Source organism: Streptomyces sp. NPDC054794 (assembly GCF_053611585.1).
Genome location: NZ_JBSHAQ010000009.1, coordinates 1 through 57,165, shown reverse-complemented (window position 1 = coordinate 57,165; position 57,165 = coordinate 1). Strand labels below are relative to the sequence as shown.

Below are 57,165 nucleotides of genomic sequence, written 5' to 3'. Positions count from 1 at the left end.
GTCGGGCCGGGTGATCCGGGCGTGCGCGTTGATCGGCACGACGTAATTGCCGTGGGCGTCGGTCTTCTCCAGATCCATCGCGGTCGTCTCGGTGCCCCCGGACAGCGGCGCCCCGTCGGACTTGCGGCGCCCGATGACGTCCTCCTGGGCCTTGACCGACAGCTTCTCCCAGTCGTCCAGGAGCATGCGGATCCGGCGTACGACCGCGTAGGAGCCGTTCGCCATCCAGGCCGGGTCCTTCGAGCCGGACGCCGGGACGAAGATGCGCCGGTCGAAGTCGGACTCGGCCGGCTTCGGATTGCGGGTGCCGTCGAGCTGGCCCATCAGATTGCGGGCCGTCATGGGGTGGGCGGTGGCGCCCGGGGTGCGGTTGAAGCCGTTCATCTGCCAGCGGACGCGGGCCGCGGCGCCGGCGTCCTTCTGGATCGCGCGCAGCGCGTGGAAGGCGACCAGGGCGTCGTCGGCACCGATCTGCACCCACAGGTCGCCGTTGCTGCGCGCCCTGTCGAGCCGGTCGGAGGAGAAGTCGGGCAGCGGGTCGAGGGAGACCGGGCGCTGCTTCTCCAGGCCGGTCCGCGCGAAGAAGCTGTGGCCGAAGCCGAAGGTGATCGTCAGCGAGGAGGGGCCGGCGTCCCGGGCCACGTCCGTGTCGTCGTGCGCGGCGGCCTCGCCCGCCATCAGCCGCTCGGCCGTCGTCGACCAGCGGCGCAGCAGCGCGGCGGCCTCCTTGCGGCCCGCGCCCGCCGCCAGGTCGAAGGCGACGAGATGGCCACGGGCCTGGAGGCCCTCGGTGATGCCGGGCTGATGTTTCCCGTGAAACATCGCCCGCCCTGCGCCGACCGAGGACAGCGGGGCGGCCTGGGCGGGCGCGGCCGCGTACCCCGCGGCCCCGCCCGCCGCACCGAGCACGAGCCCGGTCGCACCGGCGGTGCCGAGCAGTGCCCGCCGCGAAATACCCCCTGGCAAGGCGCCGCCTTCGGCAGCGGACTTCCCGGGGTCGATCACTTCGGACGGGGTGGACTGGTCAGCCATGGTGCGGTTCAGCCGATCTGCGCGTTCTTGGAGACGGTCGCCTGGTCGATGTCGGAGGTGCGCACGGTCACGGCGATCTTCCATTCGCCGGCCATGGGGATCTGCACCTCGGTCGCCGCCCAGTGCCCGGTGGCGATGTGGTCGGGGGTCACCGGAAGTGGCCCGATCTTCTTGGCTTCGAGGGTGAAGGAGACCTTCACCTCCGGGATGTCGAAGGCCCGGCCGTTGGGCCGCTGGACGTAGACGTGCATTTCGTTGCCGCCCACGCGCGCGGGGTCGAAGTCGAGACGTACGAGGCCCTTGCCGTCGGTGCCGCCCGTGTCGAACGGCATGTCCAGGGTGAGCGCCCCCGACGACGAGGACGGCGTGGACGAGGAGGAGGACGACGAGGAAGACGAGGACGTGGCGGCCTTGGCCTCCTGCTCGGTGCGCCCCGGCTCGGTCTGCGTCAGCACGGTGGCGACGGCCAGCAGGACGACCGCCACGCCGGCCTCCGCGAACACCGAGCGGCGCAGTCCGGAGCGGTTCGGGTCGGCTTCCCGCAGCTGCTTCTGCCGCGCGGTGTCGATCGCGGCCTGCTGCCGGGCGAGCTGGGCGGCCCGCTCGGATTCACCGGATCCTTCCGCACGGTCGGCGTCCCCGGCCCGGGCGGGAGCGGTCACGTGCTCCTTCTTGGGCTGCTCGACCTCGGTCGCCGTGGCGGCCGCGTTCGCGAGCCGTCCCGTCCAGCGCCGCGAGATCCACGCGATGCCGACCAGCAGCACCACCAGCCCGATCTTGATGAGCAGCAGCTGTCCGTACCAGGTGTCGGTGAAGGCCGACCAGGAGCCGAGCTGGCGCCACGCCTGGTAGGTGCCGGTGGCGACCAGGGTGAGTACGGAGGTGAAGGCGACGCGTGAGAAGCGGCGTACGGCAGTGGCCTCGATCGGTGTCTCGGCGGGCGCCCGGTACAGCGAGACGAGGAGGGCGACGAGACCGCCGAGCCAGGTGGCGACCGCCAGCAGGTGGATCACGTCGACCGGCATGGCGATGCCCGGCTGCAGACCGGTCGAGGCGTGCTCGGCCATCGCCCAGCTCGCCGCGAGCCCTGCGGCGACCACGGTCCCGCCGATCGCGAGCCCGAAGGCCAGGTCGCGCTTCTTCTCGTCCTCGCTTGAATCATGCTGTCGGCGCGAAGCGTCGTCGTTCAGGCTGGTGGTGGGAGACGGGCGGGCGTACGCCCCGAAGAGCACGGCGATGAACAGGGCGGCCGCGGCGAGCAGCAGCAGCCGGGAGACCAGCGCGGCGCCGGTCTTGGTCTGCAGCACCTGGCCGAGCAGATCCAGGTCGAGGACGTCGGCGAACTTCCCGGAGGTGGTGTAGGCACCGCGCAGGAGCAGCAGCCAGAGCGTGGCCGCGGTGAGCGCGAGCCAGCCGCCGACGACGAGCCGCTGCACCGCCCGCACCCCGGATCCGCGCTGCCAGCAGGCCAGCACGAAGGCGGCGCCGCCGGTGAGCACGATGAAGCCGGCGTAGGAGACGTAGCGTCCGAACCCGTACAGCCACCCGACGACGCCGCCGTCTGCCGTCTGGTCGGAGACCGAGACGCTGGTCAGGGAGGGGGCGCCGACGGAGAAGGTGTACGCGCCGGAGACGGGGTGGCTGTCCGCCGAGACCACCTGGTACGCGACGGTGTACGTGCCCTTGTCCAGGCCGCTCTTGAGCTGCACGGCGTAGGTCGTGCCGGTCACCTCGGACGGCTTGCCGGTGTCGACCCGCTTGCCCTTGGGGTCGAGGACGCGCAGCGAGTCGTCGTTCATCGCGACCTTCTCGGAGAAGGTCAGCGACACCTGGGTGGGCGCCTTCTTGACCACCACCCCCTGTGCGGGGTCGCTGCCGGTCAGCGCGGCGTGCGCGGAGGCCGGCCCGGCGCCGGCCAACAGCGCGCCGGCGACGGCCAGGAACAGCAGCACCAGCGTGCGCCAGCGGGGGGTGATGGTCCGCGTCAAGATGGTCCCTCCCTCAGTGTCCGGTCGACGGGTTGTACGTGGCGGACTTCACCGGCATCTCGACGGTGAGGGGCCCGGACTTGGCGAACGTGAGCTTCAGCGCGATCGTGTCGCCCTGTCGCGGCTTGCGCTTCAGCTTCTCGAACATCAGATGGTTGCCGCCGCTTTTGAAGACGAGTTGACCGTGCGCGGGGACGGGGAAGGAGGTGACCTCCGCCATGGCTCCGTTCACGGTGTCGTGCATGGTGACCTCGCCGGCCGCGTCACTGGTGACCGAGGTCAGCTCGTCCTTCGTGCCGCCCTCGTTGGTGATCGTCAGGAAGCCGGCCGCCATGTCGGCGGAGACGGGCTGCGGCATGTAGGAGGCGGCGACGGACAGGTCGGCCGCCGCGGAGTCCGAGCCGCCGCAGCCCGCGAGGGCGAGCGCGCCGGCCAGTGCCACGGCGGGGACGGCGAGACGCCTCACGGGTTGGCTCCCTTGATGATCTCGGGGAGGTCCTTGGTGTAGTCGTCCACCTTGGCGTCCTCGCCGTAGAGGAGGTAGCCCCCGTCGGTCTTCGGGGAGAAGGCGACGACCTGGGTGCCGTGGACGGAGACGATCTTGCCGTTCTTGTCCTTCTTCGTCGGCTCGATGGTGATGCCGAGGGAGCGGGCGCCGGCCTGGATGGTCGCGAAGTCGCCGGTGAGGCCGATGAACTGGGGGTCGATGCCGTTGAGCCACTTGCCGAGCTCGGCGGGCGTGTCGCGCGCCGGGTCGGTGGTGACGAACACGACCCGCAGCTTGTCCTGTTCGGCCTTGGGCAGCGCCTTCTTGGCGACCGCGATGTTGTTCATGGTCAGCGGGCAGACGTCGGGGCAGTGCGTGTAGCCGAAGTAGACCAGCGTCGGCCGGCCCTTGGTCTGCGCGCGGAGGTCGTACTTCTTGCCGTGTGTGTCGGTCAGGACCAGGTCCGGCTTCTCGAACGGCTGGTCGAGGAGGGTCGCGGACTTGTCCGAGCCGGACTCCTCGGAGACCACGGAGACGGGCGACTTGCCGTCGTCACCGCTGCCGCAGGCGGAGAGGGTCAGGGTGGCGGCGGCGAGCAGCGCGGCCGCGGCGAACGTCTTCTTGCGCATAGAGAAATGTCCCAGATGTGATTACTCCGGCGCGCACCGGGGTCGTACGCAAGCGTCGCACGACCCCGGGTGCGCGGTCCGGGCGAGGGGCTCAGGCGTTCGACCGCCGACGACCGGCGATCACGCCGTACGCGACACCCGCCGCGCCGACGACGATGCCCACCACGCCGAGCACACGCGCCGTGGTGTCGCTGCCGCCGGAGGAGTCGGAGGCGGCCGCGGTCTCGCTCTTGTCGGCCTTGTCGCTCTTGTCCGCGGCGTCCTCGGCCTTCGCGGAGCCGTGGGAGTGCTCGTCCGAGGAGGCGGCCGCCAGCTCCAGCACCGGGGCCGGGTTTTCCGGCTCCTCCTGGCCGTCCTGCTGGACCTCGATCCAGCGCACGACCTCCTTGTCGGAGTACGTCTGGACGGCCTTGAAGACGAGTTCGTCGGCGTCCTCGGGCAGCGGGCCGACGGAGAGCGGGAACTTCTGGAAGAAGCCCGGTTCGATGCCCTTGCCCTCGGCGGTCCAGGTGACCTTGGTGACGGCCTCGCCGATCTTCTCGCCGTGCATCTCCAGCGGCTTGTCCAGCTTGGACTTGGTGACCTTCACGCTCCAGCCGGCGATCGGCGTCGGCATCACCGAGGCCAGCGGGTGGTCGGCCGGGAAGTTGACCTCCAGCTGGGTGGTCGAGGCGTTGTCGCGCTCGTTGGGGACTTTGAAGTCGACGACCGCGTAGCCGCCCTTGGCGGCCGTGCCCTCGGGCTGTACGGAGACGTGCGCGAACGCGGGGCCGGAAAGGACGAGGACGGCCGAGCCGGCGACGGCAGCGGCGGCGGCGATACGAGAAGCCTTCATGGCAGAGAGCACTCCACTTCGGGTGGTTCCGGTGAGAGAAGGAGGGGCGCGGGGCACGAGGACGTGCGCACGCGCGTGCCGCACGACGGCGGCCGGCCCCTCCGTCCCGGTTCCGGGTGGAGTGATGGGTCGTCGCGTCGCGTCAGGCAGCGAGAACGAGCACGGCGGCGGGCGGGCCGCGCCGGATCACCGTGTGTTGGAGTGCGGTCGTGTGCGGGGCGGGTGCCTCGTCCTCGGCGGTACGCCGCGGACGCGGACCCGGCTGGGGTGCGGCCGGGAGCCCGGCGCACAGTGCACGCACCAGCGCCAGCGCCCCGCGCAGGGAACGTACGAGCGCCCCCTCGGCGACTCCGTGCGCCGACAGCTCGATCAGGCGCAGCAGGGCCAGATCGCCTCGGCGCAGCAGCCAGCCGACGGCGACCGCCGCGAACACGTGGCCGAGCACCATCGGCAAGGACGGCAGCAGCGACACCGAGGAGCCGGCGGCGTCCCCCGCGTGCGGCATGGAGTCCATGCCGTTCATGCCCTTCATGCCGCTCATGTCTTCGTTCGCGCCGCCGATGAGATGCGCGTCGGTGAGGAGCTTGAAGGCGTGGGCCGGGCTGATCGCCGCGGCACCGGTGCCGCACACGAGCCGTGCGGCCCGCTGGACCAGGGCCGCGTCGTGCGTGGCGTCCATGGACATCGCGCCGGAGGTCATGGCGGCCGTGCCGTGCTGGCCCAGCCCGAACAGCGTGTGCAGCGCGATCTGGCCGAGCGCGAGCAGTGCCACGATCCGGGGCAGTGAGCGCGCCCGCCCGGCGAGCGGCGCCACCAGCAGCAGGGCGCCCAGGAATCCCGCGCCGAGCGTCCACAGCGGGACGGTCGCACAGGAGGCCAGTGTGTGCCCGGCCGCGGCCAGCACGACGCAGACCGCGGCGAACACCGCGGCCCGCAGGATCCGGAGTTCGCCTCCGGAGTGCGCCGTGCGTGGGTGGGGGGCAGTCATGGCGCGTTCATCATCCCACCGGGCCGCCATGCCCCGGGCGGCAGGTCCCCAAGATCCCCATACACCGATTCCTTTCCGGACACATCGGCCGTATGGGCGGCGTCACGCCAACGGTGTGCTTACACACCGGTACGGGCGGCAATAGGTAACGGTATGTCGAGCCGCGGCCAGGAGGCTGGAGCATGAGCATCTGGTGGTCACTCCATCTGCGGCGTGAGGCCGCGAGCGTTCCGCTCGCCCGGCGGTTGTTACTCGGCACGATGGAGACCGCGGGCGTCGACCCCGACATCTCGTACGACCTTTCCGTGGCGCTGACCGAGGCCTGTGCGAACGCCGTGGAGCACGGCGGGGACGCGACGCGCGGCGGTTCGTCGGAGGCGTACCGGGTGACCGCGTACCTGGACGGCGAGAAGTGCCGGATCGAAGTGATCGACTCGGGCCCGGGGTTCGCCTGCGCCCAGGGCCTCAGGCCCGCCCGCGCGGACGCCGAGCACGGCCGAGGCCTGTGGCTGATCCGGGAACTCGCCGATCATGTGCACATCGGCGACAAGCCGGGCAGGGGTGGAACGGTGGTCAGCTTCGACAAGATGCTCAAGTGGAAGAAAGATCCTTCCCTGCTTACGGCATGACGGTGTCCTGGGCATAACAGCCGGGGCTAGGGTGCGCGCATGTATATCGAACCCCAGGAAATACACGAGATATCCGACGGTGTGATTCTGCGTCCGCTCGCCCAGGGTGATGCGCCGGCGCTTTGTGCCGCATATGTGGAGAACCGGAAACACCTCGAACCGTGGGAGCCGGAAAGACCCGAATCCTTCTTCACCGTCGAGGGCCAGACGGAACGCGTCGAGGGGCTGCTGCGCGATTTCGCCGAGGGGAGTGTGGTGCCCTGGGTCCTCCAGGCGAACGACGGGCGGATCGTGGGCGCCGTGACCCTGTCCGGAATCTCCCTCGGACCTTTCTGCAGCGCCTTTGTCGGCTACTGGGTCGCCGCCGACCGTCAGAACCGCGGGCTGGCCAGCGCCGCCGTGGAGCGGGTCTGCCGCGGCGCGCGGGACCTGGTGGGGTTGCACCGGATCGAGGCGTCCACGCTCATCGACAACGTGGGCTCGCAACGCGTGCTGGAGAAAAGCGGATTCGCCTCGATAGGCATGGCGCCGAGCTATTTGCACATCAATGGGGAATGGCGGGACTGTCGGCTGTACCAACGGGTCCTGCACGACCGTGTTCCGGCCATGTGATCCGGTCGATTCCGGTCGACTTCGACTTCCGGCGCGTTCACAGCTCTTTCCCGACTCCCACCCATGCCGTTGACAAGCGGGGTTCCTGGCTTCCTCGGCCATGACGGGAATCCACCGCCTAGCGAGGTACGGCGAGGTACGGCGATGAGCAGCCGTGAGGACGACGCGCCGGCGCCCGGGTTCGCGGCGATGGCCACCTCCTCCCGCCGTACCGGCGCACCCACGCGGGCGCTGCGGGCGGAGCTCGGCGCCTCGGCCGGTGCGCCGAGCACCCGGTGACCCTGGCGGACGGCGGTCACCGGGGCGCGCTGTGGGCCCTCTGTCTGCTGGTTGCGGGGGCCGCCCTCCCCCCGGCCCAGGCCCGGGCGCTCGCCGCGACCGCCCGGCGGATCGCCGCGTTCACCGACCGGGGCGCGCCCCGCAGGCCCTCGCGCGGGTCCCCCGTCTCCGCCAAGTACGGCGCCCGGGGCGAGGCCAGGGCCGGACGGAGGCCGGAGCGGCCGCGCTCGCCGACTCCACAGGCCCAATATCAAGGTGTTCCAGTGGCCCGATTCAGGCGCCGACCAGCACCTTCGCCAGCACCTCCAGCGCCTCCGGGTACAGCCGCTCCCGAGGCGTGCCGTACCCCACGACCAGGCCCTGCTGCCGCTCCTCGCCGGACGGGCCGGCCGTGCCGGGCGCGTGCCAGTGGTCGCCCAGCCGGCCGACGGCGAGCCCCTCCGCCGCCGCGCGCGCCAGCACCTCCGCCTCGTCGGTGACCTCCACCAGCGCGTGCAGCCCGGCCGCGATCCCGCGCACCCGCCGCCGGGAGCCCAGCCGGTCCAGGAGCTGGTCCCTGCGGCGCCGGTACCGCAGGCGGCACGCGCGCACGTGCCGGTCGTAGGCATGGCTCTCGATCAGCTCGGCGAGCGCCAACTGACCGATGGACTCCGTGTGGTGATCGCTGTGCAGCTTGGCGTCCGCGACCGGGTCGACCAGCTGCGGCGGCAGAACCATCCAGCCCAGCCGCAGCGCCGGGCCGAGGGTCTTGGAGGCGGTGCCCAGATACACCACCTGGCCCGGCGCCATGCCCTGGAGCGCGCCGACGGGCTGGCGGTCGTAACGGAACTCCCCGTCGTAGTCGTCCTCGACGATCAGCCCGCCACGCGCGCGTGACCAGTCGCTGAGCGCCCGCCGCCGCTCGGGGTGCAGGGTCACTCCGGTCGGGTACTGGTGGGCCGGGGTGACGACCACGGCCGCCGCGTCCCCCAGTTCCTTCGCGCGGACCCCGCGTTCGTCGATCGGTACGGGCACCACGCTCCCGCCGTTGCGCCGCACCACCTCCCGGTGGAAGGGCAGCCCCGGGTCCTCCATGGCGACGGCGGCGCCGTCCAGCACACGCGTGAGCAGCGCGAGACCCTGCACGTACCCGGAGGTGATCACGATCCGCTCCGGCGGCGCGATCACCCCGCGCGCCCGGCCCAGATAACCGGAGAGCGCGGTGCGCAGCTCGATCCGGCCGCGCGGATCGCCGTAGTCGTACGCCAGTGAAGGCGCCGTCGCGATGGCCCGGCGCAGTGCCCGCAGCCAGGCCGCCGCCGGGAACGCGCCGACGTCGGGGCTGCCGGGCCGCAGGTCGAGACGGGGCGCACGCGCGTGTGCGGCGGCCTGGGGCGCGGCGGCGTCGACGGAGGGCAGCGAGGCCACCTGGGTGCCCGAGCCCTGCCGTGCCGTCAGATACCCCTCGGCGACCAGTTGGTCGTAGGCCGCCTTGGCGGTGCCCCGCGAGATCCCGAGCTCGGAGGCGAGCCGCCGGGTCGCGGGCAGCCGCGTGCCCGGGGCCAGCCGGCCGTCCCGTACGGCGTCGCGCAGCGCCCGTTCGAGCCCGACCCGGCGTCCGTCCGCCGCGTCCGGTTCCAGATGCAGGTCGACACCCACGCCTGACCAGAAGTCGTCCACGAAAACCCTCCCCCTAGGCACGTGAATGGCCGGGTACCTCACAGGTACCCGGCCACCAGTGTCGTATCAGTTCTTGATCCGCACTATAGGGTCTCGCCTCAGCCCTTCAGGGACGCCATCCACGCCTCGACCTCGTCGGAGCGGCGCGGCAGTCCGGCCGACAGGTTCCGGTTGCCGTTCTCGGTCACCAGGATGTCGTCCTCGATGCGGACGCCGATGCCCCGGTACTCCTCGGGCACGGTCAGGTCGTCCGCCTGGAAGTACAGGCCCGGCTCGACCGTGAGCACCATGCCGGGCTCCAGGACGCCGTCCACGTACGTCTCCCTGCGCGCGGCGGCGCAGTCGTGGACGTCCATGCCGAGCATGTGGCCGGTGCCGTGCAGGGTCCAGCGGCGCTGCAGGCCCAGCTCCAGGACACGCTCCACCGGGCCCTCGACCAGGCCCCACTCGACGAGCTTCTCGGCGAGCACACGCTGGGCGGCGTCGTGGAAGTCGCGGTACTTGGCGCCCGGCTGCACGGCCTCGATGCCGGCCTCCTGGGCCTCGTACACCGCGTCGTAGATCTTCTTCTGGAGCTCGCTGTACGTGCCGTTGACCGGCAGGGTGCGCGTGACGTCGGCGGTGTAGAGGGTGTGCGTCTCCACGCCCGCGTCCAGCAGCAGCAGGTCACCGGCGCGGACCGGGCCGTCGTTGCGCACCCAGTGCAGGGTGCAGGCGTGCGGGCCGGCGGCGGCGATGGTGCCGTAGCCGACGTCGTTGCCCTCCACCCGCGCGCGGAGGAAGAAGGTGCCCTCGATGTAGCGCTCGGAGGTCGCCTGCGCCTTGTCGAGGACCTTCACGACGTCCTCGAAGCCGCGCACGGTCGAGTCGACGGCCTTCTGCAGCTCGCCGACCTCGAACTCGTCCTTGACCAGGCGGGCCTCGGAGAGGAAGACGCGCAGTTCCTCGTCGCGCTCCGCGGTGACCTTGTCGTGCAGTGCCGCCTCGATGCCGGCGTCGTAGCCGCGCACCACGCGGACCGGGCCGGTGGCCTCCTTCAGCCGCTCCGGCAGCTCGCGCACGTCGTCGGCGGGGATGCCGTAAAGCGCCGCGGACTCGGTGAACGAGTGGCGGCGGCCGACCCACAGCTCGCCCTGGCCGGAGAGCCAGAACTCGCCGTTCTCCCGGTCGGAGCGCGGCAGGAGGTAGATCGTCTCCTGGTGGCCGTCGGCCGTCGGCTCCAGGACGAGGACGCCGTCCTCCGTCTGGTCACCGGTCAGGTAGGCGTACTCGACCGACGACCGGAAGGGGTAGTCGGTGTCGTTCGAGCGGGCCTTCAGGTTGCCCGCCGGGATCACCAGGCGCTCGCCCGGGAAGCGGGCGGACAGCGCGGCACGGCGGCGCGCGGTGTGCTCCGCCTGCGCGATCGGCTCCAGGCCGTGCAGCTCCGTGTCGGCCCAGCCGGACTGCATGTTCTCGGCCAGCTCGTCGGAAACGCCCGGGTACAGGCCGTTCTTCCGCTGCTTGATGGGCTCCTCGGACTCGGGCTCCGCTGCATCAGCAGCGAGATCAGATACGTCCGGGGTGAGCTCGTCGGCCACGGTCATCCTCCTCGATACGGCTCGGACCTCCCCCGAGCGCTCGGCTTTCTCGGCTCGGTCGAGCAGGGGGACCCCCATCATCGTACGGTCGCATCGAAGTGAGCCGGTGCCGGATGACCTGTTATGCCCGCCCATGCGAAACGGGTCACAGGCCGGGCGGAGCGGGTCATGGGCCCCGCGGAACGGGCCTGGGGCCGTGGTCGCGGCTCGTCCGGAGCGCCCGAGTCGTGTCGGTCACCCGTCCGAACCGTTTCGGCCGCCCGGTGTCCTCCGTGTCGGCCGCTCGTCCGATCGGTTTCGGCCGTCCGTCCGCCGCGTGCCGACGGTGGGACGGTCCGCGGTGCCGGTCGGTCGAGGACGCCGCCGTCAGTCGAAACGTGCCGCCAGGAGTACGACGTCCTCCTCGCTGTCCGAGGCGTCCCGCCCCTCCGGCAGCACGGTGCGCAGTACGTGGTCGGCGATGGCGCCGGGGTCGTGGCGCAGCGGGCGCGGCACGCTCGCGGCCGCCGCGTGCAGCCGGGCGAAGGCGCGGTCGGTGGGATCACCGGTGCGGTGCAGCAGCCCGTCGGTGTAGAGCAGAACCGTCTCTCCGGCTTCGGCCTGGATCTCCACGCTGGGCGCCTCCCAGCAGGCGAGCATCCCCAGGGGCGCGGACACCGAGGTCTCCGCGAACTCCGTGCGCCGCTCGCCGATCAGCAGCGGTGGGCTGTGTCCGGCACCGGCCAGGGTGACCTTGCGCAGCACGGGCTCGCAGTAGGCGAACAGGGCGGTGGCGGAGCGGGCGGGCTCGGTCAGGCGCAGCAGCAGTTCCAGGTCGGACAGGACGGCGACCGGGTCCTCGCCCTCCATCACGGCGTACGCCCGCAGGGAGGCTCTGAGCCGGCCCATGGCGGCGACGGCGCTGGGGCCGGAGCCGGTCACCGAGCCGACCGCCAGGCCGAGCGCGGCGTCGGGCAGCGGCAGCGCGTCGTACCAGTCGCCGCCGCCGCGCGGTCCGGTGCGGTGCCGGGCGGCGAGCTGGACGCCGGCCACCCGGGGCAGCCGGGAGGGGAGCAGTTCCTCGGAGATGGTGGCCATGCACGCGCGCGTACGCTCCACTTCCACTAGTCGGGCCAGGTGTTCGGTGGCGTAGCGGACGTAGAGGCCGACCAGGTGGCGCTGGCGCTCGTGCGGCTCGGCGGGCTCGTCGTACAGCCATACGGCCGCGCCCAGCCGGCCGGCGGCCTCGGTGGACAGGGGCAGGGCGTAACTGGCGGCGTAGCCCAGGCGGGCGGCCACCTCGCGGTGGCGGGGGTCGAGGCCGTCCTCGGCGAACAGGTCGGGGTGCACGATCTCGTTCTCGCCGCCCGGGAGTCCGGCGGCCGTGTCGAGGAGCCCGCCGTACGGCAGCGAGCCGCGCGGCACGGTCTCGATGTGCCCCAGGTCCGCCCGGCCGAGTCCCAGTCCGATGGTCGTGCCGGGGCCGAGGCCGTCGTCGGGTTCCAGTACGACGAGACCGCGCCGGGCGCCCACGAGGGCGGCTCCGGCGCGCAGCAGTTCCTGGAGTGCCCCGTCGAGCGAGTCCGTGCGGGCCAGGCGTTCGGTGAGTTCGTGGAGGGTCGTCAGGTCCGAGACCCATCCGGCGAGTCGGTCCTGCAGGACGGCGCCGGGCGCCGGGGTGTTCGGGGCGGGGACGGGAGGGGCTGTGGGGGCGGGCGCGACAGTGTGTGCGGGTGTGGGAACCGTTGAATCGATTCCGGCCACTTTCGCGGGATGCGGGGAGTTCATGGCGTCCGGCCTTCAGACCGGTGCGTATTGCTCAAAAGCATCGCAAACCCCCATGTCTTTCTGCGCCGCTGGCGGTGTCTCCACATGTACACGCACTCGTGAGGGGATGTCCAGCATTGTCCTGCCGGGATTCCTGGTGTCCGTGGGCCTCTTGTGGGTTTGGCCCTGACCTCTTGCGCTACAGCAAAGTTGGCTTAAAACTGCCTCGGGTAACGGTTCATTGCGGTCGACTGGGTTTGCTCCACAGAGCGTCACAACGGTCGAGATGGGTACGTACTCGGAGAAGGCCAGGGGTGGTTGGGGGCCACCCGGAACCTGGCGGCGGACCCGGGCGTCTTAGCCACCGACGACCGGCCCCATCCTCCCGTGGCGGAGGCGAAGAGAAATACGCGGGATGGCAAAACGCCAGACTTCGCCACCCCCACGCCGCGGCCGTGCTTTTGATAGACGCAGTATGGACGCGGGCGCGGCCAACGATCGACCCCTTGGGGTTCCCCCTGCTCTGGGCGGGGGTGTGATGCGCCAAAAGGTACGCACAGTGAAGTGATCGACACATGGTGTGATGTGGTCCTCGGTGTTGCCAGCGGTGCAACGGAAAGGAACGAGCGCTCATGCGCGAGATCCTCAAAAGGCGACGCAGGCTCCTGTCCAAGCGGAACAACGGGAGGCCTGAGTTGATCAGCGCGGCCCTGACCTTCGCGACGGAATGGCAGTGGCCCGTACTCCCGGGTGTGGCCCCGGACCCGCAGGGACGGGCCCGATGCGGCTGCCCGGACCCGGAGTGCACGGTGCCCGGTGCGCACCCCTTCGACCCCGGCCTCCTCGCGGCCACCACCGACGAGCGCATGGTGCGCTGGTGGTGGGGCAACCGGCCGGGTGCCCCCATCGTCCTCGCCACCGGCGGCAAGGCCCCCTGCGCGGTCAGCCTGCCGGCCCTCGCGGCCGCCCGCGCCCTCGAAGCGCTGGACCACAGGGGCATGCGCCTCGGCCCGGTGATCGCCTCGCCCACACGCTGGGCGCTGCTCGTCAAGCCCTACTCCATGGAACAGCTGGGCGAACTGCTGTACGCCAAGGACTTCGTGCCCGGCTCCCTGCGCTTCCACGGCGAGGGCGGTTACCTCGCCCTGCCCCCGTCCGAGACCGGCGAGGGCTCCGTGCGCTGGGAGCGTGCCCCGCTGCCCGGCTCGGCCTCCCCCTGGGTGCCCGATGTGGAGGCCGTGGTGGACGCGGCCGTGGACGCCCTCACTCGTACGGGTGTGAGCGCGCCCGAGTTGTAAGGGTGTCGGGCGCGCGCGAACCGACCGCCCGCCCCCGATCGTTATCGTCCGTTGCATGAACATCCGTCTGCTCGCTCTGGCGGGCGTCGTGGCCTGCGCCATCGCGCTGCCGCTGACCCTGGCGTCCGCGCGGTCGTCCGGCGACGCCGGACGGGCAGGCGTCCGTACGGTCCCGCTCGCCGACGCCAAGGAACCCACCGTCGCGCCCAGCCCGAGCCCCAGTCGCTCCCCGCTGCTGCTCGGTCTGGGCCTGGCCACCGCCGTCCGCTGCGGCCCCGAACTCTCCTCCCCCGACGGCGTCGAGGCGCAGACCTGCGTCCTGGCGCAGGGTGAGGAGACCTGGGCGCGCACCTACTACCGCAACTCCACCGGCCGGGCGCTGGACGCCGTGCTCAGCCTGATGGAGCCCGGCGGCCGCACCCTGCAGATGCGCTGTGCCGTGGACGCCGACGACGAACCCGCCACCTGTGAGACACCCCGGGAACACACCCGGGGCGGGCTCGACGCGTACACGGCCGTCACCGAGTTCGCCGTGCACGGCACGCGCGGGGGGCGGAGCGGAGGGCACGGCGAGGGACAGGGCGAGGGACAGGGCGAGGGAGACGGTCCCCTGCTGCTTCGCTCGGGGAGCAACTCCGATACGCCCGGCGCGAGTTGACGGACGACTCTGTTCCGTCCATCGGTCTCGGGCATGAAAAGACCCGGTTGCTGGCGACGGGGGATGCACCAGCAACCGGGCTACTGGAACGGTAACAAGAGATCGGCGGTTCGCAAATTCGATCTCGGCTATTCGGACACCGATTTGCCTGTCCTGACGGGGAGTTGTGACAGGAGTCACCTGTTCCGACGACCTGACAGCGGCTGACCGGTCGGTCAGCCGCAGTCCGCGCGGACGCCGAACGTCAGCTGAGCGTCACCTGCCGGTTGGTCAGGCCGCCGCGCGCCCGGCGCTCCTCCGCCGTCAGCGGCGCCTCCGAGGCCAGGGCGGTGGCGAGGCGCTCGGCGAACTCGGCGGCCGGCTTCTCGATGTCGTCGGCCGTCATGGCGCTCGGCAGGTCCCAGACCGGCACGGTGAGCCCGTGGGCGCGGAAGGATCCGACCAGCCGGGTGCCTTCGCCGAGGTTGGAGCGGCCCGCCGCGTGCAGCCGGGCAAGAGCGTCCAGAAGCCGCTCCTCCGGGTGCGGCATGACCCAGCGAAGGTGGTTCTTCTCCGGCGTCCGGCACCAGTAGGCGGCGTCCACGCCGGCCAGCTTCGCGGTCGGGATGGCCGCGGCGTTCGCCCGCTCCAGGGAGGCGGCGACCTCCGGCGTGGCGTTCTCCGCGTCCGGGACCCAGAACTCGAAGCCGCTGTGGACAACTGGCTCGAACGCGCCTTCGGGGTCGAGCAGGTCCTGCAGCCGCGGACCGTCGGGCGGGGTCCGGCGGCCCTCGACGGGCGTGCCGGGCTCGGCGGTGAGGGCGCGCTGGAGGGTGTCGGCGAGGTCGCGGCTGATGTCGCCGGACGACGTGTCGTTCTGCAGGCCCAGCAGGACCGAGCCGTCGTCGCGGCGCAGGGCGGGCCAGGCCATCGGCAGCACCGTGGCGAGCGTGATCGAGGGGACGCCCTCGGGCAGGCCGTCCTTCAGGGTCAGCTCGACCGTGGCGGCGGGCACCAGCTCGCGCAGCGCCACCCAGTCGCACTCACCCGCCAGACCCTCGAACGGACGGTGCACCAGCTCGGTCGCGGCGTGCGCGGCGGCCCGGCCGTGGCACGCCTTGTAGCGGCGGCCGCTGCCGCAGGGGCAGGGCTCCCGGGCGCCGACGACCGGGACCTCTCCGTCCGTGATCTGCGGGCGGGTGCCCTTCGTCTGAGGTCGCTTCTTGGCCATCGTGGGTGCTCCCGGTTACGGCTCGTCTCGTACGGGCGGGAGCCTAGCCGTTCGCGCCATGGGGGACGTGGACCTGTGGACAACGGGGACACGGGTCGCCGCGCGCCCGTGGACGAGGGGCGGGTGGAACCCGCGAAGCGCGCCGGGGGCGCCGCCCCGCCTCGTCCCGTTCAGTCCAGGTCGTCGAACGCGTCCGCGAAGTCCAGGCCGGGCAGGGCGGACACCACCGGCGCTGTGACGCGCGTAGCGAAATCGCCGTGGCGGTGCCGGGCCTCCCGATCACGCACGTCCTCGTGGACCACGACCCACACCGTGACCTCGCCGCGGATGTCGTCCCGTACGCCCCAGTCGTCGGCCAGTGCCGTGATGATGTTCAGCCCGCGGCCGCCGTGTGCGGTGACCGACGGGGTCGCCGGAGCCGGGCGGGTCGGGCCGCCGCCGTCCGTGACCTCGACTATCAGCCGGCCTCGCGCGTCCACCCGCCATGCGGCCCGGACGTCGCCGTCCCCGGCCGGTACGTCCCCCAGTGGACGGCCGTGTTTGCACGCATTGCTCAATAGTTCGGAAAGGATCAGTACGGCATCGTCGATGACCGATTCCGGTACGCCACCGATGCGCAGCTGATCGCGCATGCGATGTCTTGCCTCCCCCACGCCCGCAGGGCCATGGGGTACGGCCATGCTCGACGACGTGGGCACCTCCTGTGCCACCACCAACGCCACCCCCGAGACCTCCTTTGCCCCACGCCACGGTGTGGATGCCCCATTGGCCTGTACCGGAAACCGGCCAATGCAGGTCCGGTGACGCATTCGCAACGATCGAATACGGAACGAACGCGCCGGAGCACTCCCTGTAATGGGCCTGGCTGTCGTCGTAAGCGGTCTGGCTGTCGCCGTGGTCGTCTGGCTGGATTTCGTTGGTGTGGCCGAGACGGAGAATGCTGCAGTCGAACGCCGGGGGTCAAGAGCCGTACAACCGGTCCTTACGAGGCTCTTTACATACCGGTGTGCCGTGTCAGCGGCCGAGCTGGCGCAGCACCGCGCGCGGGCGGTTGGTGATGATGGCGTCGATGCCCAGCTCGACACAGAGGTCGACGTCCTCGGGCTCGTTCACGGTCCACACGTGCACCTGGTGACCGGCCCGCTTCAGCCGCTCGATGTACGCCGGATGGTTGCGCACGATCCGGATGGAGGGGCCGGCGATCCGGACCCCCGCGGGCAGCCGCCCGTCGCGCAGCCGGGGTGAGACGAACTGCATCAGATAGACCGTCGGCAGCGTCGGCGAGGCCGCCCGCACCCGGTGCAGGGAGCGCGCCGAGAAGCTCATGACCCGTACCGGCGACTCGTCGGCGGAGGCCGGCGCGTCCAGCCCGAACCGCTTCAGGAGCAGCAGCAGCCGCTCCTCGACCTGTCCCGCCCAGCGCGTGGGGTGCTTGGTCTCGATGGCCAGCTCCACCCGGCGCCCGGCGTCTGCGATCAGCTCCATCAGCCGCTCCAGGGTGAGCACGGAGGTGTCCCCGTGGTCCTCCGGGCGCTGCAGCCAGTCGGGCTCCTCGTCCCGGCCGCGCCAGGTCTCGCGCCGCTTCCAGGCGCTGAAGTCCAGGGCGGTGAGTTCGGCGAGCTCCAGGGCCGAGACCGCCCCGCGGCCGTTGGACGTACGGTTGACCCGTCGGTCGTGGACACAGACGAGATGTCCGTCCGCGGTCAGCCGTACGTCGCACTCAAGGGCGTCGGCCCCGTCCTCGATCGCCTTGCGGTACGCGGCGAGGGTGTGTTCGGGGGCGTCCTCGGAGGCCCCCCGGTGGGCGACGACCTGAATGCCGTGCTGTCGTGCGTGGGTCACCGCGTCATGGTGCCACCACTGGGGGGTACGCGTGGCGGCACGGGCGCGTACATGCGGCGAACGGCGGCGCGGGTGGCCGTCTGCGATGGCTGTTTTGTCGGATAGGCCCTATATAAAGAGTGGCGTCAGACCCACAGCAACGGCTTATGGTGCTCTGACGGCCCGTGGGAAAAGCTGACGTCAGACAAAAGCACATGCACAGCTGAATCGCGCCGGACCGTGAGCAGCTGGATGAGCGCGACCGAGTGCGACCGAGAAGAACAGCCGTGGATCGAGGAGAAGAAGCTGTGAGCACCGAGAACGAGGGCACCACGGTTCCCCCGGCCCCGTCCGCACCCTCCGTGCCGGTGGCATCTCCCGCTGCTTCCTCGCAGGCAGCCGCGCACGACGGGGACATGCCGACCGCACCGATCCCACCGGTGCCGACGGGCGCCCCCGGCGCGCCGGAGCAGGGAACGGCGCCCGCCGGATACGCGCACGCCGGCCCCTCCGACGGGCCCGCGGGCGCGGGCCCGGCCCCGGACGCCTCCTGGCCGCCCCCGCCCCCCGCCACACCGTCCTACGCGGACGGCGGCGCCGGCGCGGGCTCCGGCTGGGGCTCGGGGTACCAGCAGCCCGCGCCGAAGCCCCGCAGCGGGCGCGGCGGGATGGTCGCCGCCATCCTGGTGGCCGCGCTGGTCGCGGGCGGTCTGGGCGGCGGACTCGGCTACACCCTGGCCAAGAACCACGACGAGACCGGCTCCACCACCGTCTCCGCCTCCGACAACGGCGTCTCCCAGATCAAGCGTTCCCCGGGCACCATCGCGGCCGTCGCCGCCAGGGCGCTGCCCAGCACGGTCACTATCGAGGCCGAGTCGACGAACGGCGAGGGCGGCACCGGCACCGGGTTCGTCTTCGACACCCAGGGCCACATCGTCACGAACAACCACGTCGTGGCCGACGCCGTGGACGGCGGCAAGCTCACCGCGACCTTCCCCAGCGGCAAGAAGTTCGACGCCGAGGTCGTCGGACACGCCCAGGGCTACGACGTTGCGGTCATCAAGCTCAAGAACGCCCCCTCCGACCTCAAGCCGCTCGCCCTCGGTGACTCCGACAAGGTGGCCGTGGGGGACGAGACGATCGCCATCGGCGCCCCGTTCGGCCTGTCCAACACGGTGACGACCGGCATCATCAGCGCCAAGAACCGCCCGGTCGCCTCCAGCGACGGCAGCGCCTCCAGCAAGGCCTCCTACATGAGCGCCCTGCAGACCGACGCGTCCATCAACCCGGGCAACTCCGGCGGCCCGCTGCTCGACGCGGGCGGCGCGGTCATCGGCATCAACTCCGCGATCCAGTCCTCCAGCAGCGGCGGTCTGGGCGGCTCCGGCCAGTCCGGCTCGATCGGCCTGGGCTTCGCCATCCCGATCAACCAGGCCAAGTACGTCGCCCAGCAGCTGATCAAGACCGGCAAGCCCGTCTACGCCAAGATCGGCGCGTCCGTCTCCCTGGAGGACACCACCGAGGGCGCGAAGATCACGGACACGGGTGCCAGCGGCTCCGCCGCGGTCGAGACGGGCGGCCCCGCGGACAAGGCGGGCCTCAAGCCCGGCGACGTCATCACCAAGCTCGACGACCATGTGATCGACTCCGGCCCGACCCTGATCGGCGAGATCTGGACGCACAAGCCGGGCGACACGGTCAAGATCACCTACGAGCGCGGCGGCCAGGATCACACGGTCGATCTGACCCTGGGTTCCCGGTCGGGCGACAGCTGACGCCCGGTCCGCAGGCCGCGCCCACCGCCTGACTCCCCACCACCGACCCCCCTTTGGCCACGCGGCTCACCGCCCCGCCACCGAATCACCGTCCCGTGCGAGCGCGCCCGCCGGGTACGCTGTACCCGCTCCGCACCACATGGGCGGACGCGGGGTGGGTTGCCCGAGCGGCCTAAGGGAACGGTCTTGAAAACCGTCGTGGCAGCGATGTCACCGTGGGTTCAAATCCCACACCCACCGCCAGAACAACGGCCCCTGACCGGTCAGTCCGGTCAGGGGCCGTTGTGTGTGGCCGAGAAGCGAGGGGGAACCGGGGCGGTGCTGGGATCGCCGGCCGGCTGCTGACTCTGTAGCCCGCCGGGCGGCCGGGTGTCAGTGCAGTGCGGCCTCGCCCGTCCGGACGGCGCGCAGGGCGCGGTCGACGGTCTCGCGGTTCTCGCCGACGGGAGCCACGTAGTCCAGGACAGCGCGCGCGGCGTTCTCTCCCAGCGTGCGGGTGATCACCCAGGTCGCGAGGTACTGGGACGCCAGGCAGCCGCCCGCCGTGGCGATGTTCCCCTCGTGGTCGCGGTAGCGGTGTGGCTCGTCCGGCGCTGACAAAGCGCCGAAAGAGCCGAAGGCACCGAAAGGGCCGATAAAGCTACCAAGGGGTGTCTCTCACGAGGAGACACCCCTTCTCGCGTGCGCGGATTTCACGTTCTCGTGTACATGGGACTCACGGATGGTGCCCCGTCATCCGCGCCGCCGACGCGATCGTCGCGCGGGCCTCGGGTTCGGACAGGCCGGTGTTGCGGGCCGCGTCGACCAGGGGGTCGACGAGCGCCGGACCGATGCCGTTCTCGTAGGCGCGGCACGCCGCCCAGAACAGGCGGGTGTTGCGCTGGCCCGGGTGGGCGGCGAGGACGAACTGCACCAGGCCCTGGCCCCGGTCCCCGGTCGCGGACGGCGTGGGCCGGGCCGGGCGCGGTGGTGGCAGGAGTAGCCGCAGCAGTGCGGGCGGGCAGACGGCGGGGGCCAGGTGCGCGGTGCCGGGGGCGGTGCCGTAGACGCCGTGTTCGGTGCGGGAGCCGGGGCCCACGAGGTAGCCGCCGGCGCCCCGGATGTCGATGCCGGGGGCGAGCCGGCCGGCCGAGTTGGGGATGACGACGTCCGGCGGGCCGCTGAGCCAGAGGTGCCGGCCGCCGCTGGGGGTGAGCACCACGACCGTCTCGGGGATGGTGAACAGGTGCCGCAGCGCCAGTTCGCGCAGGGCGGCCGAGGAGTCCGTACCGGACTTGGTGTCGAGGTCGATGCCGATCAGGTGGTGCGGGGGCAGTCCGCAGGCGATGCCGTAGCCGGTGGCCCAGGGGGCCGCGGCGAACAACGCGCGGATGCGGGCCGGGTCGGCCGAGGCGTCGTACACGCCGTGGCCGAAGCGGCCGCACTCGCCGTGACAGGGCGCGGGGTCGGGGTCGTCGCGATGGGGGGAGCGCAGGGCCGGGAGTTTCGTCCGGGACAGGGGGATGACGGCCAGGCCGCGTTCGGCGGCTGACAGCGCGTGTGCGAGGGCCAGCGTCGTGGCCTGCCGGTCTGTGGTGGCCATACCCCCATGTTCGTACGTGCGTTCGAAAAAAGGAAGAGGGGTCGGGGTCGGCTCGCCGGAGCCCGCAGGTTGTCCGGAAAAGTGCTGGAACGATTCCTCGCTTGCGGCGCTTGGGGTGGAGATGTCCCTGTCGGCGGCGTTGGGGAATGAGATCACCAAAGATGGCGATAGGGGTTTATCGACTTGTCATCACGCTTGAGGGCGAATCACTCCTTCCGAGGTGGTTCGCCAGGGATTCGGTGGGCAACTCTGGATTCGCGACGTCGTGCACAACCGCCAGGGTGGTCGGCCAACTTCCTTGGTAGCAGCCTTACTTGACGTGCCTCGGGCCAAGTGTCCGGTGGGTACTCGTTCTGGAGGAACAACATGGCAAGCATCCGTACCGCCCGTGTTCTGGCCGCCGTCTCCGCGATCCCGCTCGCAGCCGCACTGTTCACCGGTGTCGCGGCGGCGGACAACGGTGCCTTCGCGGACGACGGATCGAACGCCGGCGTGGCGAGCGTCGTCGGCAGTGGTGTCGGCCACAACAACAGTGGCAACTCGTCCACCACGCAGCAGAACGCGGTCGGCGCCGGTGCCTCGAACCAGAGCAACACCGCCCAGGTCAACGGTTCCGCCTTCACGGGCATCAATCAGGGCAACGAGAACGTCCTCATCCACTTCGTGAACCTCTGGTGAGCCGGGCGGGGCCGGGGCTGCCCTGCGCGGATTGGGGAATCCGTGCGGTCTCCCGGCTCCGAAATCCCTTCGTGGGGTGCTTTGTGGGGTCGTAACGCGCCTGCGCGGCGGTGCTTCGGTACCGCCGCGCAGGCGTTTTCCCTTGCCCGTTCGTGACCTTGACACCCGACGGTATCTGACGGACAGTCAGAAACCGTCCCTGTGTGCGGAGGACCGGAGGCGAAGCCGTTCCGGTTCCCACCGTCGTGGTTCCGTTCGAGACCGGGAGGCCACCGCCGTGCACCTCGCCCCCACCGAGCGCCAGCAGCGGCTGCGCGCCGAACTCCGCGCGTACTTCCGGGCGTTGATGCCGGACGGCCGACCCGCCTTGTCCGACCCGTCCGACCTGTCCGATCCGGTCGGCTCGCCCGGTCCGTCCGATCCGTCGGCCCAGCGGACGCTGTTGCGCCGCATCGGCGCCGACGGACTCCTCGGGCTCGGCTGGCCGGTCGAGTACGGCGGTCAGGGCCGGGGCGCCGACGAGCAGTTCGTGTTCTTCGACGAGGCGTACCGCGCGGGCGCCCCCATCTCGATGGTCACCCTGAACACCGTCGGGCCCACGCTGATGAAGTACGGCAGCGAGCACCAGAAGAACTTCTTCCTGCCCCGGATCCTGCGCGGGGAACTCGTCTTCGCGATCGGCTACACCGAGCCGTCCGCCGGTACCGACCTGGCGTCGCTGCGGACCCGGGCCGTGCGCGAGGGCGACGGCTGGCGGATCGACGGGCAGAAGGTGTTCACCTCCGGCGCCCAGCACGCCGACTGGATCTGGCTCGCCTGCCGCACCGACCCCGAGGCGCCCAAGCATCGCGGCATCTCGATCGTGCTCGTCCCCACCGACGCGCCCGGCTTCTCGTGGACGCCGATCGAGACGGTGGGCGGACAGACGACGACGGCCACCTACTACGACGGGGTGCACGTGCCCGCCGAGAACCTCGTCGGCGCCGAGCACGAGGGCTGGTCGCTCATCACCAGCCAGCTCAACCACGAGCGGGTCGCCCTCGCCGCCGTCGGGATGCAGGCCGAGGACTTCCACGCGGCCGCGCTCACCGCCGCCCGCACGCCCGATCCGGTGACCGGACGGCGCCGGATCGACGAGCCGTGGGTGCGGGCGCAGCTGGCCGAGGCGCACGCCCGGCTGGCGGCGACGCGGCTGCTCAACTGGCGTCTGGTGGGCGACGTGGGGGCGGGCCGGCTGGCGCCCGGCGACGCGAGCGGCGTGAAGGTCGCGGGGACCGAGTCGGCCGTGGCGGTGTACCGGATGTGCCAGCACGCGATCGGAACGGACGGGCTGGCGGGGCTGGTGCGCTCGGGATCGCCGGGTGCGTTCGAGGACGGCGAACTGGAACGGCTGAACAGGGCGGCTCAGATCAACACGTTCGGGGGCGGGGTGAGCGAGGTGCAACGGGAGATCGTCGCGACGATGCGGCTCGGATTGACGCGGGGGCGACGGTGAGTGGCGGGTCTGGCGAGGGGGCGGCGGTGAGCGGCGGGCCGGCCGAGGGGGCCGCCCTGACCGGCACGCCCGACAAGAACCCGTCCATGACCGGCATGCTCCCCAAGGCGGCAACGGTGGGTGTCCCCGATGACAGCGTGGCCGGGAGCGGCGGGGCCGACCGGTTGGGGCCGCGGATCAAGGCGTACGAAGGGCAGGCCGCCGCTCTCGCCTGTTCCGGTAAGGATCCGGTCAACGTGGCGATGATCCGGCACTGGTGCGAGGCGATGGGTGACACCAACCCGGCGTACGAGGGGCCGGAGGCCGTCGCTCCGCCCACCATGCTTCAGGCGTGGACCATGGGCGGACTGTCCGGACACGAGGGCCGCACCGAGACGTTCGACGACCTGTTCGCCCAGCTCGACGAGGCGGGCTGCACCTCGATCGTCGCCACCGACTGCGAGCAGGAGTACCTGCGGCCCCTGCGGCCGGGGGACGAGGTCACCTTCGACACGGTGATCGAGACGGTGTCGGAGCGGAAGAAGACCAAGCTGGGCACGGGGTACTTCATCACGACCCGCACGGACATACGCGTGGGCGCGGACCTGGTGGGCACCCACCGCTTCCGCGTCCTCAAGTACGCCCCGGCGCGCCGCAAGGAGCGGACCCCACGCCCCCGGCGCCCCCGCCCCGTGGTCAACCGGGACAACGCCGGCTTCTGGGAGGGCGTGAGCCGGCGGCAACTGCTCATCCAGCGCTGCGCGGACTGCGGCACCCTGCGCCACCCCTGGCTGCCCGGCTGCAACGCGTGCGGCTGCCTGGACTGGGACACCGTCGAGGCGAGCGGCGAGGGCACGGTCCATTCGTACGTCGTGATGCACCACCCGCCCTTCCCGGCGTTCGACCCTCCCTACGCGGTCGGCCTGATCGAACTGGCCGAGGGTGTGCGGATGGTGAGCAACGTGGTGGGGGTGCCGTACGACAAGGTGCGCATCGGACTGCCGGTGCGGGTGGAGTTCCGGCGATACGAGGACGGAGCCGAGGGCGCCGACGGGGACGGGCTGGTCCTGCCGGTCTTCCGGGTCACCGAAGGTGAGGGCTGACATGGACTTCACGCCCACCCAGGAACAGGACGAGGCCCGCGCGCTGGCCGCGCGGATCTTCGGCGACCTCGCCACGCCGGAGCGGCTCGCCGGCTGCGGCACCGGCGGCGACCCGGAACTGTGGAAGGCCCTGTGCGGGGCGGGCCTGGTCGCCGCGGTGGAGGAGCTGGGCCTGCTCGGACTGGTGCTGCTCCTTGAGGAACAGGGCCGCACGACGGCCCAGGTGCCGTACGCGGCCACCTGCGTCCACGGCCTCCTGGCGCTCACGGCCCACGGCAGCCCGGAGCAGCGGGACCGGCTGCTGCCGGGCATCGGCGACGGCTCGGTGGTGGTGAGCGGGGCGCTCCGGGCGCAGGGCGGCGTACGCGCCTCCTCCCGGGGCGAGTTGACCGGCACCGTCCCCGTCGTCCCCTGGCTGCGTGAGGCCACGCACGTCCTGGTCGCCGACGTGCGCCGCCGCCTGTGGCTGGCTCCGCTCGGCGAGGGCACCACGGTCACCCCGGTCGAGCTGACCGCACCCTGGTCGGCGGGCCGCCTCACTCTGGAAGGCGCCCGCGCGGAACGCCTCGGCGGGGAACGGGACCCCGCCGACCCCCACGCCTACGCCGACCACCTGGCCACGGCCCGCGTCGCCTTCGCCGGGCTCCAGGCCGGCGTGTGCGCGGGGTCGCTCGCGCGGGCCGTGGCGCATGTGAACGACCGGGAGCAGTTCGGGCGTCCGCTCGCCACGCGGCAGGCCGTTCAGCTCCGGGCCGCCGACGCCCACCTGGACACCGAGGCGATCCGGGTGACGGCGTACGAGGCGGCCTGGCGGCGGGACGCGGGCCTGCCGTACGCCACGCACGCGCTGATCGCCGCCTGGTGGGCGTCCGAGGCGGGCATGCGGGTGGTGCACGCGGGTCAGCATCTGCACGGTGGCGCGGGGGCCGATCTCGACCATCCGGTGCACCGGCACTTCCTGTGGGGGCGCCAGCTGGACGCCTATCTCGGCTGCGGAGCCGAAGTGCTCCAGGAACTGGGGGAGTCGATCGCGAATGGGGAGTGAGCCATGGCGGTGACGCCGCAGCTGAGGGCGGGCACGGAGCTGCCGCCGCTGGAGATCCCGGTCACGCGCACGCTGATCGTGGCCGGCGCCATCGCGTCCCGGGACTATCAGGACGTGCACCACGACGCGGAGCTCGCGAGGCGGAGGGGCTCCCCGGACGTGTTCATGAACATCCTGACCACGAACGGCCTGGTCGGCAGGTACATCACGGACCACTTCGGCCCGACGGCGGTGCTCCGCAAGGTCGCCATCCGGCTCGGGGCGCCCAACTACCCCGGCGACACGATGGTGTTGACCGGCCGGATCGAGGAGGTGGACGGCGACACCGCCACGGTCCGGGTGGTCGGGGCCAACGGCATCGGCAAGCACGTGACCGGGACGGTGACGGTCACCGTGCCGACGGGGGGTGCGGGGTGAGCGTACGGACCGGGGACTCGCTCGGCGGACGCGCGGCCGTGGTCGGCATCGGCGCCACGGAGTTCTCCAAGGACTCGGGCCGCAGCGAACTGCGGCTGGCGGTGGAGGCGGTGCGGGCCGCGCTCGACGACGCCGGGCTGACACCGGGCGACGTGGACGGGATGGTGACGTTCACGATGGACACCAGCCCGGAGATCACGGTGGCCCAGGCCTGCGGCGTCGGGGAGCTGTCCTTCTTCTCACGGATCCACTACGGCGGCGGGGCGGCCTGCGCGACCGTCCAGCAGGCGGCCCTCGCGGTGGCGACCGGCGTGGCCGAGGTGGTGGTCTGCTACCGGGCGTTCAACGAGCGGTCGGGACGCAGGTTCGGCTCGGGCGTGCAGCACCGGGAGCCGTCGGCGGAGGGCGCGGCGCTCGGCTGGGTGCTGCCGTTCGGGCTGCTGACCCCGGCGTCCTGGGTGGCCATGGCGGCGCAGCGCTATCTGCACACGTACGGCCTGGGACCGGAGGCGTTCGGGCAGGTGGCCGTCGTGGACCGCAAGTACGCGGCGACCAATCCGGCGGCCTACTTCCACGGCCGCCCGATCACGCTCGCCGACCACGCGGCCTCGCGCTGGATCGTCGAACCGTTGCGGCTCCTCGACTGCTGCCAGGAGACGGACGGCGGACAGGCCCTGGTCGTCACCTCGGTGGAGCGGGCCCGCGAGCTGCCGCACCCGCCCGCCGTGATCGCGGCCGCCGCCCAGGGGGCCGGCCGCGCCCAGGAGCAGATGACCAGCTTCTACCGCGACGACCTGAGCGGGCTGCCGGAGATGGGCGTGGTGGCCCGCCAGCTGTGGCGCACCTCGGGGCTGGCCCCGGCCGACATCGACGTGGGCATCCTCTACGACCACTTCACCCCGTTCGTCCTGATGCAGTTGGAGGAGTTCGGGTTCTGCGGCAGGGGGGAGGCGGCGGACTTCGTGGCTGAGGAGCGGCTGCCGCTGAACACGCACGGGGGACAGCTGGGGGAGGCGTATCTGCACGGGATGAACGGGATCGCGGAAGGCGTGCGGCAGGTGCGGGGCACGGCGGTGAACCAGGTGCCCGGGGCGGGCCGGGTCCTGGTGACGGCGGGGACAGGAGTGCCGACGTCGGGGCTGGTTCTCGCGACGGAGGGCTGAGTCCTCAGGGTTGAACCCGTAGGGGGTGCTCTCCCCCATCCACCTTCAGGAGGTGTAGCCGGCCCCATTCCTACAACCTGAGGCGGACTCTGCTTCGGGACCTGCGGCCGATCCGCCGAAGCGGGCCCCGCTCATAGCGTGGAGCCATGACCACACCCGTCTGCACCAGCGCTTCGAACGTCGCCACTCCGCAGACCCTCCCTCAGACTCGACTCCGTTCGACGGGGGGGACCTGCACGTACCCGTCGTTCTCCTCGTACGTCCGGGCCCGTCAGCCGGTGCTGCTGCGTACCGCCCGGTCGCTGACCGCGAACCCGAGCGACGCGGAGGACCTGCTGCAGACCGCGCTCACCAAGACGTACGTGGCCTGGGAGCGGATCGAGGACCACCGGGCGCTCGACGGCTATGTGCGCCGGGCCCTGCTGAACACGCGGACCTCGCAGTGGCGCAAGCGCAAGGTCGACGAGTTCGTGTGCGACGAACTGCCCGAGCCGGAGCCCGTGCCCGGCGGGGACGACCCGGCGGAGCGCCAGGCGCTGCACGACGCGATGTGGCGGGCGATCACGAGACTTCCCGCGCGGCAGCGGGCGATGGTCGTGCTGCGGTACTACGAGGATCTGAGCGAGGCTCAGACGGCCGAGGTGCTCGGGGTGTCCGTGGGGACCGTGAAGTCGGCGGTGTCGCGGGCGCTCGGCAAGCTGCGCGAGGATCCCGAACTCGGACTGGTGATGTAGCGAAGGGAACCTGCCTCCCCTAGTGACATACCGAGCGGTATGTGCGCAGAATCAGCGCAGCCCTTACTACCGCGTAGGCAGTGCCGCCCCGGGAGGACTCCGTGCTGAGCACCATGCAGGACGTACCGCTGACCGTCACCCGCATCCTTGTGCACGGTGTGCTGGTTCACGGACAGTCCCAGATCACCACCTGGACCGGGGAGGGCGAGCCCCAGCGGCGCAGCTTCGCCGAGGCGGGCGTCCGCGCGGTGCGGCTCGCGAACGCCCTGCGCGACGACCTCGGCATCCGCGGCGACGACCGGGTCGCCACCCTGATGTGGAACAACGCCGAGCACGTCGAGGCGTACTTCGCGATCCCCTCCATGGGCGCGGTGCTGCACACCCTCAACCTCCGGCTGCCCGCCGAGCAGCTGGCCTGGATCGTCAACCACGCCGCCGACCGCGTGATCATCGTCAACGGCTCGCTGATCCCCCTGCTCGCCCCGCTGCTGCCCAGTCTGAAGACGGTCGAGCACATCGTCGTCTCCGGTCCCGGCGACCGCTCCCCGCTGGCCGGTGCCACGGCCCGGGTGCACGAGTACGAGGAGCTGATCGCGGACAAGCCGGCGACGTTCGACTGGCCGGAGATCGACGAACGCCAGGCCGCCGCCATGTGCTACACCTCGGGCACCACCGGCGACCCCAAGGGCGTGGTCTACAGCCACCGTTCGATCTACCTGCACTCCATGCAGGTCAACATGACCGAGTCGATGGGCCTGACCGACCAGGACACCTCGCTCGTCGTGGTGCCCCAGTTCCACGTCAACGCCTGGGGCCTGCCGCACGCCACCTTCATGACCGGCGTCAACATGCTGATGCCGGACCGCTTCCTGCAGCCGGCGCCGCTCGCCGAGATGATCGAGAGCGAGAGGCCGACCCACGCGGCCGCCGTCCCCACCATCTGGCAGGGCCTGCTCGCCGAGCTCAACGCCAAGCCCCGGGACGTCTCCTCGCTCACCCAGGTCACCATCGGCGGCTCGGCCTGCCCGCCCTCCCTCATGAAGGCCTTCGACGAGCTCGGCATGCGGGTCTGCCACGCCTGGGGCATGACGGAGACCTCCCCGCTGGGCACGGTGGCCCGCCCGCCGGCCCACGCGATCGGCACGGAGGACGAGTTCGCCTACCGCCTCACCCAGGGCCGCTTCCCGGCCGGCGTCGAGGCCCGCCTCACCGGCCCCGGCGGCGAGCGCCTGCCCTGGGACGGCGAGTCGGCCGGCGAGCTGGAGGTGCGCGGCCCGTGGATCGCGGGCGCCTACTACAACGGCCCCGACGCCGAACCGCTGCGCCCCGCCGACAAGTTCAGCGAGGACGGCTGGCTGAAGACGGGCGACGTCGGCGTCATCAGCCCCGACGGCTTCCTCACCCTCACCGACCGGGCCAAGGACGTCATCAAGTCCGGCGGCGAGTGGATCTCCTCGGTCGACCTGGAGAACGCCCTGATGTCCCACCCGGACGTCGCCGAGGCCGCCGTGGTCGCCGTGCCCGACGACAAGTGGGGCGAGCGCCCGCTGGCCACGGTCGTCCTGAGGGAGGGCTCCAGCACCGACTTCGCGACCCTGCGCACCTTCCTCGCCGAGGAGGCGAAGATCGCCAAGTGGCAGCTCCCGGAGCGCTGGACGGTCATCGAGGCGGTGCCGAAGACGAGCGTGGGCAAGTTCGACAAGAAGGTGCTGCGCAGGCGGTACGCGGAAGGGGAGCTGGACGTCACCCGGCTCTGAGCGACACGGCCCCACGCCGGGTGAGGTGCTCCACGGCACCCCGCCCGGCGCGGCCCGCTTCACCCCCGTACCGGCACCGACGTGGTCGCCCACCCCAGCGCCGGGACCACAACCCGAAGAAGGTCGCCGCGCTCGCGGGCACCGAGGACTCCGACCGCGAACGCCTGCGGGCCTGAGTCCCTGCGGGCCTGAGTGGAGGCGGGCCGCCGCCTGATCGCCCCGAAGCCGACCCCCTGCTCGTCGGCCGGCCGGGGCCTAGTTGGTGCCGACCCGGGCCAGCATGTCCACGATCCGGCCCTGTACCTCGGGGCTCGTGGAGCGCTCGGCCAGGAACAGCACCGTCTCGCCGGAGGCCAGCCGCGGCAGGTCCGCCGGGTCGACGGCCGCCGTGTAGACGACGAGCGGGGTGCGGTTGAGCTGCCCGTTCGCCCGCAGCCAGTCGATGATCCCGGCCTGCCGACGGTGCACCTGCATCAGGTCCATCACGACCAGGTTCGGCCTGAGCTGCCCGGCCAGCGTCACCGCGTCGGCGTCGCTCGCCGCCCGCGCGACCTGCATCCCGCGACGCTCCAGCGTCGAGGTCAGCGCCAGCGCGATCTCCGCGTGCTCCTCGATGAGCAGCACGCGCGGCGGGTGCTGCTCGCTGTCCCGCGGGGCGAGCGCCTTCAGCAGGACGGCGGGATCGGCGCCGTACGCCGCCTCCCGCGTCGCCTGCCCGAGCCCGGCCGTGACCAGCACCGGCACCTCCGCCGCCACGGCGGCCTGCCGCAGCGACTGGAGCGCGGTACGGGTGATCGGCCCGGTCAGCGGGTCCACGAACAACGCGGCCGGGAACGCCGCGATCTGCGCGTCGACCTCCTCGCGCGAGTGCACGATGACCGGCCGGTAGCCGCGGTCGCTGAGCGCCTGCTGGGTCGTGACGTCCGGTGCGGGCCACACCAGCAGCCGCCGCGGGTTGTCCAGCGGCTCCGGCGGCAGCTCGTCGTCCATCGGCTGCGGGCGCGGGTTGTCCGCGATCTCGATCGCGCCGCCCGGCCCGTCCAGCGGCTCGGGACCCTCGGCGGCGTTCTCGTCCGGGGCGCCTATGGCGTACGACCGTCCGGGGCCCTCAAGGACCGGGGCCGGCCGGGACTGTCCGGCCGCCGACGGCTGCGCGGCCGGCTGCTCGGTCGGCGGGTGCGGACGGGCCGGCTGCTCCGGGCGCTGCTCGGTGCGCGCGTCCGGGTCGGGCGGCGTGCCCAGCTTGCGGCGGCGGCCGGAACCGTTCGACGCATGAGGGGGCGGGGTGGCCGTCGGCTGCTGGACCTGCAGCGCCTGCCTGCTGAACGGCACGCCCTGGCCCAGCGTCCGCACGCTGATCGCCCGCCCCTGCGTCGAGTTGGGGTCGACAGGCGCGGTGGCCGCCGCGGCCGCCTCGGCGGGCAGCGGCTGAGCAGCGCGCGACTGCGCGGCGGGGTGTTCCGGCGGGAGCGGGGTGCCGGCGCCGGCGGTGTCGTGCGCGTTCGGGGTGGGAGCCGGCTGGGCCACGGGGGCCTGACCGGGGGCGTTCTGCTGGGCCGGGACCCCTTGGGGTGGGGTCGCCGGACCGGCCTGCGCCGGGACCGCCTGGCCGGGGGCGACCGGAACGCCGACCGCCTCCGCGGGGAGCGGCTGGGCGGCCGGGAGCTGACCCGGGGCCGCTTGTCCGGTGTTCTGCCCGGCGTCCTGGCCGGGAAGAGCGGGGGCGACGAGCGCCTGCGGCGGCACCGGCTGTGCCGGAGCCAACTGCGCCTGAGCCATCTGCGCGGGGACCGGCTGTCCGGGCGCCAACTGCACGCCCTGACCCACGGTGCCCTGCGCGGGCACGGGGGCACTCGGCAGCGCCTGCGGAGCGGGGGCCGCCGGTGCCACGAGGCCGGGCTGGACCGGCGTACCGGCCTGTCCCGCCGGGGCGGCCTGCACGGGCACCCCCTGTGCGGGGGTGCCGGACACCTCCGCCGGCTGGGCCACGGCCCGTCGGCGGCGGCCCGTCGGCGCGCTCGTGGGATGCGGCTGCGGCGGGGTGTGGTCCTCGGCCTGGTGGTGCGCCACGGCATCGTGCCGGCCGTCGTCGACCTGGGAACGACCCGGAAGCGCGATCGGCGCACCGTCTCCGGGCACCTGGGCCTGCCCCGGAACCTGAGCCTGCACCGGAACCTGTCCGGTCCCCTGCCCGTCCACGACCTGGGCACCGGCACTGCCGGCACCGGTCTCGGGCGAGCGATCCGCCTCCGCGGGCGGCAGCGCGAAGACCGTGCGGGCCCCCGCCTCCTGCGCGGCGGCACGCTCCTGCGCGGCGGCCAGGGCGCGTCGACGGCGCCCGGTCGGCTGCGCGTCGTCGGCCGCGGAGACCTCGACGGCCTCGTCCGCGGGCGCGGCGGAACCGGCCGCGGGAGCCGCGGGCAGCGCGGGCGGCAGCGCCTGGCGTTCGCCGTCGTCGCGCCGGGCACGCCGCCCGGTCGGTGCGGGCACGCCCTGCGGCGGTACGGTCCCGCCGAGCCCCGAGCCGACGGCGGCGGTCCCCGCCGCGTGCTCGGCCGCGGTCAGCACGGCACCCTCGGACACACCCTCGTCGCCTGCGGCGTCCTCGGCCGGCCGGCCGCGTCGCCGTCCCGTGCCGCCACTGGAGCCCTCGCCGCTCTCGATGGCCACGGGCGCCGGGTCCTCGGCCGCACGCCTGCGACGCCGTCCGGTCGGTACGGGCGCCTCCGCCTCGGCACCGCCGGACTCGCCGAGGACCTCGCTCTCCAGGAAGGCGTCCACGGAGGACCGCCGGGCCCGCCGCCGTCCGCCACCGGAGGTCTGGTCGGCCGGGGCACCCTCGTCGGGACCGCCCTCGTCGACGGCCGGGGCCGCGTCGACCGCGGGGGCCGGGGCGGCGACGGCTCCCGCGCCACCGCCCAGCGGCACCTCGAGCACGTACGCGCTGCCGCTCATGCCCGGCACCTCGTGCGTCTGCAGCACACCGCCGTGCGCCCGCACGATCCCCCGGACGATCGGCTCGTGCACCGGGTCTCCCCCGGCGTACGGACCGCGCACCTCGATGCGGACGACCTCGCCGCGCTGCGCCGCCGCGACGACGACCGTGTTGTCCATATAACCGCCCGCCGACACGGGCGCGTTGCCGGTGGCGTCGACCCCGGCCACGTCCGCCACGAGATGCGCGAGCGCGGTCGCGAGCCGCTGCGGGTCGACCTCGGCCTCGATGGGCGGCGCGTGCACGGCGAACTGCACGCGTCCCGGCCCGATGAGGTCGACGGCCCCGTCGACACCGGCGGCGACGACGGCGTCGAGCATCACTTTCGTACGGGTGATGTCCTCGGTGCCCGCGTCCAGCCGCTGGTAGCCGAGCACGTTGTCGATGAGCTGGGTGATGCGCGAGTAGCCGGCCGAGAGGTGGTGGAGCACCTGGTTGGCCTCGGGCCACAGCTGGCCGGCGTCGTCGGCGGCCAGGGCGGCCAGCTCGCGGCGCAGCTCGTCGAGGGGCCCGCGCAGGGAGCGGGCCAGCAGGGTGAGCAGCTGCTCGTGCCGACCGGACAGGGCCTCGTAGCGGTCCCTCTCCCGTTCGCCGAGCGCGGCGTACCGGTCCTCACCGGCCGCCAGCTCCTCCGCGTGCCGCTCGCGCAGCTCCGCCAGCTCGGTGACGTGCTGCTGACGCAGTGCGGTGAGGTCGGCGGCGTGCTCCTCGGAGAGCCGCTCCAGCTCCTGCGCGTGCCGCTTCTCGGCCGCGTCCTTCTCGTCGGTGAGGCTGTCGTACGGCCGTCGGTCGGTGAAGGTCATCACGGCGCCGACCAGCTGGTCGCCGTCGCGCACGGGCGCGGTCGTCATGTCGACCGGCACCTTCTGGTCGCCCTTGGACCACATCACCTGCCCGCGCACCCGGTGCTTGCGTCCGGAGCGCAGGGTGTCGGCGAGGGGCGACTCCCCGTACGGGAAGGGCGAGCCGTCGGGGCGGGAGTGCAGGAAGAGGGTGTGCAGCTCCTTGCCGCCGAGCTCGCCGGCCCGGTACCCCAGTATCTGGGCGGCCGCCGGGTTGACGAGCACGATCCGGCCGTCGGTGTCGGTGCCGACGACACCCTCCGAGGCGGCCCGCAGGATCATCTCGGTCTGCCGCTGCGAGCGCGCGAGCTCGGCCTCGGTGTCCACGGTGCCGGACAGGTCGCGTACGACGAGCATCAGCAGCTCGTCGCCGGTGTAGCCGTAACCGTCGTACGCCTGCTGTCCGTTCTCCAGGTTCGCGCTGGTGACCTCGACGGGGAACTCGCTCCCGTCCGTCCGTCGGGCGATCATCCGAGTCGGCTTGGTCCGCCCGTGCGGGTCCATGGAGTCGGGCCGCCGCATGGAGCCCGGGATCAGCTTGGAGTCGAACTGCGGCAGCAGATCGAGCAGGCCCCGCCCCACCAACGCAGTACCCGGCGCCTCGAAGGCCTCCAGGGCGATCGTGTTGGCGTTGACCACGGTTCCATTCGCGTTGACCAGCACCAACGCGTCGGGAAGCGCGTCGAGTATGGCTGCGAGGCGAGCAGCGCCTCGGGATGGCCTGCTGCTCACGAGACGCTTCCTCCCTGTTACCGCACCTTGCCGACCGCTCGGGCCATCTTGCCAACCGGCCCGCGACGTGTCACGCGAGGGAGTCTAAGGGCAGCGGTTGCGCTCAGGATGCCGGATGAGAGGGAGGTCGCACGTGGAAGTGACGGCGAACGTGTGACCGCCTGCTCAGGCTTCGCGAGACCTTCGCGGGACTTTTACGGGACCGGGGATTCCGCCATGAAACACCTGTGCGGCAAACCGGCGGGCCGAGCCGGTGGCGGTACGGCTAGGACCCCAGGCCGGGCAGCAGCGGCACCATCCGGTCCCACCGCCCGATCTCGCACCCGTTGCTGCGGTCGAACGAGGCGTCGACCGGGCGTCCGGCCCACGTTCCGGTGACACGGGCGGTGGCCGGGCCGCCGTACAGCATGGTGCAGACGCTGCCCGGCGCCACCGGCGCGAAGGGCTCCCGGCCCCAGCGGGTGTTCCGGTCCACGGCCCGGCAGGCGCCCCCCACGTCCGGGTGACTGCCGGCGCCCGGGTGACAGGACAGCTCGTACGTCCCGTCCCGCCCGGCACCCGCGTGCCGGACGGTGACGGTCAGACGGTCGCCGGACCCGACCGCCCGGTCCTCGTCCCGGACGGGCGGAGGCGCGGTGACGGGGCGGGGCACGGCGACGGAGGCGGCGGGCGGGGCGGAGGCGGCGGAATCGGTGGCGGCGGTCGCGGGGACGGCGGCGACGGCGGACACCGAGGCGAAGGCGGCGGCGGACGCCACGACGGCTCGCGAGAAGACCAGCAACATGCCCTGCCCAACGCCCGCGGACCCCGGACGTTGCGCCCCGCCCCGCCGACGACAAGGGCTTTGCCCTGCGACCCGAGTGCCTAGTACCGTGGGGGGCGATTGGTGACAGCACGCTCGACTGTGTCATCATCTGCACGCACCCACTCACGCGCTCGCGTGGAGGGTTGTGCGGGAGGCGTCGCCTAGTCCGGTCTATGGCGCCGCACTGCTAATGCGGTTTGGGCCTTAAAGCCCATCGAGGGTTCAAATCCCTCCGCCTCCGCACCTGATCACCGAAGCCCCGGTCCACAAGGACCGGGGCTTCGGTGCTTCCCGGTCTCTCCCCGATCGCCCCGCGACCTCGCCAGAACCCTCTCATGAGGCGTTTTCGCAGGTCACAAGGGATGTGCCAAACGGATTTCACATGACGGCGGCAGTCATGTAATGTTCTTCCTGTCGCCGCGAGCGGGCCGGAAGGGCCGGGAGCGGGGACAGAATAAGAGAAAAGCAAGCACTCGTAGCTTAACGGATAGAGCATCTGACTACGGATCAGAAGGTTGCAGGTTCGAATCCTGCCGAGTGCGCAGCACGCCAAAGGCCCTGTGGAGAGATCCACAGGGCCTTTGGCTTTTGCTTTGACGGCAGTGTCTGACGGCAACCGCCTCAGGGGGCGGCGAGGGGCCGATCAGACGGCTACGAGGACACCCGCCGGGCCGTCGTCATCGTCCGGCCCGTTGCCGTCACCCCTCAGTGCGTCCCCGACGCGATCGAAGGCGGATCGCTGGGAATCGAGCCGGATCTGTTGCGAGAGCGAGCTGCCGACGGGTGCGAAGTCCGTATCGCGATCGGCGATCCGGACAGCGTGAATGTCCAACAGCGTGGCACGGCAGAGAAGTTCGGCCACGGGATCGAGCCCCGGTGCCGACTTGCCCTCATGCACTGTCGCCCACTGGCCGACGTATCCGGCATTGAGGTGCGGACCCACGCCACTACGCTCTACAACTCGATCTATCGTGCGGATGACCAGGCGTTGGTCAATGCCCACGTCTGGGGCGTGAACGCCTACGGTGCTCCCGTGTGGCATCTTCGGTGGGCACGTACACCGACCCTCACCACATCATTGCCTACTCGGACGGTGAGGTACGCAGACAGTTCAACATCTGCTACACCGCCCGTGTGGTCGGCGGCCGACTCGCGATCTCGGACGAGTCGACGGAGCTGCGATTCGTCCAGCCGGTGGATCGCGGTGACGGCAACCCTGCTGGCAACGACGGCACACAGAGGCCGTTGAACACGACCACCAGTCTGGAGGCGGGCCGAGCGCCCGCACAACACGCTGCTCGATCCTAGAGATCGGCCAGCTGCGCCAGGGCACGGATCGCTGGTTCCGTCTCTGTCATGGGCTCCTTCTGTTTCTCCCGCGTCTATGGCCGCAGCTCAGGTATCGCGAGGGTTCGCAAATGCTCACGTCACGGTGCAGTGTGGAGCCGTGGACATACGGCGAGGCTGGGCTGGTGTGCGGCCGCCGTGGCAGTCAAGCCATGCGCTGCTGGTGATCCCGATCGTGCTCATCGTGGTGATCACGGCGGTGGACCAGCTGGTCCCGGCCGACGTTCACCTCGGTCCGCTGCTGGTCATTTCTCCTGCGATCACCGCCTCGTTCGCCGGCCCCCGGCTGACCGGGCTGATCGGGTTCCTGGCGGTGGCGGCGCAGGGCTACATCGGGTGGCACTTCCACGTCCTGTTCTCCCGAAATGTGCTGGTGCAGATCCTCGCCCTGGCGGTGCTCTCCGCCCTGATCGTCTTCTTCTGCGTGATGCGCGAGCGTCACCGCCGCCAGCTTGCCCAGGTGCGCTCGGTCGCCGAGGCCACGCAGCACGCTCTCCTGTGGCCGCTGCCTGGGCAGATCGGCCCCGTGCAAATCGCCTGCCTGTACCTGGCCGCCGAGGACGAGGCACAGATCGGAGGTGACCTGTACGCCGCCACGTACATCGACAGCTGCGTGCGGGTCATGATCGGTGACGTACGAGGCAAGGGGCTGTCCGCCATCGGCGAGGCCGCCCTACTGATCGGGGCCTTCCGCGAGGCTGCTCACCAGCACACCACCCTGCCGGCGCTGGCCGCTGCCCTGGAACAGAGCGCGGACCGCAACCTGGCCCACTTGGAGGTGGACGGGGAAGAGGGCGAACGGTTCGCCACCGTGCTGCTGGTGGAGGTGCCCGATGAAGGCCCCGTTATCCGGGTCGTCAGCTGCGGACATCCGCCACCTCTGCTGCTCAGCCACGGCAGTGCCGTGACGATTCCTGTCCATCCCGCGCCCCCGCTCGGGGTCAGCGGTTCGGTGCCGGTGGACTACACCCTCGATGTTTTCTCCCTCGCGCCCGGCGACACCCTCCTGCTCTACACCGACGGTGTCATCGAGGCTCGCGACGCCACCGGCACCTTCTACCAGCTCACGCAGCGGGCCGCCCGGTGGAGCGGCAGTAGTCCCGAAGCGCTGCTGCATCACCTCCGGCGCGATCTACTCGCCCATGCCGGGGGCCGGCTCCACGACGATGCCGCGCTGGTCGCGCTGCGCTGCGGGCCCGGCTCAGACGCAGACCGCCACCCTCACGGGCGCGGCAGGCGGTCGTAGGGCAGGCAGGGGCCTGCAGAAAGGGTGTGGAAGTCTTGCAGCTGACAGTATTCGGATGAACACACTGCGAGAGGGAGTGCGATGCGGGAGGCGTATCACGAGGAGCTGGCCGCGCTATGCGATGCACTGGTCGAGATGGCTCGGTTGGTGGGTTCCGCGATCGGCCGGGCCACCACGGCCCTCCTGGACGCCGACCTGCCACTGGCCGAGAGCGTCATCGCGGCCGACGCGAAAGTCGACGACCTTCAGCGGGATCTGGAGGACCGGGCGATCGCCATACTGGCCCGACAACAGCCGGTCGCCACCGACCTGCGGACCGTGGTCACCTCCCTGCGCATGAGCGCGGACCTGGAACGGTCCGGGGACCTGGCCCAGCATGTGGCCAAGCTGGCCAGGCTCCGGTTCCCCGAACGAGCGATTCCGGGCGATCTGCACCGCACAATCCTGGAAATGGGCCAGCTCGCCCAGCGCCTCATGGCCCAGGCCGCCGAAGTACTCATCACCAAGGACATCGCCGTAGCGTTGCAGCTCGAACAAGACGACGACCGCATGGACGAGCTGCACCGCACGATCTTCCAGCACCTCATGGACGACAGGTGGAAGCACGGGGTGGAGACGGCCGTCGACGTCACGCTGGTCGGCCGCTACTACGAACGATTCGCCGACCACGCCGTCTCCGTCGCCCAGCGCGTGGTCTACCTCGTCACGGGCGAGCGCGCAGACGAACTCGACCCTGGCACCGTGGCGCCCTGACGCGGGGCCCGGCCAGGCCGAGTTCTGACATGAGCCACCGACGGCAACCACGACGGCAACGACGGCACACAGAGACCGTTGATCACGGCCATCAGCGATCAGCCGGGAGGAAGGTGGAGCCCCCCGCACGGCCGCTTGCCCGAGGGCGCCGTCTCGTTCAAGAGGTGGCCGTCCGCTGCTGTTGCGGACCGGCGAGGCGCGGAGTTGCAATCGAGTGTGAGGCTCTTCGGTGATGCCGTGTCCGCCGGCCGACCCGCTCCGGGCACGGGGCCCGGCCGGAAAGGGCTCAAGTCCGACGCACTGGGCATGTTCTCCTCGGTCGTCATCGGCCTGGCCTCCACCGCCCCGGCCTACAGCATGGCCGCCACGCTGGGGATCATCGTGGCCGCGGTCGGGCTGCAGGCCCCGATCGTCACCATGCTGTCGTTCATCCCGATGCTGCTGATCGCGTACGCCTTCCGGGAGCTCAACGCGAGCAACGCCGACTGCGGCACCACCTTCACCTGGGCCACGCGCGCCTTCGGCCCGCGCACCGGCTGGATGGGCGGCTGGGGGATCATCGTCGCCAACATCCTCGTCATGGGGAACCTCGCCGTGCTCGCCGGTACCTACAGCTTCCGGTTGGTGGGCCTGGACGGGCTGGCGGAGAACCGGACGTGGACCACCGTCGCGGGCATCGTCTGGCTCGCCGTGATGACCGTGGTCTGTTACGTCGGCATCGAGTTCTCGGCCGCGGTCCAGCGCTGGCTGCTGTGCCTGGAAGTGGTGATGCTGATCCTGTTCTCCGTCGCCGCGCTGGTGCGGGTCTACACCGACCCTCCGTCGACGTCGATCCATGTGTCCGCCTCCTGGTTCAACCCCTTCGAGGTGACCTCGGCGAAGGCCCTGACCTCGGGCCTCCTGGCGGGCGTCTTCATCTACTGGGGCTGGGACAGCGCCGTCTCGGTCAACGAGGAGACCGTCGACAGCGCGCGCGTTCCCGGGCGCGCCGCGGTCATGTCCACCGTGATCCTGCTGGGCATGTACGCGCTGGTGGCCACCTCGGCGCAGGCGTTCGCGGGGGTCGGCACCTCGGGCATCGGGCTGGCCAACGAGGGCAACGTGGACGATGTGCTCTCGGGCCTTGGCAAGGCCGTGTTCGGGAACCAGGACGCGGGGCTCGTCCTGCTCAGACTGCTGATCCTGATGGTGCTGACCTCGGCGCTGGCCTCCGCCCAGACCACCATCCTGCCCCTGGCCAGGACCGTCTTCTCCATGGCGGTCCACAAGGCGCTCCCCTCCCAGTTCGCCCGGGTGCACCGCCGATTCCTCACCCCGACCTGGGGAACCATCGGCATGGGAGCGGCGTCGATCGCCTTTCTGGTCCTGCTGACGTCGTTCAGCGGGAACGTCCTCGTGGACACGGTCGACTCGGTCGGCCTCGCGATCACCTTCCAGTACGGACTGACCGGCTTCGCCTGCCTCTGGTACTACCGCAAGATCCTCGACCGCAGCGTCAAGGACCTGGTCTTCAAGGGTCTGCTGCCCGGGCTGGGCGGGCTGATGATGCTCCTCCTCTTCGTCTACGCCGTCTTCGTCTACGCGGCCCCCGGGTACGGCGCGACCACCGTCGACCTGCCACTGATCGGACCGACGGGCGGGGTCACGGTCGTGGGCCTCGGCGCGCTGCTGATCGGTCTCGTGCTGATGCCGCTGGTCACCCGCGGGCACACGGCCGCCCTCAAGCTCCAGCGGAGCATGCTTCCGCGCCATCTGCCGCCGCAGACCGCCATCGAGTCGGCCCGCCGCTATCTGCCCGCCGACAGCGGGACCGGCGTCGGGGGCGACTGGTTCGACGTCATCCCGCTCTCGGGCACCCGGGTCGGCCTGGTCGTCGGGGACGTCCTCGGCCACGGACTGCACGCCGCCGCGGCCATGGGGCGGCTGAGCACGGGCGTGCGGGTGCTGGCCCGGCTGGACCTGGCCCCGGACGAGGTCCTCACCCGCCTGCACGACCTGGTCGAGCAGACCGCGCAAGAGCGCGCACCCGGCCACCACTCCTTCCTCGCACGGCCCCACGCCACCGAGATCAGCGCGGTGACCTGCCTGTACGCGGTGTACGACCCGGTCTCGGGACGGTGCACCCTGGCACGGGCGGGGCCCTCGCCCCTGGCGGTCGTCGATCCGCACACGGGTGTCACCGGCTTCCCGGAGCTGCCGACCGGGCCGCCGCTGGGAGTCGGCGGCCCGCCCTATGAGAGCGCCGAACTGCAGCTCGCTCCCGGCAGCGTCGTCGCCCTGTTCACGGACGGCCTCCTCCAGGCGGCCGACGCTCCGGCCGACGGGCTGCGGCAGCTCGGCCGGGTCCTCGCCGAGTACCGGCGGCCGTTGTACGAGCTGTGCGACGAGGCGGTGACCTGTCTGCTGCCCGGGGCGGTCGACGAGGACGCGACGCTGCTACTGGCCCGCACCCGCATGCTCGACCGGAACCAGTTCGCCCAGTGGGAGGTGACCGCGGACCCGGCCGCGGTCGGTTCGCTGCGCACCACCGTCAGCAAGCAGCTCGACGAGTGGGGTCTGCACGATCTGTCGTTCACCACCGAGCTCGTCATCAGCGAGCTGGTCACCAACGCCATCCGCTACGTCGGCGGACCGATCCAGGTCCGTCTGATCCGGGACCGGACCCTGATCTGCGAGGTCTCCGACACCGGGCACACGACCCCCAACCTGCGGCACGCCGCGAGCGACGACGAAGGCGGCCGGGGGCTGTTCATCATCGCCCAGATGACCCATCTCTGGGGGACGCGCTACACGGACACCGGCAAGATCATCTGGACCGAGCAGCTCATGTCGCCCGCGGGCGAGACATAGACCCGGCGCGTCAGCACTCCTCTTCCGGGTCGTTCCGGTTCAGCTTCTCCAGATACTCGTGGGCCAGGGCGGTCGCGCGGGTGAACCAGTCGGTCAGCACCGCGAGTTCGTCGGGGGAGTAGTCGCCGAACAGCTCCGTCAGGCGCTCGTAGTGGCCCGCGTAGACGGCCTCGACGCGGGCGACGGCGTCCGGCACGGCGGCCACGCGCACCCGGCGGCGGTCCGCCGGGTCGGGGCGACGGGTGACGTAGCCGGCACGTTCGAGGCGGTTGAGGATTCCGGTGACCGCCCCCGTGGTGACGTGGGCGCGGGCCGCCAGGTCGCCGGCGGTGAGCAGGTCCTCGCCGGCCTCCAGGACGAAGGCGAAACAGGTGAGGTCGGTGACGTTCAGACCCAGCCGCCGGGCCAGTTCCTGCTGTCCGATCAGGTGGGCGGCGATGAGGTGGTCCATCGCCGACAGCGCCTGGGCCCCGGTGGCGGCCGGTCGCGGCGTGCCGTGCATGTTTCTCAATTCTCTTAGCTCGTAAGGGATTTAGGGAGTAAATTTCTTTCGTGGTGAGGGAGTCTAGGTGCCCTCACGCCGGACGCGGGGTTTCCGCTGCCTACGAGACGGAGGCGGGTACGTGAGCGGTCATCTGCACGACGAGGGGCACACGGTCGCGGGCTGGACCGGTTTCGGCATCGCGACCATCGGGACCGCGGCGGTGGGAGCGGGGGTGATCATGACCTCGGTCCCCTGGGCGGTCGTCGGCGGAGCCGTCATCGCCGTCGCCGTCCTGGTCACCTGGTACCTCCATCTCGTCGGCTGGGGCAAGCCCCCGGGCCACCGCCCCAGGTCGCAGTGGCCCCTGGGGGTGCGCGACACCGGAGCCCGTCAGGGTCACTCCGGCTGCGTCGGCTGCCGCCTTGCGGGCCGCACCCGCGGCACCTCGACCCTCGAACCCCGGCCGGCCGCCGCGACCGGGGACCCGGAGCCGGCGTCGGCGGAGGCCGGAGGCTGATCGAGCACGGGAACCCCCGCGGCTCCCCGCTGCCGCTGTCAGTGGGTCGTCCTACCCTCAAGAGCGATGGCACAGGTGTGGAAGTGCGCGGGACTGCGGTGGGCGGCCGACGGTGCCGTGCTGGTGTGGGACGGAGGACGGCGCAGCGCGCTGTCCAGGGGGAAGAGCGTGGCCTTCGGGGTCGCCGGAGAGGGTGGGCGGCGCTGCGTGGGAGCGCGGGGGAGCCCGTGTCCGGTGCGGGCGGTCGTGTCGGGGCGCAGTACCGGCGCGCGGTGCGAGGAGTGCGCCCGGCTGGATCGGGCGCACTCCGTGGCCGCCGACACGATCGCGGACGATCCCCGGCCCTACCGCGTCTACCTGGCGTGGTTCGGGCCGGGCATGGTCAAGGTCGGGATCACGGCCGCCGAGCGGGGCTCGGCCCGGCTGCTTGAGCAGGGCGCCGTCTGTTTCAGCTGGCTCGGCGTCGGCCCGCTGATGGCCGCTCGGCGCACGGAGGAGCTGTTGCGGGCCGCGCTCAAGGTCCCCGACCGGATCCCGTACGCCGCCAAGCGCGCCGTGCGGTCCGCGCTGCCGGAGACCGGGGCCGAGCGGGCCGCGGAGGTGACGGCGCTGCACGCGCGGGCGCTGGAACTCGACGCCTGGCCCGAGTCGCTCGTCCGTCAGCCGTGCCAACCCGTCGACCACGTAGGTGCGTTCGGGCTCCAGGGGCTGCCCGCAGCCGTGGGCGAGGTGGCCGAACTGGTCCACGGGGGCACGGTCAGTGGTGAGTTGGCCGCGGTCGCCGGACCCGATCTGCACCTGGCCACCGCACGCGGGCTCGTCGTCCTCGACTCCCGGCTGATGACCGGGTGGGAGCTGGGCGCGGGTGGTGCGGGCGGCGAAATCACCGTGCCGGTAAGGGAGTTCAGGCCAGAGGCGGCGGGTCTGCAGGACGGGCTGTTCTGAAGGTCAAGACTTGGATCCCGTACGGAACCCTTTGGGCAAGGTCCCTGGACCCGGGCGGCGGCCAGGCCGACCCTGGACGTCATGAGCGATCACCGTGTTGCGCCTGTCGCCCCCAAGCCCACTCCCGCCCCCACTCCCGCCCATGAAACCCCTTACTACGCCGTCGTGTTCACCTCCGTCCGCACCGACGAGGACGGCGAAGGGTACGCCCGGACCGCCGAGCGGCTCAGCGAGCTGGTGCAGAGCATCCCCGGCTTCCTCGGCGAGGACAGCGCGCACACCCCCGGCGGGCTCGCGATCTCCGTCGCCTACTTCCGCGATCTCGCCGGCATCGACGCATGGCGGCACGACGCGCGGCACCGCGAGGCCAAGCAATATGGTCGGGAGCACTGGTACGAGCGGTACTCGATCCACATCGCCCGGGTGGAGCACAGCCACGGCTTCACCCGCAGGGATTTCCCAGGTGCTGCCTGAGAGGCACCTGTGTGTTTCTCAGGGAAATCACAGATTGGTGAAAGCGTGTTCTCAGAGGACCCCGACATGGTGTCCACCATGACCACGACCTCGCCCCAGGGGCGCACCGAACTGCTGAGGCCGGACGGGAGCCCCGTCCGAGTGCTTGTGGTGGACGACGAGCTGTCGATCACCGAACTCCTTTCCATGGCCCTTCGTTACGAGGGCTGGCAGATCAGGAGTGCGGGTGACGGGCACGGGGCCGTCCAGACGGCCCGCGAGTTCCGGCCGGACGCCGTCGTCCTCGACATGATGCTGCCCGACATGGACGGCCTCGCGGTTCTGGGGCGCCTCAGGCGCGAGCTGTCCGACGTGCCCGTCCTGTTCCTGACGGCCAAGGACGCGGTCGAGGACCGTATCGCCGGGCTCACCGCCGGCGGCGACGACTACGTCACCAAGCCGTTCAGCCTGGAGGAGGTCGTCGCCCGGCTGCGCGGACTCATCCGCCGCTCGGGCGCGGCCGACCGGCGGTCCGACTCCGTGCTCGTCGTCGGCGACCTGACCCTGGACGAGGATAGCCACGAGGTCTCGCGGGGCGGGGAGAACATCCACCTCACCGCCACCGAGTTCGAGCTGCTGCGCTTCCTGATGCGCAACCCGCGGCGCGTGCTCAGCAAGGCACAGATCCTGGACCGCGTGTGGTCGTACGACTTCGGCGGCCAGGCCAACGTGGTCGAGCTCTACATCTCGTACCTGCGCAGAAAGATCGACGTCGGCCGGGAGCCGATGATCCACACCCGTCGCGGGGCCGGTTACCTGATCAAGCCCGCCGTGTCATGAGCGGGCGACGACGGCCGCGTACGCAGAGACATGGGGGTCCCCCCGCTCGAGCGAAGCCGAGAGTGGGGGAGGGACAGCCGCGGACCCTGCGGGCGCGGCTCGTCGTCGCGTCCGTGGTACTGATCGCCGTGGTGTGCGCGGTGATCGGCACCGTGACCACGCTTGCTCTGCACGACCACCTGTACGGTCAGCTGGACGACAAGGTGCATGACGTCGCCATGCGCGCGGTCGGCAGCCGCATGGACGGCCAGCAGCCGCCGGGCGACCAGAGCACGACCCCGGATCCCCGACCCGGACCGGACGATGAGACACCGGCGAGCGACAAGGCCGCGAAGTTCGTCAAGCTGCCCCCGACGCAGCCCAAGACCATCGCCGCGTACGTGGAAGACGGCAAGATCGTCAGTGCGGCCGTCGCCGAGCAGCAGAACAACAGCTACGGCGTCTTCAAGCGCATGAGCGCCGGCAGCCTCAACGCGGCACAGAGGGCGGCCATCGCCTCCGTGGCGAGGGACCGCCATGCGCACTCCGTGGACGTTCCGGGCCTCGGGGAGTACCGCGTCCAGTACGTCACGAACCAGGCCAGCGGCGATTCGTACTACGTCGCCCTCCCGACCGGCGAGGTCAACAGCACCATCAACACCCTCATCCTCGTCGAGGTCTGCGTCACCGCCGCCGGCCTCATCGCCGCCTCCCTTGCCGGCACGGTCATCGTCGGCGTCGCCACCCGCCCCCTGCGCCGCGTCGCCGCCACCGCCACCCGGGTCTCCGAACTGCCCCTGCACACTGGCGAGGTCAACCTCAGCGAGCGCGTCCCGGAGTCCGAGACCGACCCGCACACCGAGGTCGGCCAGGTCGGCGCCGCGCTCAACCGGATGCTCGACCACGTCCACGGCGCCCTGCACGCCCGCCAGCAGAGCGAGACGCGGGTACGGCAGTTCGTCGCGGACGCCAGTCACGAGCTCCGGACGCCCCTCGCCTCCATCCGGGGCTACGCCGAGCTGACCAGGCGCGGACGCGAGCAGGTCGGGCCCGACACCCGGCACGCCCTCGGCCGTATCGAGTCCGAGGCGGGCCGGATGACCCTGCTCGTCGAGGACCTGCTCCTGCTCGCGCGCCTGGACGCCGGCCGGCCCCTCCAGTTCGAGCACACCGACCTCGTCCCGCTCGTCGTGGACACCATCAGCGACGCCCGGGCCGCCGGCATGGACCACAACTGGCGGCTCGAACTGCCCGACGAACCGGCCCTCGTGTCGGCGGACGCGGCACGGCTGCAACAAGTGCTGGTCAACCTGCTGGGCAACGCCCGCAAACACACCCCGCCCGGTACGACCGTCACGGCACGCGTGCAGCGCCGCGGAACGTGGATGTGCGTGGACGTCGAGGACAACGGCCAGGGCATCGCGCCCGAGCTGCTGCCGCACGTCTTCGAGCGGTTCGCGCGCGGCGACTCCGCGCGCTCCCGGGCCACCGGATCCACCGGACTCGGGCTCGCCATCGTGCAGGCGGTCGCGACCGCGCACGGCGGTGCCGTCACCGTCGACAGTGTCCCGGGGCGGACCGTGTTCACGGTTCACCTGCCCGCGCTCGGCCCCGTCGCGCCGCGGCCCGCCCCCGAAACGAACCGGCAGCCGCACTCACAGGCACAGCACAGCGTCACCACAGGGGCGGAACAGGGCGCCTGACGAAAGTCGGTTCCATGCGAACCGACTCTTCTCCCGGCACCCTGCCGGCGCGGGAGCACCTCCCGGCCGGAAACGCCGGTACGCCTGTCCTGGACGTAGTGATCCCCGTCTACAACGAGGAGAAGGACCTCCGGCCGTGCGTGCTCCGACTGCACGAGCACCTCGTACGCACCTTCCCGTACGCGTTCCGCATCACGATCGCGGACAACGCGTCCACGGACACCACCCCGCTGGTGTCGGCGCGGCTGGAGGCGGAGCTCCCCGAGGTCAGGTCCTTCCGGCTGGAGCAGAAGGGCCGCGGTCGGGCGCTGCGGACCGTCTGGTCCGCCTCGGACGCCCCGATCCTCGCGTACATGGACGTCGACCTGTCCACCGACCTCAACGCCCTGCTGCCCCTGGTGGCGCCGCTGATCTCGGGTCACTCGGACCTGGCGATCGGTTCCCGGCTGGCCCGCAGCTCGCGCGTGGTGCGCGGCGCCAAGCGGGAGTTCATCAGCCGCTCCTACAACCTGATCCTGCGCGGCTCGCTGCGGGCCCGCTTCTCCGACGCGCAGTGCGGTTTCAAGGCGATCCGACGTGACGTCGCCCAGGCGCTGCTGCCGCTGATCGAGGACACCGGCTGGTTCTTCGACACCGAGATGCTGGTCCTCGCCGAGCGTGCCGGGCTCCGTATCCACGAGGTGCCCGTCGACTGGGTCGACGACCCGGACTCGACCGTGCACATCGTGAAGACGGCGACCGACGACCTCAAGGGCGTGTGGCGCGTGGGCAAGGCCCTGGCCACCGGGTCGCTGCCGCTGGACCGGATGACCCGCCCGTTCGGCGATGACCCGCGCGATCGCGAGATAGAGGACGTGCCCAGGGGCCTGGCCCGCCAGCTCGTCGGGTTCTGTGTCGTCGGCGGCCTGTCGACCCTCTTCTACCTGCTGCTCTACAGCGGCTTCCGGCAGTTCTCCGGCTCGCAGATCGCCAACGCGCTCGCGCTGCTGGTCTCGGCCGTCGCGAACACGGCGGCCAACCGGCGCCTGACCTTCGGGGTGCGCGGACGCGGTGGCGCCGTCCGGCACCAGGCGCAGGGCCTGGTCGTCTTCGGCATCGGCCTCGCCCTCACCAGCGGCTCGCTGGCCGCCCTGAACGCGGCCACCGGCAATCCCGCGCACTCCACCGAACTGGCGGTGCTCATCGCCGCCAACCTCGCTGCGACAGTGCTGCGCTTCCTGCTCTTCCGCGCGTGGGTCTTCCCGGACCGCGGCGACACCGACCAGGTGTCGACGGCCGTGGCCGCGCACCATCCGTCCTCGCCGACCTACGCGACGACGGTTCCGTACCAGCCGGGCGGCACGCCGCTCCCGCAGCGCCCGGTGCCCTACCCGCCGTACCAGACCACCCAGTTCCGCGCCGGTGAGGCCGCGGACGGCAACTGGAGGGACGCCACCATGCGACTGCAGCCGGTGCGCCCTCACGACACCGACCCGGGGGACCCCCGATGACCATCCAGTACGACCGCACGACCCACCCCGCGGCCCCCGCACCCGAGTCCGGCGAACCCCGGCAGCCCTTCGTACGGAGACTGTGGCGCGGCCGGCCCGAGGACCCGCGCTGGGTGCGCCCGGCCCTCCTCGGCCTGCTCGCCGTCACCTTCCTGCTCTACCTGTACGACCTGGGCGCCTCCGGCTACGCCAACTCCTTCTACTCGGCGGCCGTCCAGGCGGGCAGTACGTCCTGGAAGGCGTTCTTCTTCGGCTCGCTGGACGCGGGCAACGCCATCACCGTGGACAAGCCCCCGGCCGCGCTGTGGCCGATGGCCCTGTCGGTGCGGATCTTCGGCCTCAACTCCTGGGCGATCCTGGTGCCCGAGGTCGTCATGGGCGTCCTCACGGTCGCCGTGGTGTACGCGGCCGTGCGCCGCCGGTTCAGCCCCGCGGCCGGTCTGATCGCGGGCGCCGTGCTCGCGCTCACCCCCGTCGCGGCGCTGATGTTCCGGTTCAACAACCCGGACGCGCTGCTGGCGCTGCTGATGGCCGTCGCCTGCTACCTGGTGGTCCGGGCCCTGGAGGACGGCCGTACCAAGTGGCTCGTGTGGGCGGGCGTGGCGATCGGCTTCGCCTTTCTCGCCAAGACCCTGCAAGCTTTCCTGATCCTGCCGCCACTGGCCCTCGTGTACGCGGTGTGCGCGCCTGTGCCGGTGCGCAGGCGCCTGGGACAGTTGGCCCTGGCCACGGTCGCGCTGGTGGTCTCCGGCGGCTGGTGGGTGGCGATCGTCGAGCTGTGGCCGGCGTCCTCCCGCCCGTACATCGGCGGCTCGCAGAACAACTCCTTCCTGGAACTGACCTTCGGCTACAACGGCCTCGGCCGGCTCAACGGCGACGAGACCGGCAGCGTGGGCAGCGGTGGCGGCGGTGGCGGCAACGGCACGAGCATGTGGGGCGCGACCGGCTGGGACCGGATGTTCAACTCCGAGATCGGCGGCCAGATCTCCTGGCTGCTGCCGGCCGCACTGATCCTGCTCGGCGCGGGCCTGGTGGCCACGCGCAGGCTGAAGCGGACCTCCGTCACCCGGAGTTCGTTCCTGGTGTGGGGCGGCTCACTGCTGATGACCATGGTCGTCTTCAGCTACATGGCGGGCATCTTCCACCAGTACTACACGGTGGCCCTCGCCCCCTACATCGCGGCCGTCGTCGGCATGGGCGCGGGCCTGCTGTGGGAGAAGCGCGCCGAGACCTGGGCGTCGATCACCCTCGCCGCCTCGGTCGTCGCGGCCGCGGCCTGGGGCTACGTCCTGCTCAACCGCACTTCCGACTACCTGCCCTGGCTCAAGTGGCTGGTCCTGATCGGCGGCCTGACCGCGGCCCTCGGCCTGGTCTTCGCCGGCCGGGTGACCCGCCGGTTGGCCCTCGGGGCGGCGGCGGTCGGCCTGGTCGCCGCGCTCGCCGGTCCGACGGCGTACACCCTCAGCACGCTGCGGGAGGGCCACTCCGGCTCCATCGTCACGGCGGGCCCGGCCGGCGCGAGCATGATGGGCGGCGGGCGCGGCGGACCCGGCGGCGGGATGCGCGGCGGCAACGGCGCTCCCGGCGGCATGATGCCCGGCCAGAACCAGCAGGGACAGCAGAACGGCAACGGCCTGCCGGGCGGCGGCAACGGCGGCTTCGGCGGGATGCCGGGTCAGGGCCGGCCGGGTCAGCAAGGGCAGCCGGGTCAGCAGAACGGCACCGGGAACACCCCGGGCCAGGGCTTCCCCGGCGGCGGGCAGCCGGGCGAGGGCGGCGGCATGGGCGGTGCCGGCGGTCTGCTCAACGGCGCGAGCGTCTCCTCGGCGGCCAAGAAGCTGCTGGAGACCGACGCGGACGACTACACCTGGGTCGCCGCGTCCATCGGCTCACAGAACGCCGCGAGCTACCAACTGGCCACCGGCGAGGCGGTGATGGCGATCGGCGGCTTCAACGGCACCGACCCGTCCCCGACACTGGCCCAGTTCAAGAAGTACGTGGCGGACGGCAGGATCCACTACTTCATCTCCGGCGGCGGCATGGGCGGCGGCATGGGCGGCAACTCCAGCGGCACGTCCGCGCAGATCACCTCGTGGGTCCAGAGCAACTTCAAGAAGGTGACGGCCGGTTCGGCCACCTTCTACGACCTCACACAGCGCACGAGCAACTGACGGGCGGCCGACAGCGGCCGAGAGGCGGTGGCCGAGAGGCGGTGGTCGACAGGCCACCGCCTCCGCGTCGCGGTCGCCCAGGAGCTCGGATGGGTACGGAAGGAGTGCGGGCCCAGCAGCGAGGCAAGTGGTCGCGGTTCCAGGAAGGTACGCCGATGGTGAAGGCAGCCGAGCGGTCGGCGCGTACCAGCGTCTGGCTGGAGGACAAGGCGCGCCGCGGAGGGCGGGGCGGAGGACAGCCCTCCGGGCTCGACCGCGACCGGATCACCGAGGTCACCGGGGGGCTGCTGGACGCGGAGGGACTGGACAGATTCTCCATGCGGCGGCTCGCCGCCGAGCTGAACGTCACCGCGATGTCCCTGTACTGGTACGTCGACACCAAGGACGAACTGCTCGAACTCGCCCTGGACGCGGCCTTCGGCGAACTGCGGCTGCCGGATGCGGAGGACGGCGGTGCGGACTGGCGCGACCAGCTGCGCACGCTGGCCACCGCGTACCGCGTGCTCCTGCTCCGCCACCCCTGGCTGTCCCCGCTCGCCGGGCGCTACCTCAACATCGGGCCCAACTCGCTGGCCTTCTCCCGGCGCGTACAGCGGATCGTCCGCCGCTCCGGGCTCCCCGCACACGGCATCACGGGCGCCATCTCGGCCGTCTTCCAGTTCGTCTACGGCTACGGCACGATCGAGGGCCACTTCGCCGCCCGGGTCGCGGCCGCCGGCACGACCCCGGACGAGTACTTCCGTACCGCCATGAACGCCGTGTCCGAGGCCCCGCGGACCGCCGACGTCATCAGAGAGCCCGAGTACATCATGGCGGCCCGCGGCGGTGACACGGTCGAGGAGATACTCGACCGCGACTTCACCTTCGCCCTGGACCTGCTGGTGGCCGGCATCGAGGCGATGGTCGCCCGCGGCTGACTAGCCCTCGGACACCAGCCGCGCCGGAAAACCGCCTGTCGCCACCGGGCCCCAGCGTTCGGGGGTCACCCGGATGAGGGACTTGCCCTGCTTGACCATCGCCTGCCGGTACTCGTCCCAGTCCGGGTGCTCGCCGGCGATGTTCCGGTAGTACTCGACCAGCGGTTCCACCGAGTCGGGTGAGTCGATGACCTCCGCCGTGCCGTCGATCTGGACCCACGGCCCGTTCCAGTCGTCGCTCAGCACGATCAGGCTGGCCCGCGGGTCCCGCTTGGCGTTACGGGTCTTGGCGCGCTCCGGGTAGGTGGAGACCACGATCCGGCCCGAGTCGTCGACCCCGCAGGTCAGCGGCGACCCCTGGGGGCCGCCGTCGGCCCGCCGGGTCAGCAGGATGGCGCGGTGACGGGGGCGTACGAAGTCCAGCAACTCGTCGAGCGAGACGCTGGTGTTGCTCGCGATGTTCGGTGCCATGGGGGCAGCCTAGGGGCAGCCGGCCCGTCCCTGGCTGACCCTCCTGTGCGTACGTCCGCGCCTACACCTGCGGCAGTGCGGAGCCCTGGACCGCCTGGATCTCCAGCTCGACCTTCAGCGTCGTACCGATGGCGGCGACGCCCGCCTGGACGATCTGGTTGTAGTTCATCGTGAAGTCCTCGCGGCGCAGCTCCGCCGTCGCGCGGAACGCGGCGCGGGTGCCGCCCCAGGGGTCGGAGCCGGTGCCGAGGTAGGCGAGGTCCAGGTCGACGGGGCGTACGACACCGTGCATCGCGAGCTCGCCGTGGACCTTCCAGCGGTCGGAGCCGGCCGCCGTCACACGGGTGGAGCGGTAGACGAGCTCGGGGTGCCGCTCGACGTCCAGGAAATCCGCGGACCGCAGATGGGTGTCGCGCATGCCGTTGCCGGTGTCGATGGAGGCGGCGCGGATGGCGGCCTGGACGCGGGAGTGGGCGATGTCGTCCGCGGCGATCTCGATCGTGCCCGCGAACTCCGTGAACCGTCCCCGCACGCTGGAGATCCCCAGGTGCTGGGCGACGGCACCCACCGTGGAGTGCGCCGGGTCGATGGTCCACGGACCGGGCGGCGGCAGCTCCGTGCCGCCCCGCCGGGCCAGCGTCACCGTGCCGACCTCGGCCCGGCCGCTCGCGGTGACGATCGCGCTGACGGCGGCGGGCGCGTACCCGACGGCCGTGACGATCACCGTGTAGGCCCCCGGGGCGAGCTCGGTCGTGTCCCGTACGGACCCCTCCGCGTCGGCCTCGGCGCGCAGCGCCTGCGCGCCCGCCATGTCGGTCACCGTGACGACCGCGTGCTGCACGGCCCATCCGTCCCGGGTGCGGATCCTCGCGGTCAGTCCCATCCCGTTCTCTCCCTGGAAAGCCGAATGAATTGCGCGTCATGAGACCGGCCCGCGGCGGGCGCGCTCCGAGGGAGGTGCGCCCGCCACGGGCCGGGTGGGACTACTCGCCGGGGTGGGCGAGCTCGATGTCGTGGCCGTCGACTCCGGTGCCGTGCACCGTCAGGGCCGTCGCCACCGGCGGGTAGCCCGTCGCGATGACGGTGAACTCGCCGCCGTTCAGGTCGGCGAAGGCGTACGCCCCGTCCATGCCGGTGGTGGCCGTGCCGACCACGTTGCCCGCCGCGTCCACGAGGGTCACGCGGGCGTCGGCCAGCGGGCCGTGCGGGGCCCGCACGACACCGCGCAGCTGGGCGCCGGCGTCCAGGTCGACCGCGACGCGGGTGACACCGGTGGCGCCGATCTCGACCGGCAGGGCACGGGGCCGGTAGCCGGCCGCGTTCACCGCGACGGTCACCACGCCCGGCACCAGCTCGGTGAAGGCGAACTCGCCCTGGTCACCGGTGGCGGCGGTGGCCAGCAGGTCGCCGCGCACATCGGTGACGATCACCATCGCGTCCTTGACCGGCAGCGTGCTCGCGGCGCCCCGGACCACACCGCTCAGGCCGCTGGTGCCGCTGAGCAGGATGTCGTACGGCAGCGGCTCCTCGCCGACCACGATCGTGGACGCCTGCGGCTGGTAGCCGTCGGCGGCGGCGATCAGCACGTACGTACCCGTGCCCGGCGCGTCCAGCGCGTAGGCGCCGTCGGCCTGCGCGACCGAGCGGCCCAGCTGGCGGCCGGAGAGCGAGATCAGGGTGACCGCGGCCTGCGCGACCGGGGCGCTCTCGGCGCCGCGGACGAAGCCGTGCACCGGGGTGCCGCCGAGGGCGGACGGCTCGGGGACGGGGATCGTGGCGACCGCGGTCAGCTGCGTGGCGGCTGCCGCCTCGGCACCCTCCGGACCGTCCTCGGCGTTCACGACCGGGACGGCCCAGCTCGGCACCGTCTCCTCGGCCGGAGCGGGGGGCGCGGCGGTCGGCACCTCGGCCGGTGCCTCCTGCGTGGCGGCCTGCGCCAGGGCGCCCTGCGTCCTCAGCGGGACCTCCTTGATGAACAGCGTGATCAGGAAGGCCAGCAGTGCCAGACCGGAGGCGATCATGAAGACGTCCGCGATGCTGTGGCCGTACGCGCTCTCGATGACCGTGCGCAGCGGCGCGGGCAGCTTGTCCAGGTCCGGGATGCTGCTGGTGGAGCCGGAACCGGAGGCGAGGTGGGCGTACTTGGGGCCGAGGTCGGCCAGGCCGTCCTTGACGTAGTCGGTGATCTTGTGGGCCATGACCGCGCCGAGCGCGGAGACACCCATCGCACCACCGAGGGAACGGAAGAAGGTGACCGTGGAGCTGGCGGAGCCGAGGTCGCTCGGGTCCACCTGGTTCTGCGTGGACAGCACCAGGTTCTGCATCATCATGCCGATGCCCAGGCCCAGCAGGGCCATGAAGATCGCCATCTTCCAGTAGGCCGTGTCGTACCGGATGCTGCCCAGCAGGGCCAGTCCGGCCGTCACCAGCACACCACCGCTGACCAGCCACGCCTTCCACTTGCCGGTCCGGGTGATGAACTGGCCGGAGACGGTGGAGGAGACGAACAGGCCGCCGATCATCGGGATCGTCAGGACGCCCGACATGGTCGGGGACTCGCCCCGGGCCAGCTGGAAGTACTGGCTGAAGAAGACCGTGCCGGTGAACATCGCGACACCGACGAAGAGCGAGGCCATCGAGGAGAGGGTGATGGTGCGGTTGCGGAACAGCCGCAGCGGGATGATCGGCTCGCTGGCCTTGGACTCGACGAGGACGAACAGCAGGCCCAGCGCGACCGAGCCGCCCACCATCGCGTACGTCTGCCACGACACCCAGTCGTACTTGTCGCCGGCGAAGGTGACCCAGATCAGCAGCAGCGAGACGGCGGCGGAGATGAAGAAGGCACCGCCCCAGTCGACCTTCACGTCCCGCTTCACGACGGGCAGGTGCAGGGTCTTCTGCAGCACGATCAGCGCGATGATCGCGAAGGGCACGCCGACGTAGAAGCACCAGCGCCAGCCCAGCCAGTCGGTGTCGGTGATGACACCGCCGAGCAGCGGACCGCCGACGGTGGCGACGGCGAAGGTCGCGCCGAGGTAGCCGGAGTAACGGCCGCGCTCACGCGGGGAGATCATCGCCGCCATGACGATCTGCGCCAGGGCGGAGAGACCGCCGACGCCTATGCCCTGGACGACGCGGCAGGCGATCAGCATTCCGGCGTTCTGCGACAGACCGGCCGCCGCGGATCCGAGCACATAGATGACGAGCGCTATCTGGACGAGCGCCTTCTTGCTGTACAGGTCGGAGAGCTTGCCCCACAGAGGAGTGGCGGCCGTCATGGACAGCAGCGCGGCCGTCACGACCCAGGTGTAGGCGGACTGGCCGCCGCCGAGGTCGCCGATGATCTCGGGCAGCGCGTTGGACACGATCGTGGACGACAGGATCGCCACGAACATGCCGAGGAGCAGCCCGGACAGGGCCTCCATGATCTGCCGGTGGGTCATCTGAACGCCGTCGGGGGAGCCTCCCCCGTGCTTGGCGTGAGCCCGCACACCGGCTGGTGTGGTCGTTGCCATGGGCTTCCTTCTCTTACGTCTACGCGGGTGTACGGGTGGTCTGTGAGGTCATGCCGAGTACGGGGGTGAGGACGGGGCCGGGGGCCGTCACCTGGGCCTCGGCCCCGGCGCCGGCGCCGGCCTGCGCCTGTGCCTGGGCCGGCGACCGAGCGGGGTGAAAGGACCGGCAATCGCCGAAGCACTCCCGCAGCCGGGTCATGAGCCGGATCAGCTGGTCGACCTCCTCGTCGGACCAGTCGCCCAGCCGCTCGGCCAGCAGCTCGGTGCTGCGCCGGGACAGCTCGCCGAGCATGGACTCGCCGGCCGCGGTGAGCCGCAGGATGCGCGAGCGCTTGTCCGCCGGGTCGGGGGACCGCTCGATCCAGCCCCGCTCGGCGACGTGCGCCACGTGCCGGCTCGTGACGGACATGTCGACGGAGAGCAGCTCGGCGAGCTTGCTCATGCGCATGTCGCCGTGGCGGCCGAGCAGCGTCAGTACGGCCGCGGAGCCGGCCGGGCAGTCGTGCGGAAGGATCCGCCCGAGGTCCCGCTTCACCGCTCCGACGGCACTGAGCTGACGTGCCAGCTCCTCGAACTGCGCCTGCTCCGCCATCACACCTCCCGCATTCGTTGCTCAGGGCAACCATAGATATGTTTGGTTGCTGCAGGCAAACAAACAGGGGGCTTGCGGCCTAAAAACTTGGCAAAGACAAGTATTGCAACCGTAAATACGCAGGTGGGGGCGGCGGCGAACTGCTCAGCGACCAGCAGTCCCCATCAGGGCATCGCCCGAGGCCTCGAAACTCTGTACGGCCTCTTCACCGCCCCCCACTTGGGCAGCCCCACTGGACTTCGCTAATGTCTCGGGCCATGGCTAACACCCAGGGCCCCCAGGGCAACTACGACCCCGCCGGCAACACCCAGATGTTCCGCGCGTTCGTCGACGAGGCCCCCCAGTCCACGCAGCAGACCTCGGCCCCCGCGGGCCCCCGCATCGGCCTGATCGTCGGCATCATCGCGGCGGTAGCGGTCGTGGCGGCGGTGGCTTGGCTGGCACTGAAGTAGCCCGCCGAACCGAAACCGGCTGAGCGCACGGCCGCGCCTCAGCCATTCCGCGACGCCCACACCCGACTGGGTTTGCCCCCTGTCGGGCCCCGCCGTGTGCCCTGACGACCCGCGCTGGCAACTCACCGTGGGGGCCGCCCGCTTCTTGGCCAGTGTCGTGCTTCCGCGCCCGAGTAAAGGGCGCTGCACTGTCGCTCCGCGTCGCCTTCGGCGATCGGCCTACGGCCGACCCTTGACTCGGGCCGCTCCAGCACGGGTGAGAAGCGAGCGGGCAGCCCGAAGAAAGTGGCCGGCTCGGGGGGTTTGCCCTGGAGTGGGCTGCGTTCTGAGCCGGGGTTGACGGGCGCGGCCGCGCCTCGCCTGCACGCCGGGTGGGCTTAGCGGGTGGACGGCCGGTGGGTGGGGGGCGCCCGGGCCGAGTGGCGGCACGCCGGGTGGACTTAGCGGCGAGCGGCCGGTGGGCGGGAGCGCGCGAGCCGAGTGGCGCCACGCCGGGTGGGCTTAGCGGCGAGCGGTCGGTGGGTGGGAGCGCGCGAGCCGAGTGGCGGCACGCCGGATGGGCTTAGCGGCGAGCGGCCGGTGGGCGGGAGCGCGGTCGCGCCTCGCCTGCACGCCCGGGGGGGCTTGGCGGCGATCGGTGAGCAGCGGGTCAGGGTGCGGGCTGGTGGGCGGGGCATGTCATGCCTCACTCGTCACACCGGCCTCCCGGATCACCCCCCGCCAAGCAAGTGGACACTTTCGGACAGCCGGGGCCCCGATATCCAGGGCCTATGCGGCCATCGGGTGTCCCAAACCGTCCACATGCCTGCCCACAGCACCTCACGACCCCACCGGGGCCTGCCACCCGCCCCGTACACGCCCTCGTCCGCCGCCGGGACACCGCCCAGATGCCCGAGCATGCGACGCGCAGCCACACCTCACCCCTGCCAACGGCAAGCCGCCCCACCCAGCAACAAGCCACCAACCAGCCCCGGCGCGCCCCGCCATCCCGGTCGCAGGCCGCTAAACCGGCCCGGCGTGCCGCCACCCGGCCCGCGCACCCCCACTCACCGCCCGGCCTGCGCGGGGGCCAAGCGCGTCCGCGCCACCTCCCACCGGGCGCAAGCCGCTAAACCGGTCCGGCGTGCATGTGAAGTGCGGCTGCGCCACCCACCCACCCACCCACCGGTCGCCGCTAAGCGTCCCCGGTGTGTAGGCGAGACGCGGATACGCCCCACCTACCGGCCGTTCACCCGCCAAGCCGACCCGGCCTGCTGGCCAGGCGCGTCCGCGCCACCTCCCACCAGGCGCAAGCCGCTAAACCGGTCCGGCGTGCATGTGAAGTGCGGCTGCGCCACCCACCCACCGGCCGCAAGCCGCTAAACCGGTCCGGCGTGCTGGCGAGACGTGGATTGGGGTTCCCCCGGCCGTTCACCCGCCAAGCTGTCCCGGCGTGCCGCCACCCGGCCCGCGCGCCCCCACCCATCGCCCGGCCACCCGCCAAGCCCACCCGGCGTGCCGGCCAGGCGCGTCCGCGCCACCCGTCCACCGGCCGCAAGCCGCTAAGCCCACCCGGCGTGCTGGCGAGACGCGGATGCGCCCCCCGGACCGGTCGTTCACCCGCCAAGCCCACCCGGCGTGCCGGCCAGGCGCGTCCGCGCCACCCGTCCACCGGCCGCAAGCCGCTAAGCCCACCCGGCGTGCAGGCGAGGTGCGGCCGCGTCCGTCAACGCCGGATGCGAACGCAGCCGACCGACGTCCGTGAACCCCGCCCAGCCACCCGTTCTTCCGGGCCGCCCGCTCGCTTCTCAACCGGGCTGGAGCGACCCGAGTCAAGGGTGGCCCGCAGGGCCATCGCCGAAGGCGACGCGGAGCGGCAGCGGAGCGCCCTTTACTCGGGGCGCGGAA

Annotated in this window: 45 protein-coding genes, 3 tRNA genes and 4 pseudogenes (1 of these 52 only partly in view); 31 read left to right on the top strand and 21 right to left on the bottom strand. The window is 71.8% G+C overall.

What is annotated here, in order from left to right:
* The 6 genes from efeB to ACWGKT_RS11710 form a co-directional block, all read right to left on the bottom strand.
* Window positions 1-1,032, bottom strand: partial view of an iron uptake transporter deferrochelatase/peroxidase subunit gene (efeB, locus tag ACWGKT_RS11735; protein ID WP_453273443.1) — the 5' portion only. Its footprint begins 258 nt before the window's first position; the window shows 1,032 of its 1,290 coding nt (coding positions 1-1,032); its start codon is at window positions 1,030-1,032; its stop codon lies off the left edge, out of view.
* A gap of 8 nt (window positions 1,033-1,040) precedes the next feature.
* Window positions 1,041-3,020, bottom strand: a complete 1,980-nt coding sequence (locus tag ACWGKT_RS11730; protein WP_453273442.1) for a copper resistance CopC/CopD family protein — start codon at window positions 3,018-3,020, stop codon at window positions 1,041-1,043.
* Window positions 3,021-3,033: 13 nt separating this feature from the next.
* Window positions 3,034-3,486, bottom strand: coding sequence for a copper chaperone PCu(A)C (locus ACWGKT_RS11725; protein ID WP_356143582.1), 453 nt, complete (start codon window positions 3,484-3,486; stop codon window positions 3,034-3,036).
* Window positions 3,483-4,136, bottom strand: a complete 654-nt coding sequence (locus ACWGKT_RS11720) for an SCO family protein (RefSeq protein ID WP_356143580.1) — start codon at window positions 4,134-4,136, stop codon at window positions 3,483-3,485. Before ACWGKT_RS11720 ends, ACWGKT_RS11725 begins: the two co-directional genes overlap by 4 nt.
* A 91-nt stretch (window positions 4,137-4,227) precedes the next feature.
* A complete protein-coding gene (locus ACWGKT_RS11715; protein WP_453273441.1) occupies window positions 4,228-4,971 on the bottom strand; it encodes a YcnI family copper-binding membrane protein in 744 nt (247 codons plus the stop codon).
* 142 nt (window positions 4,972-5,113) lie between these two features.
* Window positions 5,114-5,959: a hypothetical protein gene (locus ACWGKT_RS11710; RefSeq protein WP_453273440.1), complete on the bottom strand. Its 846-nt coding sequence runs from the start codon at window positions 5,957-5,959 to the stop codon at window positions 5,114-5,116.
* A gap of 182 nt (window positions 5,960-6,141) precedes the next feature.
* Between ACWGKT_RS11710 and ACWGKT_RS11705 the strand changes: the two genes are divergently transcribed.
* The 3 genes and pseudogenes from ACWGKT_RS11705 to ACWGKT_RS11695 all read left to right on the top strand — a co-directional run.
* A complete protein-coding gene (locus ACWGKT_RS11705; protein WP_235459552.1) occupies window positions 6,142-6,588 on the top strand; it encodes an ATP-binding protein in 447 nt (148 codons plus the stop codon).
* 39 nt (window positions 6,589-6,627) lie between these two features.
* Entirely contained in the window at window positions 6,628-7,200 is a 573-nt protein-coding gene (locus ACWGKT_RS11700; RefSeq protein WP_356143572.1) for a GNAT family N-acetyltransferase, read from the top strand.
* Window positions 7,201-7,263: 63 nt separating this feature from the next.
* Window positions 7,264-7,685 (top strand): annotated as a pseudogene (locus ACWGKT_RS11695) (triphosphoribosyl-dephospho-CoA synthase); the annotation flags it as partial.
* A gap of 67 nt (window positions 7,686-7,752) precedes the next feature.
* On the opposite strand, the gene pdxR reads toward ACWGKT_RS11695, so the two are convergent.
* The 3 genes from pdxR to ACWGKT_RS11680 all read right to left on the bottom strand — a co-directional run bounded on the left by pdxR (window position 7,753) and on the right by ACWGKT_RS11680 (window position 12,485).
* Window positions 7,753-9,138: a MocR-like pyridoxine biosynthesis transcription factor PdxR gene (pdxR, locus tag ACWGKT_RS11690; RefSeq protein WP_356143570.1), complete on the bottom strand. Its 1,386-nt coding sequence runs from the start codon at window positions 9,136-9,138 to the stop codon at window positions 7,753-7,755.
* 98 nt (window positions 9,139-9,236) lie between these two features.
* Window positions 9,237-10,724, bottom strand: a complete 1,488-nt coding sequence (locus ACWGKT_RS11685; RefSeq protein ID WP_453273439.1) for an aminopeptidase P family protein — start codon at window positions 10,722-10,724, stop codon at window positions 9,237-9,239.
* A 360-nt stretch (window positions 10,725-11,084) separates the two neighbouring features.
* Window positions 11,085-12,485, bottom strand: a complete 1,401-nt coding sequence (locus ACWGKT_RS11680) for a PP2C family protein-serine/threonine phosphatase (RefSeq protein ID WP_356143566.1) — start codon at window positions 12,483-12,485, stop codon at window positions 11,085-11,087.
* Between the two features lie 611 nt (window positions 12,486-13,096).
* Between ACWGKT_RS11680 and ACWGKT_RS11675 the strand changes: the two genes are divergently transcribed.
* Both ACWGKT_RS11675 and ACWGKT_RS11670 read left to right on the top strand, forming a co-directional pair.
* Window positions 13,097-13,762: a bifunctional DNA primase/polymerase gene (locus ACWGKT_RS11675; protein ID WP_453273438.1), complete on the top strand. Its 666-nt coding sequence runs from the start codon at window positions 13,097-13,099 to the stop codon at window positions 13,760-13,762.
* A gap of 55 nt (window positions 13,763-13,817) precedes the next feature.
* Window positions 13,818-14,420, top strand: coding sequence for a hypothetical protein (locus ACWGKT_RS11670; RefSeq protein ID WP_453273437.1), 603 nt, complete (start codon window positions 13,818-13,820; stop codon window positions 14,418-14,420).
* A 244-nt stretch (window positions 14,421-14,664) separates the two neighbouring features.
* On the opposite strand, the gene ACWGKT_RS11665 is transcribed toward ACWGKT_RS11670, so the two are convergent.
* From ACWGKT_RS11665 to ACWGKT_RS11655, 3 genes are all read right to left on the bottom strand, one after another.
* On the bottom strand, window positions 14,665-15,630 hold the full coding sequence (locus ACWGKT_RS11665; RefSeq protein WP_453273436.1) for a DUF5926 family protein: 966 nt from the start codon (window positions 15,628-15,630) through the stop codon (window positions 14,665-14,667).
* Between the two features lie 170 nt (window positions 15,631-15,800).
* On the bottom strand, window positions 15,801-16,439 hold the full coding sequence (locus ACWGKT_RS11660; protein WP_453273435.1) for an ATP-binding protein: 639 nt from the start codon (window positions 16,437-16,439) through the stop codon (window positions 15,801-15,803).
* Between the two features lie 205 nt (window positions 16,440-16,644).
* Window positions 16,645-17,472 (bottom strand): glycerophosphodiester phosphodiesterase, encoded by an 828-nt coding sequence (locus tag ACWGKT_RS11655; RefSeq protein ID WP_453273434.1) that lies wholly within the window; start codon window positions 17,470-17,472, stop codon window positions 16,645-16,647.
* A gap of 287 nt (window positions 17,473-17,759) precedes the next feature.
* Between ACWGKT_RS11655 and ACWGKT_RS11650 the strand changes: the two genes are divergently transcribed.
* Together ACWGKT_RS11650 and ACWGKT_RS11645 are read left to right on the top strand one after the other, a co-directional pair.
* A complete protein-coding gene (locus ACWGKT_RS11650) occupies window positions 17,760-19,226 on the top strand; it encodes a S1C family serine protease (RefSeq protein ID WP_453273433.1) in 1,467 nt (488 codons plus the stop codon).
* 153 nt (window positions 19,227-19,379) lie between these two features.
* Window positions 19,380-19,469, top strand: a tRNA-Ser gene (locus tag ACWGKT_RS11645).
* A 129-nt stretch (window positions 19,470-19,598) separates the two neighbouring features.
* On the opposite strand, the pseudogene ACWGKT_RS11640 reads toward ACWGKT_RS11645, so the two are convergent.
* Both ACWGKT_RS11640 and ACWGKT_RS11635 read right to left on the bottom strand, forming a co-directional pair.
* A pseudogene (locus ACWGKT_RS11640) lies at window positions 19,599-19,787 on the bottom strand (AraC family transcriptional regulator); the annotation flags it as partial.
* A 154-nt stretch (window positions 19,788-19,941) separates the two neighbouring features.
* On the bottom strand, window positions 19,942-20,808 hold the full coding sequence (locus tag ACWGKT_RS11635; RefSeq protein ID WP_453273432.1) for a bifunctional DNA primase/polymerase: 867 nt from the start codon (window positions 20,806-20,808) through the stop codon (window positions 19,942-19,944).
* Between the two features lie 366 nt (window positions 20,809-21,174).
* Between ACWGKT_RS11635 and ACWGKT_RS11630 the strand changes: the two genes are divergently transcribed.
* The 8 genes from ACWGKT_RS11630 to ACWGKT_RS11595 all read left to right on the top strand — a co-directional run bounded on the left by ACWGKT_RS11630 (window position 21,175) and on the right by ACWGKT_RS11595 (window position 29,179).
* Window positions 21,175-21,486 carry a hypothetical protein gene (locus ACWGKT_RS11630; protein ID WP_235458954.1) on the top strand — a complete coding sequence of 104 codons (312 nt, stop codon included), beginning with the start codon at window positions 21,175-21,177 and terminating at the stop codon, window positions 21,484-21,486.
* Between the two features lie 277 nt (window positions 21,487-21,763).
* On the top strand, window positions 21,764-22,981 hold the full coding sequence (locus ACWGKT_RS11625; protein ID WP_453273431.1) for an acyl-CoA dehydrogenase family protein: 1,218 nt from the start codon (window positions 21,764-21,766) through the stop codon (window positions 22,979-22,981).
* A 26-nt stretch (window positions 22,982-23,007) separates the two neighbouring features.
* Window positions 23,008-24,063 (top strand): bifunctional MaoC family dehydratase N-terminal/OB-fold nucleic acid binding domain-containing protein, encoded by a 1,056-nt coding sequence (locus ACWGKT_RS11620; RefSeq protein ID WP_453273430.1) that lies wholly within the window; start codon window positions 23,008-23,010, stop codon window positions 24,061-24,063.
* A 1-nt stretch (window position 24,064) separates the two neighbouring features.
* Window positions 24,065-25,108: an acyl-CoA dehydrogenase family protein gene (locus ACWGKT_RS11615; RefSeq protein WP_453273429.1), complete on the top strand. Its 1,044-nt coding sequence runs from the start codon at window positions 24,065-24,067 to the stop codon at window positions 25,106-25,108.
* 21 nt (window positions 25,109-25,129) lie between these two features.
* Complete coding sequence (locus ACWGKT_RS11610; protein WP_235458974.1) at window positions 25,130-25,525, top strand: MaoC family dehydratase; 396 nt, start codon at window positions 25,130-25,132, stop codon at window positions 25,523-25,525.
* Window positions 25,522-26,688 (top strand): lipid-transfer protein, encoded by a 1,167-nt coding sequence (locus ACWGKT_RS11605; protein ID WP_453273428.1) that lies wholly within the window; start codon window positions 25,522-25,524, stop codon window positions 26,686-26,688. Before ACWGKT_RS11610 ends, ACWGKT_RS11605 begins: the two co-directional genes overlap by 4 nt.
* Before the next feature lie 146 nt (window positions 26,689-26,834).
* Window positions 26,835-27,422: a SigE family RNA polymerase sigma factor gene (locus tag ACWGKT_RS11600; protein ID WP_356143542.1), complete on the top strand. Its 588-nt coding sequence runs from the start codon at window positions 26,835-26,837 to the stop codon at window positions 27,420-27,422.
* A gap of 80 nt (window positions 27,423-27,502) precedes the next feature.
* Entirely contained in the window at window positions 27,503-29,179 is a 1,677-nt protein-coding gene (locus ACWGKT_RS11595) for a long-chain fatty acid--CoA ligase (protein ID WP_453273427.1), read from the top strand.
* A 255-nt stretch (window positions 29,180-29,434) separates the two neighbouring features.
* Here ACWGKT_RS11595 and ACWGKT_RS11590 read toward each other — a convergent pair whose 3' ends face one another.
* Both ACWGKT_RS11590 and ACWGKT_RS11585 read right to left on the bottom strand, forming a co-directional pair.
* Window positions 29,435-33,748, bottom strand: a complete 4,314-nt coding sequence (locus ACWGKT_RS11590; RefSeq protein ID WP_453273426.1) for a PAS domain-containing protein — start codon at window positions 33,746-33,748, stop codon at window positions 29,435-29,437.
* Between the two features lie 265 nt (window positions 33,749-34,013).
* Window positions 34,014-34,532, bottom strand: a complete 519-nt coding sequence (locus ACWGKT_RS11585) for an SSI family serine proteinase inhibitor (RefSeq protein WP_453273425.1) — start codon at window positions 34,530-34,532, stop codon at window positions 34,014-34,016.
* A gap of 171 nt (window positions 34,533-34,703) precedes the next feature.
* On the opposite strand from ACWGKT_RS11585, the gene ACWGKT_RS11580 reads away from it, so the two are divergent.
* The 7 genes and pseudogenes from ACWGKT_RS11580 to ACWGKT_RS11550 all read left to right on the top strand — a co-directional run bounded on the left by ACWGKT_RS11580 (window position 34,704) and on the right by ACWGKT_RS11550 (window position 40,749).
* A tRNA-Ser gene (locus ACWGKT_RS11580) sits at window positions 34,704-34,794 on the top strand.
* 228 nt (window positions 34,795-35,022) lie between these two features.
* Window positions 35,023-35,095, top strand: a tRNA-Arg gene (locus ACWGKT_RS11575).
* Window positions 35,096-35,307: 212 nt separating this feature from the next.
* Window positions 35,308-35,601 (top strand): annotated as a pseudogene (locus ACWGKT_RS11570) (XRE family transcriptional regulator); the annotation flags it as partial.
* A pseudogene (locus tag ACWGKT_RS11565) lies at window positions 35,589-35,747 on the top strand (DNA mismatch repair protein MutT); the annotation flags it as partial. The pseudogenes ACWGKT_RS11570 and ACWGKT_RS11565, both read left to right, overlap by 13 nt.
* Window positions 35,748-36,000: 253 nt before the next feature.
* Complete coding sequence (locus ACWGKT_RS11560; protein ID WP_453273424.1) at window positions 36,001-37,146, top strand: PP2C family protein-serine/threonine phosphatase; 1,146 nt, start codon at window positions 36,001-36,003, stop codon at window positions 37,144-37,146.
* A gap of 81 nt (window positions 37,147-37,227) precedes the next feature.
* Window positions 37,228-37,899 carry a phosphate signaling complex protein PhoU gene (gene phoU, locus ACWGKT_RS11555; protein WP_356143494.1) on the top strand — a complete coding sequence of 224 codons (672 nt, stop codon included), beginning with the start codon at window positions 37,228-37,230 and terminating at the stop codon, window positions 37,897-37,899.
* 306 nt (window positions 37,900-38,205) lie between these two features.
* Window positions 38,206-40,749 carry an amino acid permease gene (locus ACWGKT_RS11550; protein ID WP_453273551.1) on the top strand — a complete coding sequence of 848 codons (2,544 nt, stop codon included), beginning with the start codon at window positions 38,206-38,208 and terminating at the stop codon, window positions 40,747-40,749.
* Window positions 40,750-40,759: 10 nt separating this feature from the next.
* On the opposite strand, the gene ACWGKT_RS11545 is transcribed toward ACWGKT_RS11550, so the two are convergent.
* Complete coding sequence (locus tag ACWGKT_RS11545) at window positions 40,760-41,251, bottom strand: MarR family winged helix-turn-helix transcriptional regulator (protein ID WP_453273423.1); 492 nt, start codon at window positions 41,249-41,251, stop codon at window positions 40,760-40,762.
* Window positions 41,252-41,372: 121 nt separating this feature from the next.
* On the opposite strand from ACWGKT_RS11545, the gene ACWGKT_RS11540 reads away from it, so the two are divergent.
* The 8 genes from ACWGKT_RS11540 (at window position 41,373) to ACWGKT_RS11505 (ending at window position 50,248) form a co-directional block, all read left to right on the top strand.
* Window positions 41,373-41,750: an HGxxPAAW family protein gene (locus ACWGKT_RS11540; RefSeq protein WP_453273422.1), complete on the top strand. Its 378-nt coding sequence runs from the start codon at window positions 41,373-41,375 to the stop codon at window positions 41,748-41,750.
* 66 nt (window positions 41,751-41,816) lie between these two features.
* Window positions 41,817-42,695: a DUF2797 domain-containing protein gene (locus ACWGKT_RS11535; protein WP_453273421.1), complete on the top strand. Its 879-nt coding sequence runs from the start codon at window positions 41,817-41,819 to the stop codon at window positions 42,693-42,695.
* 81 nt (window positions 42,696-42,776) lie between these two features.
* The gene (locus ACWGKT_RS11530; protein ID WP_453273420.1) at window positions 42,777-43,169 is read left to right on the top strand and encodes an antibiotic biosynthesis monooxygenase family protein; all 393 of its coding nucleotides are present in this window, start codon (window positions 42,777-42,779) and stop codon (window positions 43,167-43,169) included.
* Window positions 43,170-43,247: 78 nt separating this feature from the next.
* A complete protein-coding gene (locus ACWGKT_RS11525; RefSeq protein ID WP_453273419.1) occupies window positions 43,248-43,988 on the top strand; it encodes a response regulator transcription factor in 741 nt (246 codons plus the stop codon).
* Window positions 43,985-45,670, top strand: a complete 1,686-nt coding sequence (locus tag ACWGKT_RS11520; protein WP_453273418.1) for an ATP-binding protein — start codon at window positions 43,985-43,987, stop codon at window positions 45,668-45,670. Before ACWGKT_RS11525 ends, ACWGKT_RS11520 begins: the two co-directional genes overlap by 4 nt.
* Window positions 45,671-45,684: 14 nt before the next feature.
* Window positions 45,685-47,160: a glycosyltransferase gene (locus tag ACWGKT_RS11515; protein WP_453273417.1), complete on the top strand. Its 1,476-nt coding sequence runs from the start codon at window positions 45,685-45,687 to the stop codon at window positions 47,158-47,160.
* Window positions 47,157-49,331, top strand: coding sequence for an ArnT family glycosyltransferase (locus ACWGKT_RS11510; RefSeq protein WP_453273416.1), 2,175 nt, complete (start codon window positions 47,157-47,159; stop codon window positions 49,329-49,331). Before ACWGKT_RS11515 ends, ACWGKT_RS11510 begins: the two co-directional genes overlap by 4 nt.
* Before the next feature lie 155 nt (window positions 49,332-49,486).
* Window positions 49,487-50,248, top strand: a complete 762-nt coding sequence (locus tag ACWGKT_RS11505) for a TetR/AcrR family transcriptional regulator (RefSeq protein WP_453273550.1) — start codon at window positions 49,487-49,489, stop codon at window positions 50,246-50,248.
* On the opposite strand, the gene ACWGKT_RS11500 is transcribed toward ACWGKT_RS11505, so the two are convergent.
* The 4 genes from ACWGKT_RS11500 to ACWGKT_RS11485 all read right to left on the bottom strand — a co-directional run bounded on the left by ACWGKT_RS11500 (window position 50,249) and on the right by ACWGKT_RS11485 (window position 54,826).
* A complete protein-coding gene (locus ACWGKT_RS11500) occupies window positions 50,249-50,719 on the bottom strand; it encodes a PPOX class F420-dependent oxidoreductase (protein ID WP_356143475.1) in 471 nt (156 codons plus the stop codon).
* A 61-nt stretch (window positions 50,720-50,780) separates the two neighbouring features.
* Window positions 50,781-51,602 (bottom strand): YceI family protein, encoded by an 822-nt coding sequence (locus ACWGKT_RS11495; protein WP_453273415.1) that lies wholly within the window; start codon window positions 51,600-51,602, stop codon window positions 50,781-50,783.
* Window positions 51,603-51,702: 100 nt separating this feature from the next.
* Window positions 51,703-54,234 (bottom strand): MFS transporter, encoded by a 2,532-nt coding sequence (locus ACWGKT_RS11490; protein ID WP_453273414.1) that lies wholly within the window; start codon window positions 54,232-54,234, stop codon window positions 51,703-51,705.
* A 19-nt stretch (window positions 54,235-54,253) separates the two neighbouring features.
* On the bottom strand, window positions 54,254-54,826 hold the full coding sequence (locus ACWGKT_RS11485) for a MarR family winged helix-turn-helix transcriptional regulator (RefSeq protein ID WP_453273413.1): 573 nt from the start codon (window positions 54,824-54,826) through the stop codon (window positions 54,254-54,256).
* Window positions 54,827-55,083: 257 nt separating this feature from the next.
* On the opposite strand from ACWGKT_RS11485, the gene ACWGKT_RS11480 reads away from it, so the two are divergent.
* Window positions 55,084-55,278, top strand: coding sequence for a hypothetical protein (locus ACWGKT_RS11480; RefSeq protein ID WP_235460555.1), 195 nt, complete (start codon window positions 55,084-55,086; stop codon window positions 55,276-55,278).
* The last annotated feature ends 1,887 nt before the right edge of the window (window positions 55,279-57,165 follow it).

What these genes read in the sequence shown, in the direction of transcription:
- ACWGKT_RS11720 (WP_356143580.1), bottom strand. Translation starts at nt 4,136, where the DNA reads ATGCGCAAGAAGACGTTCGCCGCGGCCGCGCTGCTCGCCGCCGCCACC.
- ACWGKT_RS11715 (WP_453273441.1), bottom strand. Translation starts at nt 4,971, where the DNA reads ATGAAGGCTTCTCGTATCGCCGCCGCCGCTGCCGTCGCCGGCTCGGCC.
- ACWGKT_RS11710 (WP_453273440.1), bottom strand. Translation starts at nt 5,959, where the DNA reads ATGACTGCCCCCCACCCACGCACGGCGCACTCCGGAGGCGAACTCCGG.
- ACWGKT_RS11705 (WP_235459552.1), top strand. Translation starts at nt 6,142, where the DNA reads ATGAGCATCTGGTGGTCACTCCATCTGCGGCGTGAGGCCGCGAGCGTT.
- ACWGKT_RS11700 (WP_356143572.1), top strand. Translation starts at nt 6,628, where the DNA reads ATGTATATCGAACCCCAGGAAATACACGAGATATCCGACGGTGTGATT.
- ACWGKT_RS11685 (WP_453273439.1), bottom strand. Translation starts at nt 10,724, where the DNA reads ATGACCGTGGCCGACGAGCTCACCCCGGACGTATCTGATCTCGCTGCT.
- ACWGKT_RS11680 (WP_356143566.1), bottom strand. Translation starts at nt 12,485, where the DNA reads ATGAACTCCCCGCATCCCGCGAAAGTGGCCGGAATCGATTCAACGGTT.
- ACWGKT_RS11675 (WP_453273438.1), top strand. Translation starts at nt 13,097, where the DNA reads ATGCGCGAGATCCTCAAAAGGCGACGCAGGCTCCTGTCCAAGCGGAAC.
- ACWGKT_RS11670 (WP_453273437.1), top strand. Translation starts at nt 13,818, where the DNA reads ATGAACATCCGTCTGCTCGCTCTGGCGGGCGTCGTGGCCTGCGCCATC.
- ACWGKT_RS11665 (WP_453273436.1), bottom strand. Translation starts at nt 15,630, where the DNA reads ATGGCCAAGAAGCGACCTCAGACGAAGGGCACCCGCCCGCAGATCACG.
- ACWGKT_RS11660 (WP_453273435.1), bottom strand. Translation starts at nt 16,439, where the DNA reads ATGCGTCACCGGACCTGCATTGGCCGGTTTCCGGTACAGGCCAATGGG.
- ACWGKT_RS11635 (WP_453273432.1), bottom strand. Translation starts at nt 20,808, where the DNA reads ATGGCCACCACAGACCGGCAGGCCACGACGCTGGCCCTCGCACACGCG.
- ACWGKT_RS11630 (WP_235458954.1), top strand. Translation starts at nt 21,175, where the DNA reads ATGGCAAGCATCCGTACCGCCCGTGTTCTGGCCGCCGTCTCCGCGATC.
- ACWGKT_RS11615 (WP_453273429.1), top strand. Translation starts at nt 24,065, where the DNA reads ATGGACTTCACGCCCACCCAGGAACAGGACGAGGCCCGCGCGCTGGCC.
- ACWGKT_RS11600 (WP_356143542.1), top strand. Translation starts at nt 26,835, where the DNA reads ATGACCACACCCGTCTGCACCAGCGCTTCGAACGTCGCCACTCCGCAG.
- ACWGKT_RS11585 (WP_453273425.1), bottom strand. Translation starts at nt 34,532, where the DNA reads ATGTTGCTGGTCTTCTCGCGAGCCGTCGTGGCGTCCGCCGCCGCCTTC.
- phoU (WP_356143494.1), top strand. Translation starts at nt 37,228, where the DNA reads ATGCGGGAGGCGTATCACGAGGAGCTGGCCGCGCTATGCGATGCACTG.
- ACWGKT_RS11550 (WP_453273551.1), top strand. Translation starts at nt 38,206, where the DNA reads ATGTTCTCCTCGGTCGTCATCGGCCTGGCCTCCACCGCCCCGGCCTAC.
- ACWGKT_RS11545 (WP_453273423.1), bottom strand. Translation starts at nt 41,251, where the DNA reads ATGCACGGCACGCCGCGACCGGCCGCCACCGGGGCCCAGGCGCTGTCG.
- ACWGKT_RS11535 (WP_453273421.1), top strand. Translation starts at nt 41,817, where the DNA reads ATGGCACAGGTGTGGAAGTGCGCGGGACTGCGGTGGGCGGCCGACGGT.
- ACWGKT_RS11530 (WP_453273420.1), top strand. Translation starts at nt 42,777, where the DNA reads ATGAGCGATCACCGTGTTGCGCCTGTCGCCCCCAAGCCCACTCCCGCC.
- ACWGKT_RS11525 (WP_453273419.1), top strand. Translation starts at nt 43,248, where the DNA reads ATGACCACGACCTCGCCCCAGGGGCGCACCGAACTGCTGAGGCCGGAC.
- ACWGKT_RS11520 (WP_453273418.1), top strand. Translation starts at nt 43,985, where the DNA reads ATGAGCGGGCGACGACGGCCGCGTACGCAGAGACATGGGGGTCCCCCC.
- ACWGKT_RS11515 (WP_453273417.1), top strand. Translation starts at nt 45,685, where the DNA reads ATGCGAACCGACTCTTCTCCCGGCACCCTGCCGGCGCGGGAGCACCTC.
- ACWGKT_RS11510 (WP_453273416.1), top strand. Translation starts at nt 47,157, where the DNA reads ATGACCATCCAGTACGACCGCACGACCCACCCCGCGGCCCCCGCACCC.
- ACWGKT_RS11505 (WP_453273550.1), top strand. Translation starts at nt 49,487, where the DNA reads ATGGTGAAGGCAGCCGAGCGGTCGGCGCGTACCAGCGTCTGGCTGGAG.
- ACWGKT_RS11500 (WP_356143475.1), bottom strand. Translation starts at nt 50,719, where the DNA reads ATGGCACCGAACATCGCGAGCAACACCAGCGTCTCGCTCGACGAGTTG.
- ACWGKT_RS11495 (WP_453273415.1), bottom strand. Translation starts at nt 51,602, where the DNA reads ATGGGACTGACCGCGAGGATCCGCACCCGGGACGGATGGGCCGTGCAG.
- ACWGKT_RS11490 (WP_453273414.1), bottom strand. Translation starts at nt 54,234, where the DNA reads ATGGCAACGACCACACCAGCCGGTGTGCGGGCTCACGCCAAGCACGGG.
- ACWGKT_RS11485 (WP_453273413.1), bottom strand. Translation starts at nt 54,826, where the DNA reads ATGGCGGAGCAGGCGCAGTTCGAGGAGCTGGCACGTCAGCTCAGTGCC.
- ACWGKT_RS11480 (WP_235460555.1), top strand. Translation starts at nt 55,084, where the DNA reads ATGGCTAACACCCAGGGCCCCCAGGGCAACTACGACCCCGCCGGCAAC.